This is a genomic window from Yinghuangia sp. YIM S10712, from assembly GCF_051388935.1.
Taxonomy (GTDB): Bacteria; Actinomycetota; Actinomycetes; order Streptomycetales; family Streptomycetaceae; genus Yinghuangia.
Genome location: NZ_JBPKBI010000001.1, coordinates 349,161 through 405,823, shown reverse-complemented (window position 1 = coordinate 405,823; position 56,663 = coordinate 349,161). Strand labels below are relative to the sequence as shown.

Annotated in this window: 50 protein-coding genes, 2 pseudogenes and 1 riboswitch; of the genes and pseudogenes, 27 read left to right on the top strand and 25 right to left on the bottom strand. The window is 70.9% G+C overall.

What is annotated here, in order from left to right; all coding sequences use genetic code 11:
• Positions 1-235: 235 nt before the first annotated feature.
• From ACRX5W_RS01920 to ACRX5W_RS01885, 8 genes are all read right to left on the bottom strand, one after another.
• Complete coding sequence (locus ACRX5W_RS01920) at positions 236-526, bottom strand: DUF1416 domain-containing protein (protein ID WP_235050992.1); 291 nt, start codon at positions 524-526, stop codon at positions 236-238.
• A gap of 34 nt (positions 527-560) precedes the next feature.
• Positions 561-1,400 (bottom strand): sulfurtransferase, encoded by an 840-nt coding sequence (locus ACRX5W_RS01915; protein WP_436786105.1) that lies wholly within the window; start codon positions 1,398-1,400, stop codon positions 561-563.
• Positions 1,401-1,703: 303 nt separating this feature from the next.
• Positions 1,704-1,784 carry a putative leader peptide gene (locus tag ACRX5W_RS01910; protein WP_436786756.1) on the bottom strand — a complete coding sequence of 27 codons (81 nt, stop codon included), beginning with the start codon at positions 1,782-1,784 and terminating at the stop codon, positions 1,704-1,706.
• Positions 1,785-1,875: 91 nt separating this feature from the next.
• Positions 1,876-3,168: an anti-sigma factor family protein gene (locus ACRX5W_RS01905; RefSeq protein WP_436786104.1), complete on the bottom strand. Its 1,293-nt coding sequence runs from the start codon at positions 3,166-3,168 to the stop codon at positions 1,876-1,878.
• Positions 3,165-3,755: a sigma-70 family RNA polymerase sigma factor gene (locus ACRX5W_RS01900; protein ID WP_436786755.1), complete on the bottom strand. Its 591-nt coding sequence runs from the start codon at positions 3,753-3,755 to the stop codon at positions 3,165-3,167. The genes ACRX5W_RS01905 and ACRX5W_RS01900 overlap by 4 nt, the downstream gene beginning before the upstream one ends.
• A gap of 203 nt (positions 3,756-3,958) precedes the next feature.
• Positions 3,959-5,194 (bottom strand): hypothetical protein, encoded by a 1,236-nt coding sequence (locus ACRX5W_RS01895; protein WP_436786103.1) that lies wholly within the window; start codon positions 5,192-5,194, stop codon positions 3,959-3,961.
• Positions 5,191-5,451, bottom strand: coding sequence for a MoaD/ThiS family protein (locus tag ACRX5W_RS01890; RefSeq protein ID WP_436786102.1), 261 nt, complete (start codon positions 5,449-5,451; stop codon positions 5,191-5,193). The genes ACRX5W_RS01895 and ACRX5W_RS01890 overlap by 4 nt, the downstream gene beginning before the upstream one ends.
• 118 nt (positions 5,452-5,569) lie before the next feature.
• Positions 5,570-6,379 carry an alpha/beta hydrolase gene (locus ACRX5W_RS01885; RefSeq protein ID WP_436786101.1) on the bottom strand — a complete coding sequence of 270 codons (810 nt, stop codon included), beginning with the start codon at positions 6,377-6,379 and terminating at the stop codon, positions 5,570-5,572.
• A gap of 273 nt (positions 6,380-6,652) precedes the next feature.
• Here ACRX5W_RS01885 and ACRX5W_RS01880 point away from each other — a divergent pair, with 273 nt between their 5' ends.
• The 3 genes from ACRX5W_RS01880 (at position 6,653) to ACRX5W_RS01870 (ending at position 9,983) form a co-directional block, all read left to right on the top strand.
• Entirely contained in the window at positions 6,653-7,399 is a 747-nt protein-coding gene (locus ACRX5W_RS01880) for a response regulator transcription factor (RefSeq protein ID WP_436786100.1), read from the top strand.
• A gap of 133 nt (positions 7,400-7,532) precedes the next feature.
• The gene (locus ACRX5W_RS01875) at positions 7,533-8,549 is read left to right on the top strand and encodes a LacI family DNA-binding transcriptional regulator (RefSeq protein ID WP_436786099.1); all 1,017 of its coding nucleotides are present in this window, start codon (positions 7,533-7,535) and stop codon (positions 8,547-8,549) included.
• A gap of 147 nt (positions 8,550-8,696) precedes the next feature.
• Positions 8,697-9,983 carry a hypothetical protein gene (locus tag ACRX5W_RS01870; RefSeq protein WP_436786098.1) on the top strand — a complete coding sequence of 429 codons (1,287 nt, stop codon included), beginning with the start codon at positions 8,697-8,699 and terminating at the stop codon, positions 9,981-9,983.
• A gap of 95 nt (positions 9,984-10,078) precedes the next feature.
• Here the strand turns inward: ACRX5W_RS01870 and ACRX5W_RS01865 are convergent, their stop codons facing one another.
• Together ACRX5W_RS01865 and ACRX5W_RS01860 are read right to left on the bottom strand one after the other, a co-directional pair.
• Positions 10,079-12,316, bottom strand: coding sequence for an outer membrane protein assembly factor BamB family protein (locus tag ACRX5W_RS01865; RefSeq protein WP_436786097.1), 2,238 nt, complete (start codon positions 12,314-12,316; stop codon positions 10,079-10,081).
• A gap of 3 nt (positions 12,317-12,319) precedes the next feature.
• The gene (locus ACRX5W_RS01860) at positions 12,320-12,640 is read right to left on the bottom strand and encodes a hypothetical protein (protein ID WP_436786096.1); all 321 of its coding nucleotides are present in this window, start codon (positions 12,638-12,640) and stop codon (positions 12,320-12,322) included.
• Between the two features lie 263 nt (positions 12,641-12,903).
• Between ACRX5W_RS01860 and mshD the strand changes: the two genes are divergently transcribed.
• The 9 genes and pseudogenes from mshD (at position 12,904) to pstB (ending at position 22,626) form a co-directional block, all read left to right on the top strand.
• The gene (gene mshD / locus ACRX5W_RS01855; protein ID WP_436786095.1) at positions 12,904-13,851 is read left to right on the top strand and encodes a mycothiol synthase; all 948 of its coding nucleotides are present in this window, start codon (positions 12,904-12,906) and stop codon (positions 13,849-13,851) included.
• A gap of 109 nt (positions 13,852-13,960) precedes the next feature.
• Positions 13,961-16,147 carry an RNA degradosome polyphosphate kinase gene (locus ACRX5W_RS01850; RefSeq protein WP_436786094.1) on the top strand — a complete coding sequence of 729 codons (2,187 nt, stop codon included), beginning with the start codon at positions 13,961-13,963 and terminating at the stop codon, positions 16,145-16,147.
• Positions 16,134-17,198 (top strand): CHAD domain-containing protein, encoded by a 1,065-nt coding sequence (locus ACRX5W_RS01845; protein ID WP_436786093.1) that lies wholly within the window; start codon positions 16,134-16,136, stop codon positions 17,196-17,198. The genes ACRX5W_RS01850 and ACRX5W_RS01845 overlap by 14 nt, the downstream gene beginning before the upstream one ends.
• Before the next feature lie 50 nt (positions 17,199-17,248).
• Positions 17,249-17,632: pseudogene (locus ACRX5W_RS01840) on the top strand (NUDIX hydrolase); the annotation flags it as partial.
• Complete coding sequence (locus ACRX5W_RS01835) at positions 17,615-18,142, top strand: SixA phosphatase family protein (protein WP_436786754.1); 528 nt, start codon at positions 17,615-17,617, stop codon at positions 18,140-18,142. The pseudogene ACRX5W_RS01840 and the gene ACRX5W_RS01835, both read left to right, overlap by 18 nt.
• A gap of 303 nt (positions 18,143-18,445) precedes the next feature.
• Positions 18,446-19,603: a phosphate ABC transporter substrate-binding protein PstS gene (gene pstS / locus ACRX5W_RS01830; RefSeq protein WP_436786092.1), complete on the top strand. Its 1,158-nt coding sequence runs from the start codon at positions 18,446-18,448 to the stop codon at positions 19,601-19,603.
• Positions 19,604-19,640: 37 nt separating this feature from the next.
• Positions 19,641-20,690: a phosphate ABC transporter permease subunit PstC gene (gene pstC / locus ACRX5W_RS01825; RefSeq protein ID WP_436786091.1), complete on the top strand. Its 1,050-nt coding sequence runs from the start codon at positions 19,641-19,643 to the stop codon at positions 20,688-20,690.
• A complete protein-coding gene (gene pstA / locus ACRX5W_RS01820) occupies positions 20,687-21,754 on the top strand; it encodes a phosphate ABC transporter permease PstA (protein ID WP_436786090.1) in 1,068 nt (355 codons plus the stop codon). The genes pstC and pstA overlap by 4 nt, the downstream gene beginning before the upstream one ends.
• A 95-nt stretch (positions 21,755-21,849) precedes the next feature.
• Positions 21,850-22,626, top strand: a complete 777-nt coding sequence (pstB, locus tag ACRX5W_RS01815; RefSeq protein ID WP_436786753.1) for a phosphate ABC transporter ATP-binding protein PstB — start codon at positions 21,850-21,852, stop codon at positions 22,624-22,626.
• Between the two features lie 101 nt (positions 22,627-22,727).
• Here pstB and ACRX5W_RS01810 read toward each other — a convergent pair whose 3' ends face one another.
• Positions 22,728-23,714: an anion permease gene (locus ACRX5W_RS01810; RefSeq protein ID WP_436786752.1), complete on the bottom strand. Its 987-nt coding sequence runs from the start codon at positions 23,712-23,714 to the stop codon at positions 22,728-22,730.
• A gap of 18 nt (positions 23,715-23,732) precedes the next feature.
• Positions 23,733-24,353 carry a DUF47 domain-containing protein gene (locus ACRX5W_RS01805; RefSeq protein ID WP_436786089.1) on the bottom strand — a complete coding sequence of 207 codons (621 nt, stop codon included), beginning with the start codon at positions 24,351-24,353 and terminating at the stop codon, positions 23,733-23,735.
• Positions 24,354-24,692: 339 nt separating this feature from the next.
• Between ACRX5W_RS01805 and ACRX5W_RS01800 the strand changes: the two genes are divergently transcribed.
• Entirely contained in the window at positions 24,693-25,109 is a 417-nt protein-coding gene (locus ACRX5W_RS01800) for a metal-sensitive transcriptional regulator (RefSeq protein ID WP_436786088.1), read from the top strand.
• On the opposite strand, the gene ACRX5W_RS01795 is transcribed toward ACRX5W_RS01800, so the two are convergent.
• The 4 genes from ACRX5W_RS01795 to ACRX5W_RS01780 all read right to left on the bottom strand — a co-directional run bounded on the left by ACRX5W_RS01795 (position 25,077) and on the right by ACRX5W_RS01780 (position 28,506).
• Complete coding sequence (locus ACRX5W_RS01795; protein WP_436786087.1) at positions 25,077-25,346, bottom strand: hypothetical protein; 270 nt, start codon at positions 25,344-25,346, stop codon at positions 25,077-25,079. The two genes, ACRX5W_RS01800 and ACRX5W_RS01795, sit on opposite strands and share 33 nt — an antisense overlap.
• A gap of 392 nt (positions 25,347-25,738) precedes the next feature.
• Positions 25,739-26,734, bottom strand: coding sequence for a hypothetical protein (locus tag ACRX5W_RS01790; RefSeq protein WP_436786086.1), 996 nt, complete (start codon positions 26,732-26,734; stop codon positions 25,739-25,741).
• A 131-nt stretch (positions 26,735-26,865) separates the two neighbouring features.
• Positions 26,866-27,615, bottom strand: coding sequence for a GntR family transcriptional regulator (locus tag ACRX5W_RS01785; protein WP_436786085.1), 750 nt, complete (start codon positions 27,613-27,615; stop codon positions 26,866-26,868).
• A gap of 234 nt (positions 27,616-27,849) precedes the next feature.
• Positions 27,850-28,506: a phosphatase PAP2 family protein gene (locus ACRX5W_RS01780; protein WP_436786084.1), complete on the bottom strand. Its 657-nt coding sequence runs from the start codon at positions 28,504-28,506 to the stop codon at positions 27,850-27,852.
• Between the two features lie 710 nt (positions 28,507-29,216).
• Positions 29,217-29,394: riboswitch (cyclic di-AMP (ydaO/yuaA leader) on the top strand.
• A 3-nt stretch (positions 29,395-29,397) separates the two neighbouring features.
• On the opposite strand from ACRX5W_RS01780, the gene ACRX5W_RS01775 reads away from it, so the two are divergent.
• The 5 genes from ACRX5W_RS01775 to ACRX5W_RS01755 all read left to right on the top strand — a co-directional run bounded on the left by ACRX5W_RS01775 (position 29,398) and on the right by ACRX5W_RS01755 (position 34,974).
• A complete protein-coding gene (locus tag ACRX5W_RS01775) occupies positions 29,398-30,642 on the top strand; it encodes a transglycosylase family protein (protein WP_436786083.1) in 1,245 nt (414 codons plus the stop codon).
• A gap of 327 nt (positions 30,643-30,969) precedes the next feature.
• Positions 30,970-31,296 carry a hypothetical protein gene (locus tag ACRX5W_RS01770; RefSeq protein WP_436786751.1) on the top strand — a complete coding sequence of 109 codons (327 nt, stop codon included), beginning with the start codon at positions 30,970-30,972 and terminating at the stop codon, positions 31,294-31,296.
• 350 nt (positions 31,297-31,646) lie between these two features.
• Positions 31,647-33,158, top strand: a complete 1,512-nt coding sequence (locus ACRX5W_RS01765; RefSeq protein ID WP_436786082.1) for an SCO6880 family protein — start codon at positions 31,647-31,649, stop codon at positions 33,156-33,158.
• A 16-nt stretch (positions 33,159-33,174) separates the two neighbouring features.
• The gene (locus ACRX5W_RS01760) at positions 33,175-34,518 is read left to right on the top strand and encodes an ATP-binding protein (protein WP_436786750.1); all 1,344 of its coding nucleotides are present in this window, start codon (positions 33,175-33,177) and stop codon (positions 34,516-34,518) included.
• A gap of 39 nt (positions 34,519-34,557) precedes the next feature.
• Positions 34,558-34,974, top strand: a complete 417-nt coding sequence (locus ACRX5W_RS01755; protein WP_436786081.1) for a hypothetical protein — start codon at positions 34,558-34,560, stop codon at positions 34,972-34,974.
• Between the two features lie 211 nt (positions 34,975-35,185).
• Here the strand turns inward: ACRX5W_RS01755 and ACRX5W_RS01750 are convergent, their stop codons facing one another.
• On the bottom strand, positions 35,186-36,802 hold the full coding sequence (locus tag ACRX5W_RS01750; RefSeq protein WP_436786080.1) for a SpoIIE family protein phosphatase: 1,617 nt from the start codon (positions 36,800-36,802) through the stop codon (positions 35,186-35,188).
• A 448-nt stretch (positions 36,803-37,250) separates the two neighbouring features.
• Here ACRX5W_RS01750 and ACRX5W_RS01745 point away from each other — a divergent pair, with 448 nt between their 5' ends.
• Both ACRX5W_RS01745 and ACRX5W_RS01740 read left to right on the top strand, forming a co-directional pair.
• Positions 37,251-38,003, top strand: coding sequence for a TetR/AcrR family transcriptional regulator (locus ACRX5W_RS01745; RefSeq protein WP_436786079.1), 753 nt, complete (start codon positions 37,251-37,253; stop codon positions 38,001-38,003).
• A 352-nt stretch (positions 38,004-38,355) separates the two neighbouring features.
• Entirely contained in the window at positions 38,356-39,288 is a 933-nt protein-coding gene (locus ACRX5W_RS01740; RefSeq protein WP_436786078.1) for a LysR family transcriptional regulator, read from the top strand.
• Positions 39,289-39,292: 4 nt separating this feature from the next.
• On the opposite strand, the gene ACRX5W_RS01735 is transcribed toward ACRX5W_RS01740, so the two are convergent.
• The 6 genes from ACRX5W_RS01735 to ACRX5W_RS01710 all read right to left on the bottom strand — a co-directional run bounded on the left by ACRX5W_RS01735 (position 39,293) and on the right by ACRX5W_RS01710 (position 46,340).
• Positions 39,293-39,745 (bottom strand): universal stress protein, encoded by a 453-nt coding sequence (locus ACRX5W_RS01735; protein WP_436786077.1) that lies wholly within the window; start codon positions 39,743-39,745, stop codon positions 39,293-39,295.
• A gap of 336 nt (positions 39,746-40,081) precedes the next feature.
• The gene (locus tag ACRX5W_RS01730; protein WP_436786076.1) at positions 40,082-40,855 is read right to left on the bottom strand and encodes an SDR family oxidoreductase; all 774 of its coding nucleotides are present in this window, start codon (positions 40,853-40,855) and stop codon (positions 40,082-40,084) included.
• Positions 40,852-41,913, bottom strand: coding sequence for a phosphotransferase family protein (locus ACRX5W_RS01725; protein ID WP_436786749.1), 1,062 nt, complete (start codon positions 41,911-41,913; stop codon positions 40,852-40,854). Before ACRX5W_RS01725 ends, ACRX5W_RS01730 begins: the two co-directional genes overlap by 4 nt.
• Positions 41,914-41,921: 8 nt before the next feature.
• Positions 41,922-43,460 (bottom strand): acyl-CoA dehydrogenase family protein, encoded by a 1,539-nt coding sequence (locus ACRX5W_RS01720; RefSeq protein ID WP_436786075.1) that lies wholly within the window; start codon positions 43,458-43,460, stop codon positions 41,922-41,924.
• A complete protein-coding gene (locus tag ACRX5W_RS01715) occupies positions 43,414-44,154 on the bottom strand; it encodes a TetR/AcrR family transcriptional regulator (protein ID WP_436786074.1) in 741 nt (246 codons plus the stop codon). Before ACRX5W_RS01715 ends, ACRX5W_RS01720 begins: the two co-directional genes overlap by 47 nt.
• A gap of 239 nt (positions 44,155-44,393) precedes the next feature.
• Complete coding sequence (locus tag ACRX5W_RS01710; RefSeq protein WP_436786073.1) at positions 44,394-46,340, bottom strand: albusnodin/ikarugamycin family macrolactam cyclase; 1,947 nt, start codon at positions 46,338-46,340, stop codon at positions 44,394-44,396.
• Positions 46,341-46,696: 356 nt separating this feature from the next.
• On the opposite strand from ACRX5W_RS01710, the gene ACRX5W_RS01705 reads away from it, so the two are divergent.
• The 5 genes and pseudogenes from ACRX5W_RS01705 to ACRX5W_RS01685 all read left to right on the top strand — a co-directional run bounded on the left by ACRX5W_RS01705 (position 46,697) and on the right by ACRX5W_RS01685 (position 52,874).
• Positions 46,697-48,319, top strand: a complete 1,623-nt coding sequence (locus ACRX5W_RS01705) for an MFS transporter (protein ID WP_436786072.1) — start codon at positions 46,697-46,699, stop codon at positions 48,317-48,319.
• A 100-nt stretch (positions 48,320-48,419) separates the two neighbouring features.
• Positions 48,420-49,643 (top strand): L-2-hydroxyglutarate oxidase, encoded by a 1,224-nt coding sequence (gene lhgO, locus ACRX5W_RS01700; RefSeq protein ID WP_436786071.1) that lies wholly within the window; start codon positions 48,420-48,422, stop codon positions 49,641-49,643.
• A gap of 189 nt (positions 49,644-49,832) precedes the next feature.
• A complete protein-coding gene (gene trmB / locus ACRX5W_RS01695) occupies positions 49,833-50,642 on the top strand; it encodes a tRNA (guanosine(46)-N7)-methyltransferase TrmB (protein WP_436786070.1) in 810 nt (269 codons plus the stop codon).
• 95 nt (positions 50,643-50,737) lie between these two features.
• A pseudogene (locus ACRX5W_RS01690) lies at positions 50,738-51,535 on the top strand (PrsW family intramembrane metalloprotease); the annotation flags it as partial.
• 799 nt (positions 51,536-52,334) lie between these two features.
• Positions 52,335-52,874 (top strand): YcxB family protein, encoded by a 540-nt coding sequence (locus ACRX5W_RS01685; RefSeq protein ID WP_436786069.1) that lies wholly within the window; start codon positions 52,335-52,337, stop codon positions 52,872-52,874.
• Between the two features lie 6 nt (positions 52,875-52,880).
• Here the strand turns inward: ACRX5W_RS01685 and ACRX5W_RS01680 are convergent, their stop codons facing one another.
• On the bottom strand, positions 52,881-53,165 hold the full coding sequence (locus tag ACRX5W_RS01680; protein WP_436786068.1) for a hypothetical protein: 285 nt from the start codon (positions 53,163-53,165) through the stop codon (positions 52,881-52,883).
• A gap of 439 nt (positions 53,166-53,604) precedes the next feature.
• Here ACRX5W_RS01680 and ACRX5W_RS01675 point away from each other — a divergent pair, with 439 nt between their 5' ends.
• Positions 53,605-54,027 carry a hypothetical protein gene (locus ACRX5W_RS01675; protein WP_436786067.1) on the top strand — a complete coding sequence of 141 codons (423 nt, stop codon included), beginning with the start codon at positions 53,605-53,607 and terminating at the stop codon, positions 54,025-54,027.
• A gap of 16 nt (positions 54,028-54,043) precedes the next feature.
• Here ACRX5W_RS01675 and ACRX5W_RS01670 read toward each other — a convergent pair whose 3' ends face one another.
• A complete protein-coding gene (locus tag ACRX5W_RS01670) occupies positions 54,044-56,089 on the bottom strand; it encodes a serine/threonine-protein kinase (protein ID WP_436786066.1) in 2,046 nt (681 codons plus the stop codon).
• 357 nt (positions 56,090-56,446) lie between these two features.
• On the opposite strand from ACRX5W_RS01670, the gene ACRX5W_RS01665 reads away from it, so the two are divergent.
• A complete protein-coding gene (locus ACRX5W_RS01665) occupies positions 56,447-56,638 on the top strand; it encodes a ferredoxin (protein ID WP_436786065.1) in 192 nt (63 codons plus the stop codon).
• Positions 56,639-56,663 lie beyond the last annotated feature (25 nt).

Here is a 56,663-nt window from a genome sequence, read left to right as displayed (position 1 = left end):
CTCCCCCCTGCGACGCCGCCAGGCCTCGCGGTCACCCCTGCCATGCCAACGAATCGTTTCTGCGGGCATGTTCCCGCATGTACCTGCGACCTTGCCCAGCACCCGACACGCTACACGGACGAGGGCGGTGCGCCTCTCCCTTTCGGGGAGGAGCACCGCCCTCGTCTCATGGGTCACGCGGTGTCAGGCACCGTGGGTGTACGTCCGAGGAGACCCGCACCGCCGCGGACCGCGGTCAGACCGCGATCTCGACCTCGGCGACGCCGCCCTTCTCGGCGACGATCGCGCGGTCCACCGTCGCGCCCGGGACCAGCGCCCGGACGGTCCAGGTGCCCGGAGCGGCGAAGAACCGGAACTGGCCGGTCGCCGAGGTGGGCACCTCCGCCGTGAAGTCGCCGCCCGCGTCCAGAAGCCGGACATAGCCGCTGATCGGCTGCCCGCCCTTGGTCACGGAACCCTGGATGATCGTCTCGTTCGCCACGTCTACTCCTGCCAGATCCGGCCCGCCGGCCTTAGCGCCGCACATGTTTCGTCTCCTTGCCTGCTGCGCGCTTCAGCGCTTACTTGCCGGAACCGAGCTCGATCGGCACGCCGACCAGGGCGCCGTACTCGGTCCACGAACCGTCGTAGTTGCGGACGTTCGCCTGGTCCAGCAGCTCGTGCAGGACGAACCAGGTGTGCGCCGAACGCTCGCCGATACGGCAGTACGCGATGGTGTCCTTCGACAGGTCGACGCCCTCGCCCTCGTAGAGGGCCTTGAGCTCCTCGTCGGACTTGAAGGTGCCGTCGTCGTTCGCGGCCTTCGACCACGGGATGTTCTTGGCGGTCGGGACGTGGCCGGCCTTCTGCGACTGCTCCTGCGGCAGGTGCGCGGGGGCGAGCAGCTTGCCGGAGAACTCGTCGGGCGAGCGCACGTCGACCAGGTTGGTGGTGCCGATCGCGGCCAGGACGTCGTCACGCCAGGCGCGGATCGACGTGTCCTGCTCCTTGGCGACGTAGTTGGTCGCGGGGCGCTCCTTGACCTCGACGACCAGCTCGCGGGAGTCGAGCTCCCACTTCTTGCGACCGCCGTCGAGCAGCTTGACGTCGCTGTGGCCGTAGAGCTTGAAGTACCAGTAGGCGTACGACGCGAACCAGTTGTTGTTGCCGCCGTACAGGACGACGGTGTCGTCGTTCGAGATGCCCTTCGCCGACAGAAGCGCGCTGAACGCCTCCTGGTCCACGAAGTCGCGCTTGACCGGGTCCTGCAGGTCCTTGCGCCAGTCGATGCGGACCGCACCGCGGATGTGGTTCTTCTCGTAGGCGGCGGTGTCCTCGTCGACCTCGACCAGGACCACCTTCGGGTCGTCGAGGTGCGCCTCGACCCAGGCGGCGTCTACCAGGACGTCGGAACGGCTCATGGGGTCATTACCTCCGGTTTGTGGGCACGCCGCACCGGGCGGCAGAGCCACGCGAATTGGCACTGCACGGGCAGAAAAGTCTCGGGGTGAGCGCTGCGGCGACGCGCGGGGCCGACCGGAACGCCTGAGGCGAACTCCGGTGCGGGCCAAGGCAGTCGGTCCGGGGCGCCGCGGTCTCGCAGGCGTCCGCATCGGCTGCGCACCACACATGGGTGTCGGTCGCGGGCGAGCGGGCGCACGAGTCGCGCGCCGGTCACACGGTCAAGGTCGTCGGTCACGCCGACCTGTGTGCCCGGTTGCGCGTCAGCGCCGGCAACACAGGCAGGTCGCGGTGCGGCACAGGTCAACTGCGCGCCGCTTGGTGAGGTCCGCCTGTCGCTTCACGGTGTCGATCGTAGGGACGTATGACCGGAGATGTCATGCGCGTGTCATATTTCGAGACGCAAATGCCCGAATAGTGAGATCGAGTCCCGTCTTACGGGGATCTTGTTGGACTTTGTCCGGTTTTGGCAACGAGCAGCTCATCCTCGTCGCCCACAGTCGACACCACGAAGCTCGTGATCTCATCCGGCGGGATGCTCGTTCCGCCCGGCACGTGCATCGCCCCGGGCTGCTGGTAGCCCTCCTTCGGCACGACCCACGACGAGGCGGTCTCCTGCCGACCGCGGGTGCCGTACACGTCCAACTGACAGCGCGTGCCGCCCGGGACGCCGTCGAGCGTGAGGTCTATCGCGGTGCCCCAGTCCACCGGGCGGTACACCAGCGACATCTCGGCGCCGGAATCCAGATTCGCGGCGGACGCTGTGCGCTGGTCGGCGGTCGGCGGAGGCGGCGCAGTCGCGGGCGGCGACCCGGAAGGCGGCGCGGACGCGGTGGGCGCGGCGGACGGGGAGCCCTCCTCCTCGCTGCCCATCACCCAGCCGAGAGTGCCCACCAGCACGGCGAACGCCGCCGCGGCGGCGAGCAGGGTCGTACGCTGCCGCCGCTCACGCCGCACGCGTCCCGCGGCGGCGGCGAACAACTGCTCGGGGCGCGACTCGTGCGCGACCCCGCTCGCCTCCGCCTCGGCCGGCGTCAACCGCGCCAGGAACTGCGGCAGCACGGCGAGTTCGTCGTACTCGGCCCGGCAGTCCGGGCAGACCGCGACGTGCGCGCGGATCCAGTGCGTCTCGGTCTCGTCGAGCGTGCCGAGGACGTACGCGCCGAGATCGAATCGGAGCGCGCCGCAGACCTGCTTGGCGGGATCCCCGGAGTCGGCCGACTCGCTTTCCGGCAACGGGAGTTCGGCTCCCACGTCAGCCGACGCCGGATCGGTCGGCTCGTGCGGGCCCCTCGAAGCGGAAGGGCGTCGGTAGGCGGCGGCGTCGGCCGCGCTCTCCTCGGCAGGCGCGGGAGGCGGCGCGGCCGGCTCGGGCGGGACTGCCGGAAGGCGGCCGGCGGAGGACTCGGACGACCCCTGCGGCGCCCCGGCGCTGGGAGCCTCGGCCGTCGGGGCGGGTGGCGCCTGGCGCGGTCGGGGCGGGACGGAGGCCGGCTCGGCGTCGTCGTCCGCCGCCGCGTCCGCCGGTGCGGGAGGCGCGAACGGCGTCCAGCCGCCGGCGCGGTCGTCCGCACCCGGCTCGTCGGCGTCGCGGCCCGGGCCGGCTCCGCGGTCGTCGGCTCCGGAAGCCGCGGGGCGAGGGAACGCGTACGGCTCGTTCTCGGCGTCGGGCATACCGGCGGCGGGGCGCGGCTCGTCGGGCACGCCGGGCCTGTTGACACCGGTCACGGCACCAACCCCCGCTCCTCCAGGGCGACGCGCAGTGCGCGCAACGCGTAGTACGTCCTTGATTTCACGGTGCCCTCCGGCACCCCGAGCACCTTGGCCGCCTCGGCGACCGAGCGGCCCCGGTAGTACGTTTCCAACAACACCGCCCGGTGCTCCGGGGTCAGGGCCCCCAGTGCCTCGGCCACCTCCCACGACAGCAGCGCCCGGTCGAACTCGTCCTCCGCGCGCTCGTCGGCGACCGCCAGCAGCGGTGCGTCACCGGTCTCGGGAGGCCGGGCCCGACGCGCGCGACCGCCGTCGATGACGAGGTTCCGTGCGACGGTGCACAGCCAGCCGCGTACCGGCCCGCGCGCCGGATCGAGCGCGTCCGGATTGCGCCAGGCCCGCAGCAGCGTCTCCTGGACGACGTCCTCGGCCCACGGACGGTCGCCGGAGGTGAGCCGGAGCGTATAGCCGAGAAGCGGGCCGGCGTGCTCCAGGTACAGCGCGCGGATGACCGCTTCGTCCGCCGTCGCCAACGGGGCCGACGACGTGTCGGCGCCGTTGCGGGCCGGCGGCACCGGCGGCAGGGACGGAGGCGGCGGCATCGCGTGGGCCGACGACGACGCGTCGGCTCGCCCGGGGGACGGCACCCCCGTCGGCAACACGCCCGCCACGCCCGCTTCGCCGCTCACATGACCTTCACGGGCGCGGGGGTGCTGCGGTTCATCGCGTCCCCCGGAACCGGCCCGGCGGCGTCTCCACGGCATGCCGGAATCCTCCCGCGATCTTCGCCCGGCCGTCATGAAAGTTACCCGATCGCCATTCGGCCCAGTAGGTAGACCACCGGGGCGGCGAGTGCCAGGGGTAGCGCCACACCGGCCGTCATGTGGACGAAACGGGACGGGTGGTCGTATCCGGCGACCCGTCGGCCCAGCAGACCCAGCAGCCCGGCGCCTGCGCCGAGGACCCAGGCGTTGCCGAGGTCGGTCGCCGAGCCGGCCACCGCGCCGACCCCCGCGGCGGCGGCCAGGCCGAGGACCGCGCCGACCGGCCCGGGCAGGGGCAGCGCCGCGCACACCACCGCCGCAGCGGCCGCGGCGGCACCGGCGGCGACCAGGGCACCGTCACTCACCCCCGGGCTCTCGACGCGCGCGGCCAGCACATACAGCACGTCGAACGCCGCCAGCATCGCCGCCGACAGGGTCACCGTGAGAGCGGGCATGAGTTCGGGGCGGCCGTCTCGGCGCGCGAGCTGCTGGAGCAGCACCACGCCCAGAACGGCGGCCAGGACACCCGGCAGCACGCGCAGCCCGCGGTCGTCCGCGAGAAGGACCGCCGCGTCGGCGGCGAAGGCTGCCAGCACCGCGAGTGCGATGCCCTGGCGGGCGGGCCACATCCCGTGCAGCCGGAACCAGCCGGCGGCGGTCAGCACCTGCAAGAGCACGACACCCCCGACGGCCGCGGCACCACCCGCGAGGGAACCGGCCGCGAGCACGGCGGCGAAGCAGGCGGTGATCAGCGCGGGCACGAGACCGGGCGGGTGCCAGATGGGCACGCGTTCGCGCAGCGGCACCGGCCCGGAAGCGGGCGCGGGGGCCGGGCTCGCGGGCGCCTCGGGAGCGGGTGCGAAGTCGGCCTCGGATGCCGGGACGGGTGTGAGGTTGGCAGTATGGCCCGCCTCGAACGCGGCTCGCGGGTCGTACGCGTCGTGGAAGTCGCCCGGGTGGCCAGGCTTGTGGCCCTCGTGGTCGGTCTCACGGACCGTCGAGTGGTCGGCGGCGCCGTAGTCGTCGGTGTGGACGCCCGGCGCGAACGGGTCGTACTGCGCCGGGATTTCCGCGATCTGCGGGTGGCCGTGGTCGTAATACGGCGGCTGCGGGTGGCCCGGGTCGTACGTCTGCGGCACGTACTGTTGCGGCACCCCGTAGGCGTATTCGGCCGACTCGTCCGCGTAGGCCTGTGGCGCGTACCCGTCCGGCCCGCCCGGCGGATCCCAACTCCCGTACTGCTGCTGCCCCTGCGGGTCCCGGGGCGTGTCGCTCATCCGCCGGCGAAGGGCGGCAGGACCTCGACGGTGCCGCCCTCGGTCAGGAGCACCGTGCCGTGGTCGCGCTTGCCGACCGGCGTGCCGTCCACGACGAACGAGCAGTTCGTCACGACCGGGCCGAACCGCGGTGACCCCGCGTGCCGTTCACGGGCCGCCCGCAGCGCGTCGGCGAGCGTCTCCGCGTCGTACCCCTCCTCGGCCGTCCCCGCGGCCTCCTTGGCCGCGGCCCAATACCGCATAGTGCCGACCGCCATCACGTCCACTTCCGTTCCGGAGTCATCCGCGCATCGCCCCACCGCGCACGCTGAGGGAACCAGAGTGCCCCATCATCCCGACCGATCATCGCGCCCGCGTACGCCGGTGCCACACCCGCTACCGAACTCCCCGAACCACCCACGCGCCGATACGTGCGACCAGTTCCGGTGCGACGGCGTTCTCCGCGTGCCCGAGGCCGGGCTCGATCCACAGCTCTTTCGGGTCGCGGGCGGCGGCGAACAGCTGCTCCGCGTGATCGAGGGGGAAGTAGGCGTCGCGGTCGCCGTGCACCACCAGCAGCGGCACAGGGGAGATCCGGCCGGCCAGGTCCCGGGGCGCCTCGGGGATCGGGTTCCAGTTCTCCGACGCGACGCGGGTGCGCAGCGCCGTACGCACCACCAGGCGCCCGACCGGGTGATCGATCGCATGATGCAACCGGCGCATGGGCGGCGTACCCCGGTAGTACCAGCGCGAGGGTGCGCTGACCGACACGACCGCGTCCACACCCCCGTGCAGCGCCGCGTGCCGCACGACGACCGAGCCGCCCATCGAGAAACCGATCGTCGCGACGCGCCGGTACCCCAGGTCGCGGGCCCAGGCCACGGCCGCGTCGAGGTCGAGCACCTCGCGGTCGCCCAGCGTGCTCCGGCCGCCCGAGGCGCCGTGGCCGCGGAAGTCGAAGCCGACGACGCCGCCGAGGCCGTGCAGGGTCGCCATGACCGCGGCCACCTTGGGGCGGCGCCAGGATCCGGTGAACCCGTGCGCGACCACGAAGGCGAGATCGCGGGCGTTTTCCGGACGGTGGACGGCGCTGAGACGTATCCCGTCCGCGCTGATCAGCTCATGGTGACCGGACGGGTGCGCTCTGTCGACCGAAGGGGTCCGGGATGCGGGACGATCGACGTCTCCATCGGAAAGGCGGGACATGTCGGCTATCCTGACTCGCGAGTCCACTGGTGTGGAAACGGTCGGCTACACCCGACCAAGCTGGAAGGTGCCGACCTGATGTCTCCGGACCAGCTGCCGCCACGCCGGCCGACTCGACATGAGGATCCGGGCGACGACGCCCCGGGTCCTTTCGTGTTTTCGTGGAGGTGAGATGCGGCGCGGACCGAGACCCACGACGTCGTCGACGCGCACGTACGCCTGCCACCGGACAGGTGCGGAGCCGATTGTCCGCGCCGGGCGAGGGGAGCCCAGTTGAGTGCCCTGCTGCTGCTCACGAACGCGCTCCAGCCGTCGGCCGAGGTGCTGCCCGCACTCGGCCTGCTGCTGCACCAGGTCCGGGTCGCCCCGGCGGAGGCGTCGGCCCTGGTCGACGCGCCACCCGCGGACGTGATCCTGGTGGACGGCCGGCGCGATCTTCCGCAGGTGCGCAGCCTGTGCAGGGTGCTGCGGACCACCGGCGTCGGCTGCCCGCTGATCCTGGTCACCACGGAGGGCGGCCTCGCGGCGCTCACCGCGGACTGGGGTGTGGACGACGTGCTCCTGGACACCGCCGGTCCCGCCGAGGTCGAGGCCCGGCTGCGGCTGGCGATCGGCCGCCTCCAGGCGGCGCAGGGCGCCGACGACGAGCCGACCGAGATCCGCAACGGCGACCTGACGATCGACGAGGCCACGTACAGCGCGAAGCTGCGCGGCCGGGTGCTCGACCTGACGTTCAAGGAGTTCGAGCTCCTGAAATATCTCGCACAGCATCCGGGCCGCGTCTTCACGCGCGCGCAGTTGCTGCAAGAGGTGTGGGGCTACGACTACTTCGGCGGCACGCGCACAGTGGACGTACATGTGCGCCGCCTGCGCGCGAAGCTCGGCCCCGAACACGAGTCGCTCATCGGTACGGTCCGCAACGTGGGCTACCGCTTCGTGGTGCCAGACCGGGGCTCGGACGCGGAATCCCGCGGAAACGCGGTCGCCGTGGGCGAACCGGTGCCGGAACAGGCCTCGTAGGACCGCTTTCCGGCGTTTTCGGGACTGTCCCGATGCCTGTTCGGACATCGTCCGCACAGGCAGCCATCGGGCTTTCCTCGGTGAGTGGGGCCTCTGCGGTATGCGCGGTGCGCGGCGTCCCTACAATGGCGGCGTGCCCAAGGTGACCCGTGACGACGTAGCCCGCCTCGCCGGAACGTCGACAGCCGTGGTCAGCTATGTGGTCAACAACGGCCCGAGGCCGGTCGCGCCGGCCACGCGCGAGCGTGTGCTCGCCGCGATAGAGCAGCTCGGCTATCGGCCGGACAGCGTCGCCCAGGCGATGGCGAGCCGGCGTACGAATCTGATCGGCCTGGTGTTGCCGGATGCCCGGCAGCCGTTCTTCGCCGAACTCGCGCACACCGTCGAGAAGGCTGCTTTCGACAAGGGCCGACTGGTTCTGATCGGCAATTCCGACTACGACGACGACCGCGAACTCCATTACGTACGGGCGTTCTTGGGCATGCAGGTGTCCGGCCTCGTGCTGGTGAGCCAGGGCCCGTCGGAGCGCGCGGCACAGGAGATCGCAGCGCGGGACGTCCGCGTGGTCCTGATGCACCGTCAACCCAACGCGCTCAGCGGTGATGCCGTCGTACTCGACGACGTGCAGGGCGCGTACCTCGCCACCCGCCATCTGATCGAGGCACACGGCCTGCACCGCATCCACTGTCTCGGCGGCCCGCCCTCGACACCGGAACTCGGCGACCCGGTGACCGACCACGTCATCGGCTGGCGCCGGGCGATGGACGAATCCGGGCTGGCCACCGAAGGATTGGTGCGCGGGGCGCCGTTCAACCGCTTCGGCGCGCACGCCGTGGCCCGCGACCTGCTCGCCGAAGCCGACCGCCCGACCGCCCTGTTCTGCTCGACCGACGACCAGGCCATCGGCGTACTGCGCGCGGCCCGCGAACTCGGCTTGAAGGTGCCGGACGACCTCGTCGTGGTCGGCTTCGACGACATCGCCGAGGCGGCCGTCGCCGAAGTACCGCTCACAACCGTGACAACCGACCGCGCGGCCATGGCCCAGGCCGCCGTCGACCTCGCCTTGGAACGCGAACCCGCGGCTCCCGGAGAGGTCCGCGTACGAAGCTTCCCGGCCCGCCTGGTGGTTCGCCGCAGTTGCGGCTGCTGACGACTGCGACTGACGAAGGTCGCGGATGCTGAGGGAAGGCCCTCAACCACCTCCGGCGACCCTTCGCAACCTCCCCGCAGAACGGTGGGATTGCTAACCTCCCTACCTTGTTCGGCAAAACGGGATTCTCGGGGAAGGCTTCAACTGATGGCGCACCAGCAGTCCTACGCGCCGGGCGCACCACCCGCATATGGACAGCAGCCACCCCTCGCCCCCGAACCACCACGCAACGCCCGCGGCGAAACCCCGGTCGAAACCGAACGCCGCTGGCTGACCAACATCGCCGCGGTCGTGCTGCCGGTATTCCTCGCGAGCAAGCTGCTGAAGCCGAAGTACCGCTGCGGGCGACCGGATCCGGTCATGGAACGGGTGATCCGGGTCCGCGCGTGGCTGGGGCTCGCGGTGGTCTTCGGAATCTTCCTGCGGGTCTTCTACGAGAAGAAGACGGGCAAACCGTCGATCTTCCCCCAAACAGGCACCACCCCATCGGCCCCGTCCGTGCCGACGAATCTCGGCATGACGGGGGACTTGGCCACGCCGTCCGTCGAGGCGATGGCCAACATGCCGGCGCCGCAGGCGACGCGCGTGCCCACAGGCCTGCCGACGGACTTCGACTTTCCGACGAACATGCCGACGGGTTTCAAACTCCCGACGAACATGCCGACCTTCGACATCCCGACCGCGGTCCCGACCGGGGGATCGGGGGGCATTCCGGGCCTGGACGAAAGCACCACGCAGCAGGTCAACGGCCTGCAGAAAACCGCGGACACCATGACGGACGCCATCAGCATCGGTCAGGAACTCGCCGGTGCGGTGATCGACCGGGTCATCCTCGCCCCGATCCTGTGCGCGCTCGGCATCGTGGTGGTCGGGATGCTGCTGGCCCTGCTCGCAGCCCCGCACACGCGCACGGCGACGATTCGCCAACTCCAGCACCCCATCCGCACGATCATCCTGTTCGCGGTCGTCACGGCGGCCGGCATCGGGGCGTACGTGGGGCTGCACGCCGGAGCGGGGCTCAGGCACAAAACGTACATGATCAACGAAGACGGGACGACACTCCAACTCGTATTGTCCTGGGCCTCCGCGTTCGTCATGTTGTGGACTGTGCTGTTCGCTCTCGGGGCTCTGTGGCAGGTCACCCGACACTTGTTCGGAGCGATCGACGGCCACCCGCTGCTGCCGGCGCTGCTCGGTATGTGGCTCGCGTGGACGCTGGTGCTCAATGACACCTGGCTGGGTATCGCCGACAGTTGGTCCCCGTTGGACGCCGGCGTCATGAACACCCAGGACACCGTTCCGGACAACGTCAAGGCTGCTCTCGGCATCCTCGGAGCCACCGCGATCACCGTGCTCGCGCTCTGGGAGATCGCGCGCATCGGCAAGTGGAACGGCATCAACTTCCGCAGCGGCCCGTTCGGCAACCAGCCGTGACGGCGTAGACCGGACACCGGAAAACGCTGGGGCTGCCACCAATTGCGGTGGCAGCCCCAGCGTTTGTTGTCGGTTCCTTGCGACTCTCCGCGGGTCTACTGCATCACGATGAGGCGGTACGACGACATGTCGTAGTGGACCGCTTGCCCCAGAGGGTTCTCGAAGGGCAGGTTTTCCATCGCCGGGTCCGGACCCTTCGGCTGAGCGGCCAAGAAGACACGTCCGTCCCTCTCGTGCACCAGCACCGAGTACATCAGCCCCTTGGCCACGGTGACGCGCTTCGGAAACTCCTTCAGGTTCGTCATCGAACCGTCGCGTGCCGAGACCCGAATCAGGCTCATGGGGCGGAGCTTGGTCGTCCCACCGTCCTGGACCAGCACCAGCAGGTCGCCCGATTCCTCGACGCGGATCGGATAGATCTGACCCTGCGATTTGATCGTGAACAACTTGGAACCGGTCGCCACGCTCTGAGTCCACAACTTTTGCCCGGTCGCCCGGTCGTATGCCGAGAGCTGATTCGCACCGCCCATGAGGCCGCCGAACGAATCGGACAGGTCGGTGCTCGGGATGTAGATGACCTTGTCCGTGGCCAGAATCGGCACCGTGCCGGTCAACGCTTCCGAACTCCCGCGCGGTGCGACCACTGCGTGGAGGTCATTGATCTTGAAAGATTCACGGCCTTGGTCGTCGAGGACGATGATTTCCGGCGGAGGCGGGTTTTTGAGGTTCAAACTGAGTTCCGACTTCATGACGACGACCGGGTCCGTGGACACCACCGCCACGGTGCCGCCTCCGAAGGAGGTTCCGCCCGGCACCTCGTACTTCCACTTTGGCGCGCCGCTCACCGGGTCGAGCTCCGTCACCGTGGAACCACTGCCGAGACCGCCCCCGCACGACGCGACGACGACGAGCTTGGCGCCGCCCGAGTAACCACCGCCGCCGAGGGTGGAGCAGTCCTCACCGAGCGTCTCCGCCGCCGACCACAGTTTCCTGCCGTCCGAGACCCGGTAGCCCACCTCGTTGAACACCGCGACGCCGCCGGACACCGCGATGCCCGTGGACATGTTGAAGCCGAGGTCCCCGAGGTCGGGGACACCGCTGTCGGCTTTGTCCTCCTTGGTCGGCGTCGACCAGATCTTCTTGCCCGCGACGATGTCGACGGCTTCGAGGGTCGAGCAGTCCTTCTCACCGCCGAAGGCGACGAAGGCCTCTTTCGACCCGCCTTGCAGGTCCACGTCGCAGACCCACTCGCCGTCCGACGAGGAGTACTCCCACGCCAGTGCGCCGGTGTCCAGGTTGTACGCGGCAAGCCGCTTGGCCTCGGCGATCACCACGGTCGTGTCGGTGTACCACACACCCGCGCGATTGAGCTTCTCTTCCCCGACCTTGGTCGGCGGCGTCTCGGGGCCGTCACGCCCCTCCCTGATGGACCAGAGGACTTCCGCCTTGGCCAGCGGTTCCCCTGCGGAACTGCCGCTTGGGTCGCGCTCGGCCTGCTTGACCGCGCCCGGAATGGCGACGGCCGCGATCAAGAGCGCGCCGACGGCCGTCGGCAGCAGCACAGAGCGCTTGTGCTTGTGTGGTCGCGGCGCGCGCGGCGGGCCGAGTTGCAGGGCCTGTGGGCGACTTGGCGGGCCGTACGACGACGGAGGCGGCGCGCTCGCCGGCGGGAAGCCGCCACCGCCGCTGCCCGGCCCCGAGTCGTGGCTCCTCGGCGGGCCGCCGACGGGCATGCCGCCGCCCGGCCCTGAATCGAAGCCTGTCGGCGCTCCCATCGGGGGCGGCATCCCGGCCGGTGTGAACGCGGCGGCACCGACACCCTCGCCGGCCGCCGGCGACGCAACGGGTCCGCCACCGCCCGACCACTGCGGCTGAGGCGGGGTGGGCTGAGGCGGCGCGTAGGGCGGCTGCGGGGCCGCCTGCTGCGGGGGCGCGAACGGCGGCTGCTGCCCGCCCTGTTGCGGTGGCGACGGCTGGAACTGCTGCGGTGGCGGCGGTTGGAACTGCTGCGCCGGCGGCGGTGCCCACTGTCGGCTCTGCTGCGGGGGCTGCTGCGGGGACTGCTGCGGGGACTGCCACTGCTGGTCCTGTTGCGGCGGCTGCCATTGCTGCTGGTCTTGCGGAGGCGGCGCCCAGGACTGCTGTTGCGGCCCCTGAGGAGGTGGCGGCTGCTGCGGGTTGTGGGCCGCGGGAATGCCGTACGGCGGTGTGAACGCCTGCGGGTCGCCCTGGGGCGGTCCGTACTGCCCCTGGGGCGGCACGTACGGCTGCTGCTGGTTGTCGTCGGGCTCGTTGCCGTCCGGAACCTGAAAGGGAGGAGGGGGGTTCGTCATGCGTCACTCACCCGTCAGACCGGAAGGCACATCGGCCGGGCCGGGAACGGGCGGGAGTTCCGCCCCCAGACCACGCGGCGGCGGCAGATCGTCATACAGGTCGGTCTCCGTGTAACCCGTCTCCTTGATCGCGTTGTCCCACCACAACACCGTCACCGCCATCGCCGACAGCGTCGCGACGACGATCAGCAATCCCGCCACCGCGACCATGAACTTCCGTGGCGCGGCCGGTCCTCGGTAAGGACGCGGCGGTGGTGGCGCGGCCCCCCACTGCTGTTGGTGGGGGATGCCGCCGTGCGGGCCCGGCGGAGGCGCGTACGACATGGGAGCGGATCCTGTTCGTGGGGGGCAGGTCGGTCAGTCTCGACACGCTATCGGGCCGCGCCCCGCCACCGCTGGGGCTTGTTCCCCAGCTTCGCGGTTGGGACATCGGGGACGGCAGGACGGTGCCGGCGTTCACCCTCACCGGCGACTCCGACACCCCGAACTCGCCGGTGATTCCCGGTACACCGGCGGCGGTCGGTCGCCCGAGCACGAAGTCGGCTGTCCCTGCTCGGTGCCCGCACGACGCGCTTTACGGTTGGCGCATGGCGAACGCAGAGGGTTTTGTCGAGGCGGTCGATCGCGCGGATGCCGCCGATGTGGCTGTCGTCGCGGAATTGGCCGACGAGGCCACGCGGGTGGACGGGGTCGGGCCGCTGTCGGAGCAGACGTGGCTGCAGCTTCGGCACGGGGCCTCCGGAGCACGGGAGTTGCTGTTGCGGCGGCCAGACCGGACGGTGGTCGGGTACGCGCATCTCGATCTGTCGGATCCGGGTGAAGGGCCCTCGGGGGAACTGTTCGTGGCGCCGGAGGCGCGCGGCGCGGGGTTGGGGCGGGTTCTCGTCCAGGCGCTGATCGACGAGGCACGCAGCCGCGACAAGACCCAAGGCGTGCGGGTGTGGGCGCACGGGAAGCTGCCGGCGGCCGAGCACTTGGCGGGCCGGATGGGCTTCGGTGCGTTCCGGGAGCTGTGGCAGATGCGGCGGGCCGTCGGTCTGCCGGTGCCGGAGACGTCGCAGCCGACAGGGGTGGCCGTGCGTACGTTCGTGCCCGGTCGGGACGACGACGCGTGGCTGGCGCTCAACGCGAAGGCGTTCGCGCATCATCCGGAACAGGGAGCGTGGACCCACGACGATCTGCGGCGCCGGATCGCCGAGCCGTGGTTCGACCCGGCGGGGTTCTTCCTGGCCGAGGACGCGGACCGGAGGCTGGTCGGGTTCCACTGGACCAAAGTGCACCCGGCGCAATCAGGCGAGGGGGCGCTCGGTGAGGTGTACGTCGTGGGTGTGGACCCTGCGTTCCAGGGCGGCGGGCTCGGTAAGCTTCTCACCGCCGTCGGACTCACCCATTTGGCGCAGGTCCGCGTGGACGGCGAACCGCTCTCGGAAGTCCTCCTCTATGTCGACGGCGACAACCAGCCGGCTGTCAGCGTTTACACCCGTTTGGGCTTCCGTGTGCATACGGTGGATGTGATGTACCGGCACCAGGGCTGACGCGCTCCCGCGGTCACGGCAGGGCCTGCGAGCAGGCGAAGGCCCTCCGGTGTCCGGGGCGTCGTCTGGCCTTTACCGTGGATACACCCACGCGAGGAAGAATGATCATATGAGCGCTGATCTGCCTGCCTCCGCCCGTCCGCGCCATCTTGCGCCCGTCCCGAGCGAGACCGCCGGCACGCCGACTCCCGGGGGACCCGCTGTGGCCGTCGTACCGGCGCTCACGGCGCCCTCCGACCTGCCCGCCGACCGGTTCCTGGACCGGGAGGCGAGCTGGCTGGCGTTCAACGAACGCGTGCTGGAGCTCGCGGAGGACCCGAACACGCCGCTGTTGGAGCGCGCGCGCTTCCTCGCGATCTTCGCGTCCAACCTCGACGAGTTCTTCATGGTCCGGGTCGCCGGCCTCAAGCGCCGCATCGCGACCGGCATGGCAGTGCGCGCGGCCAGCGGCCTGCAACCGCGCGAGGTGCTGGAGCTCATCTGGTCGCGCAGCCGTGCCCTGATGGCCCGGCACGCGACCTGCTTCCACCACGACGTCCTGCCCGCGCTCGCCGAGGCCGAGATCGAGCTGCTGCGCTGGGACGACCTGACCGAGGGCGAACACCAGTCGCTCTACACGCTCTTCCGTGAACGGATTTTCCCGGTCCTCACGCCTTTGGCCGTCGACCCCGCGCACCCGTTCCCCTATATCTCCGGGCTGTCGCTCAACCTCGCGGTCGTCGTCCGCAACCCGCGCTCGGGCAACCAGCACTTCGCGCGCGTCAAGGTGCCGCCGCTGCTGCCGCGCTTCGTCGAGGTCTCCCCCGCCCGGTTCGTCCCGCTCGAAGACGTCATCGCCGCGCACCTCGGGGACCTCTTCCCCGGCATGGAGATCCTCGGCCGGCACACCTTCCGCGTGACCCGCAACGAGGACCTGGAGGTCGAGGAGGACGACGCCGAGAACCTCCTCCAGGCTCTCGAACGCGAACTCATGCGCCGCCGCTTCGGCCCGCCGGTGCGCCTGGAGGTCGAGGAGACGATCGACCCGCACGTGCTCGACCTGCTGGTACGCGAGCTCGGCGTCGGCGAGAAAGAGGTGTATCCGCTGCCCGGCCCGCTCGATCTGACGGGCCTGCACGCGATCGCCGACCTGGACCGGCCCGAGCTGAAGTACCGCAAGTTCATCGCCGGCACCCACCGCGACCTCGCCGAGGTGGAGACCGCGCACTCCGCGGACGTCTTCGCCGCGATGCGCCGGCGCGACGTGCTGGTGCACCACCCGTACGACTCGTTCGCGACCTCGGTGCAGGCCTTCCTGGAGCAGGCCGCGGCCGACCCGCACGTGCTGGCGATCAAGCAAACGCTCTACCGCACGTCGGGCGACTCGCCGATCGTCGACGCGCTCATCGACGCCGCCGAGTCCGGCAAGCAGGTCCTCGTCCTCGTCGAGCTCAAGGCGCGCTTCGACGAGAGCAACAACATCGAGTGGGCACGCAAGCTGGAGCAGGCCGGGTGCCACGTCGTGCACGGCGTCATCGGCCTCAAAACGCACTGCAAGCTGTCGCTGGTGGTGAGGCAGGAAGGCGAGGCTCTGCGGCGCTACTGCCACATAGGCACCGGCAACTACAACCCGAAGACCGCACGGTTGTACGAGGACATGGGCCTGCTGACCGTCGACCCCCAGGTCGGCGAGGACATGTCCAACCTCTTCAACCGGCTGTCCGGCTACTCGCGCGCGCAGACCTTCCGGCGGCTGCTGGTCGCGCCGCACTCGCTGCGCAACGGGCTGGTGGAGCGGATCGAACGCGAAGTGGCCAACCACGAGCAGGGGTTGCCCGCGTACATCCGCCTCAAGTCCAACTCGATCGTCGACGAGACCGTCATCGACGCGCTGTACCGCGCGTCGCAGGCGGGCGTTCCCGTCGACCTGTGGATCCGCGGGATAACCGCGCTCCGCCCGGGAGTTCGCGGGCTGTCGGAGAACATCCGGGTCCGCAGTGTGCTGGGCCGGTTCCTCGAACACTCCCGCGTGTGGGTCTTCGCCAACGGCGGTGAGCCCGAAGTGTGGATCGGCAGCGCGGATCTGATGCACCGAAACCTTGACCGGCGCGTGGAGGCCGCGGTACGTCTGAGCGGCCGACACCGGGACCAGATCGCCGAATTCGTCGACCTCGGCATGAGCGACGAGACCGCTTCGTGGCATCTCGGCCCCGACGGGACGTGGACCAGGCACGCCACCGCGCCCGACGGCAGCGCGTTGCGGGACGTACAGGACCACCTCATCGAGCTGAGGAGGCGACGACGTGGGCCGGAGTGAGCGGCGCAAGAACGGCGGGGTGACGGCGGACGACGAAGGCAGGGCCGCGGCGAAACTGCCGCGCCCGCGAGACGACTCCGACGCGCCGCCCCGCCGCGCCCCGGAGACGGACGCCGCTCCCTCCGCGTCGGGGCGCACGGCCGGCGACGTGCTGCTCGACCATCTGACCGCCGAGGCCGCCGAGTTCCTCGCCCAGGCACCGCGCGTCCGGGACGGCGGCGAGGACTCCGCACACCGCATGCGGGTGGCCGCGCGCCGGATGCGCAGCTCACTGCGCACGTGCGCCCCGCTCGTCGAAGCCGCCTCCGCCGAAGCGCTGTCGACCGAACTGCGCTGGATGGCCGACTGCCTCGCCGGGGAACGCGACAACGAAGTCCTGCTGGCCCGGCTCCTCGACGCGCTCGACCGGCTTCCGGTGCGGTCGGGCACCCCGCGCGCCCGCGCCGCCGTCGAACGGCGCCTGCGCGGCGGGCTCGCCGGCGGGCACGACGCCGCGCTGCGCGCCCTGGATTCCGCGGACTTCGCCGCTCTGGCCGAGCAACTCGCCAAGCCGCGGCTGGGGTTGACCTTCGCCGGCAAGGCCGCGCAGCCGGTCGGCAGGGTGGTCCCCAAACTCGCCGCGGCGGCATTCCGCAAACTCGCCAAGGGCGCCGACGCGCTGCCCCTGGCCGAGGCCGCCGTGCCGTACGCGCAGCCTGTTCCGCTGTCCGGCGAGGACGACGAGGCGTGGCACCGCGTACGCATCCTGGGCAAACGCGCGCGGTACGCGGCCGACCTCGCCGCACCGGAGTTCGGCCCGCCCGCGAAGGACCTGGCCAAGCGCATGAAGGCGGTGACCGAGTCTCTGGGCACACACCAGGACGCGGCACTGGCCGCCGACGTCGCGCGGGAGCTCGCGCTGTCGCCGCGTATGGGCGGCGCGGCGGCTTTCGTGCTCGGCGAGTTGTACACCGTGCAGCGCTTCGCGGTGGCCGAGGCCCGCCACTCGTTCGCGACCGTGTGGCCGACGCTGCGCGGTCGTCTCGACGAGGTGGCGCGGTGGGGCGGCTGACCGACCCCGGGCGGCGTTCGGATGCGGGGCCGCATCCGACACCCGAGGAGCTGCGCAGCCCGGTCCGGGCGGCCGGGGCGGTGCTGTGGCGGACGGCTGAACACGGCGGCATCGAGATCGCACTGGTCCATCGGCCGAAATATGACGATTGGTCGCTTCCGAAGGGCAAGCTCGAACCCGGCGAACACCCGGCTGTCGCCGCCGTTCGTGAGGTCCGGGAGGAGACGGGCTTCGACTGCGCGCTCGGCCGCGGCCTGGGCGTCCAGTCGTACCCGGTCGGCGAGCGGCTCAAGGTGGTGCACTACTGGGCCGCCGAGGCCCGCGGCGGCCGGTTCACTCCCGGCCGTGAGGTGGACCGGATGACGTGGCTGCCGCCCGAGGAAGTCGAGGCGCTCATCAGCTACCGACGCGACACCGTGCTGACCGGTGAGCTGACCGCGGCGCCGTGGGCGACCGTGCCGGTGATCGTCCTGCGGCACTGCGGGGCGCTGGCCCGGGACCGGCACCACGGCGACGACGCGGACCGACCGTTGACCGCCGCCGGGCGCGTGCAGGCCGAAACCCTCGGCGTCGTCCTCGCGGCGTACGGGCCGGCCGCCGTCCTCAGCTCGCCGTCGCTGCGCTGCCTGGAATCGGTCGATCCATACTGCCGACGCGCGGGCGTCGCGGTCGAGGCCGTCCCCGCGCTGTCCGAGGACGACCACTCCCGGCACCCGGGCGCGGCCGCGGATCTCCTCCGGGCGCTGGTCGCCGACCGAACGCCGGTGATCGTGTGCACCCACCGGCCGGTCCTTCCGGACCTGCTGGACGCTGTCGGGCAGGGCACCCAGCCGGGCCGTGCCCGCGGCGAGCTGCTGCTGCCCGGTGAATTCGTCGCGCTGCACACCGCGGGCGGCTTGGTCGCGGCGGCCGATCGTCACGCCGCGTATGCGATCTCGGGATGATCCGCCCTCGGACCGTCGGACGGTCAAGAAACGGACACAGGGGGCGGAACGGAAAGCTCCGCGATGTTGAACTCCGGCTGAACTGCGACCGAAATTCACGATAAAACCGCAGGTCAGCGCGTTGCAGACGAGCAAGTTGGAAGCACGCGGCCGACGAGCGCGAACCCCCTGATGGCCTGCCTGTGTTCACGCCGGGTTCACTTTTTACCCGCTGTTCGCTTCACACGTGCGACCTAACGTCGGCATCGACGGTGACCGACGTGGTCATCACGACCGACTTTGCAGCAACCGGAAGGAACAGCCGTGACCACTCGGCCCCGACTTGCTCGGCGCAGCTCCGTTTTCGCCGCTGTGGCCGTCGCCGGCGCGCTCACGCTCACCGCCTGCGGCTCCGACGACAACGACACAGCGGACGCGTCGAACAGCTCTGCCGCGACGTCCAACGGCAGCGGCGGAGGCGGCGGCGCCCCGGCCGCCGACCTCGCATGTGCTTCGGGAACCCTCGCGGCGGCGGGATCGAGCGCGCAGAAGAACGCGATCGACGAGTGGGCGAAGCTGTACCAGCAGAAGTGCTCCGGCACCACGGTCAACTACAACTCGAACGGCTCCGGCGCCGGCCGCCAGGCGTTCTTCGACGGCCAGGTCAACTTCGCCGGCTCGGACTCCGCGCTCAAGGAGGACGAGGTCGCCAAGGGCCAGGCGGTCTGCAAGGCCGGCCCGGCGATCAACCTGCCGATGGTGACCGGCCCGATCGCGGTCGCGTACAACCTTCCCGGGGTCAAGGACCTGGTCCTGGACGCGAAGACCATAGCAGGGATCTTCTCCGGCAAGATCAAGAACTGGGACGCCGCCGAGATCAAGGCGCTGAACCCGAACGCGCAGCTCCCCTCGACCGCGATCCAGACCGTCCACCGCTCGGACAAGTCGGGTACGACCGAGAACTTCACCAAGTACCTGAAGGCCGCCGCGCCCGCCGACTGGACGGCCGAGGCGTCGCAGGACTGGCCGAGCCAGGACGGCCAGAGCGCCAAGGGCTCCGAGGGCGTCGCGGGCGTGGTCAAGCAGACCAGCGGCGCGATCGGCTACATGGAGGTCTCGTTCGCCGAGAACAACGCCCTCGGCATCGCCGCCATCAACACCGGCGCCTCGCAGCCGGTGAAGCTCACCCCCGAGGCGGCCGGCAAGGCCGTCGCCGCGGCGCAGGTCACCGGCCAGGGCAACGACCTCAGCCTGAAGCTCGACTACGCGACGAAGGCCGAGGGCGCGTACCCGATCATCCTGGTCACGTACGAGATCGTGTGCGAGAAGGGCACCCCTGCGGACAAGCTTCCGCTGGTCAAGTCCTTCCTGACCTACACGGCGAGCGAGGAGGGCCAGAGCATCCTCGCGAACAACGGCTACGCGCCGCTGCCCGCCGAGATCGCCGGCAAGGTCCGCACGGCGGTCGCTGCCCTGTCCTGATCCGGTATCCGACCTGATCGACAGTCACGGAGAAGAGATGCCCACCTCCACCACGCCGGAGTCGCGCGACGACGCGGAACGCGACTCCGGTCGGCGTCGGGGCAAGTCCGGTAAAAGGACCCACGGCGCCGACGCTCGGCCCCCCGGCCAGAAGTCCACGGTCCGGCTCGGTGACCGGCTGTTCGCCGGTTCGTCACGCGGTGCCGGAATCCTGCTCCTGGTGATCATGGCCGCGATCGCGGTCTTCCTGATCACCGAGGCACTGGATGCGCTCGGCGAGAACGACGGCAACTTCCTGACCGACTCCACATGGGTGACCGACGGCAGCGAGCCGGCGTTCGGCGTCGCGGGCCTGGTGACGGGCACCGTCATCAGCGCCGCCCTCGCGATGCTGCTCGCGGTCCCGGTGGCGGTGGGGGTGGCTCTCTTCATCACGCACTACGCACCCCGCCGTGTCGCGCAGACCCTCGGCTACATCGTCGACCTGCTCGCCGCGGTGCCCAGCGTCGTCTTCGGCCTGTGGGGCCTGGTGTTCCTGTCGCCGAAGCTCACCGGCCTGCACGCGTGGCTGGGCGACTACCTCGGCTTCATCCCGATCTTCGACAAGGACGACACGGGCGCCACCGCGCGCACGCTGTTCACCTGCGGGATCATCCTGGCGATCATGATTCTTCCGATCATCGCCGCGGTCACCCGCGAGGTGTTCCTCCAGGTCCCGCGCGCTCACGAGGAGGCCGCGCTGGCGCTCGGGGCGACACGCTGGGAGATGATCCGCACCGCGGTCCTGCCGTTCGGCAAGCCCGGCATCATCTCGGCGTCGATGCTCGGCCTCGGCCGCGCGCTCGGCGAGACGATCGCGGTGGCCATGGTGCTGTCCAGCAGCCAGGAGCTCGTGTACCAGATCCTCGACGTGGGCGGGAACACCATCGCCGCCAACATCGCCAACCAGTTCGGCGAGTCGAACGAGCTCGGCCGGGGCGCGCTCATCGCGTCCGGTCTCGTGCTCTTCTTCCTGACGCTGCTGGTGAACGGCGCGGCGCGCGTCGTCATCAACCGGCACAAGGAGTTCTCGGGGGCAAACGCATGACGATCACCCGGACGGACGTCGGCACCCCCGCCGACTCCCACCCGCTGCTGCTGACCCGGCGCAGCATGCCGACCTGGATCCCGTGGGCCACCGGCGCCGCCGCGGTCGCACTCGGCGTGCTGGTCAAGGCGGTCCAGGGCAACTGGGCGCTGGGCGCCTTCTACGCCGGTCTGTTCCACGTCATCGTGGTCAGTGCGGTGTCGTGGCGCATTGAGGACCGCCGGCGCGCGCAGGACCGGCTGGCCACCAGCCTCGTGTACAGCGCGTTCATCGTCGCGATCGTCCCGCTGGTCTCGATCCTCGGGTACACGATCACCGAGGGCCTGGAAAAGCTCTCGCCGTACTTCCTCGGCCACTCGATGCGCAACGTCGGTCCGCGCGACGACACCGGCGGCATCTACCACGCGATCATCGGCACCCTGGAGCAGGTCGGCCTGGCCGCGCTCATGGCCGTGCCGCTCGGCCTGCTGACCGCGATCTACCTCGTCGAGTACGGACGCGGACGCCTGGCCAGGGCGATCACCTTCTTCGTCGACGTCATGACGGGGATCCCGTCGATCGTCGCCGGCTTGTTCGTCTACTCGTTCTGGATCCTCGCGCTCGGGTTCAAGGCCTCCGGCTTCGCCGGCTCGCTCGCGCTGATGATCCTCATGCTGCCGACGGTGGTGCGCGCCGCCGAGGAAATGCTCAAGCTCGTCCCGAACGAGCTGCGCGAGGCCAGCCTGGCACTGGGCGTACCGAAGTGGCGCACCGTGCTGAAGGTCGTCCTGCCGACCGCGATGGGCGGCATCATCACCGGCGTCATGCTGGCGATCGCCCGCGTCATCGGTGAGACCGCGCCGCTGCTCCTGCTCGTGGGCACCGCGCAGTCGATCAACTCGAACCCGTTCGAGGGCTGGCAGAGCTCGATCCCGCTGTTCGTGTACGAGCAGAACCACGCCGGCAACCAGTTCTCGCCCGCCCGCGCGTGGGCCGGCGCACTGACCCTGATCATCATCGTGATGGTGCTGAACCTCGCGGCGCGGCTTATCGCGTGGTGGAAGGCCCCGAAGGCAGGACGATGACCGTGGCGACCACCCGAATTCCCGGCCAGGCGACCCCGCAGGCCACTTCGCAGGCAACTCCGGCACCGGGCTCCGGCACCCCCCACGAGGCAGGCATGACCAAGCGCATCGAAATCTCGTCACTCAACGCCTACTACGGCAAGGTCCGGGCCGTCGAGGACATCTCGATGACCATCGAGCCGCGCACCGTCACGGCGTTCATCGGTCCCTCGGGCTGCGGCAAGTCGACCTTCATCCGCACCCTGAACCGCATGCACGAGCTGATCCCGGGCGCGTACGTCGAGGGGTCGGTGCAGCTCGACGGCCAGAACCTGTACGGCCCGGAGGTCGACCCGGTCGCGGTGCGGCGCACGGTCGGCATGGTGTTCCAGCGGCCGAACCCGTTCCCGACGATGTCGATCTACGACAACGTCGCGGCCGGCCTCAGGCTCAACGGCATGCGGAAGAAGTCCGACCTGGACGCGGTCGTCGAGCGCTCGCTGCGCGGCGCGAACCTGTGGAACGAGGTCAAGGACCGCCTCGGCAAGCCCGGCGCGGGTCTGTCCGGCGGCCAGCAGCAGCGCCTGTGCATCGCGCGGGCGATCGCGGTCGAGCCGCAGGTGCTGCTGATGGACGAGCCGTGCTCGGCCCTCGACCCGATCTCCACGCTGGCGATCGAGGACCTGATCGCGCTGCTCAAGGAGCGGTACACGATCGTCATCGTCACGCACAACATGCAGCAGGCGGCACGCGTGAGCGACCGCACGGCCTTCTTCAACCTCGCCGGTCCCGGCCAGCCGGGCCGGCTCGTCGAGATCGGCGACACCGAGAAGATCTTCTCGGCGCCGGAGGTCGAGGCGACGGCCGACTACATCGCGGGCCGCTTCGGCTGAGTCCGGCCGGGTCGGATCGGGGTTTCGGTGCAGACACGAGGCAGGGGCGGCACCCGCTCTTCGGGTACCGCCCCTGCCTCGTGCGTGCGTGACTCCGCGGCTCAGAGGAACAGCACGGACATCAGGCCGTACGACAGCGCGGACACCATCGCCGCGGCCGGGATCGTGAGCACCCACGCGCTGACGATGTTTCCGGCGACGCCCCAGCGGACCGCCGTCAGACGCTTGGTCGAGCCTACGCCGAGGATCGACGACGTGATCGTGTGCGTCGTGGACACCGGCGCGTGGAAGACGAAAGCGGTGCTGTAGAGCACGCTTGCGGCGGTGGCCTCGGCGGCGAAACCGCGCGGCGGGTCGAGCTCGATTATGCGGCGGCCCAGCGTCCGCATAATGCGCCAGCCACCCGCGTACGTACCGGCGCTGATCGCGAGGGCCGCGGACAAGGTGACCCAGAACGGCACGTCGTACCCGGTCTGGTAACCGCCGACGACCAGCGCCATCACGATGAGGCCCATGGTCTTCTGCGCATCCTGGAGGCCGTGGCCGAACGCCATCGCCGCGGCGGACACGGTCTGCGCCACGCGGAATCCGCGCGTCACCTTGTGCGGGTTGCGGCGTCGGAAGGCCCACAGGATGGCGACCATCAGCAGATAGGCGACACCGAAGCCGATCAGCGGCGAAATGATCATCGGAATGACCACTTTTTCGAAGACGCCGTCCCACTTGACGGTCTCCGACGCCGCGAGCGCACCGCCGACCAGACCGCCGATCAGCGCGTGTGTGGACGACGACGGCAGGCCGAAGTACCAGGTGATCATGTTCCAGGTGATCGCACCGCACAGTGCGGCAGCCACGATCACCAGGCCCTGATTGCCTTGCGGGGCATCGATGATGCCCTTGCCGACAGTCTTCGCCACTTGTTCGCCGGCGAACGCGCCGGCCAGGTTCATCACGGCCGCCATCCCCAGTGCGGCCCGGGGCGTGAGGGCCCGGGTGGACACCGAGGTGGCGATGGCGTTGGCCGCGTCGTGGAACCCGTTGGTGTAGTCGAACGCCAGAGCGATCACGACGATCGCGATGGTGCTCAACAGGACGAGATCCACCGGTCAGGACTCCTTGACCGTGATGGTCTCGATCGTGTTCGCGACATGCTCGAAGCCGTCCGCGGCCTCTTCGAGCGCGTCCACGATGCCCTTGAGCTTCAACACCGTCAGTGCGTCGTACTTGCCGCTGAACAGATGGGCGAGCAGCTTGCGGTGGATCTGGTCGGCCTGGTTCTCCAGCCGGTTGATCTCGATCCAGTACTCGGTGAGGTCCTTCATCGTGCGCAGCCGGGGCATCGCCTCCGACGTCAGCTCGGCGGCCCGCACCAGAACCTCGATCTGGTCGGCGATCTGCGCCGGCAGTTCGTCGAGCTGGTACAGCACGACCAGATCCACGGCCTCGTCCATGTAGTCCATGACGTCGTCGATCTGCGACGCGAGAGTGTAGATGTCCTCGCGGTCGAACGGCGTGATGAACGACAAGTTGAGCTGACGGAGGATCGCGTGGGTCGCGTCGTCGCCGGCGTGCTCCGCCGCCCGCATGCGCTCCGCGATCTCCGGACGGCCGGACACCTCGGCGCCGAGCAGTTCGGTGAGGAGCTTCGAGGCGGTGACCAAGTTGTCCGCCGCGGTGGCGAACATGTCGTAGAAGCTCGTCTCCCTGGGGGTCAGACGCAATCGCACAGAGGTCTCCGGGATGAGGAATGCGGTCTTGACGATGCTAGGCGCTCGTCACACCCGGAAGGCAATCCGGGGCGACCGCCGCCGACGTGCTGGTACCCGGACGCATAACGCGCACGCGCACCACGGCGGCAACCACCGCACCTGCGAACGAACCGATCAGAATCGATCGTTCCGGGCGGCAACGTCCGTCGCACAGAGAAGAGTAAGGGTCTCGATGCCGTGCCGGTCACGGAGTTCCCTCCGCGTGATCATGTTGCCCATGTCACACCAGCCCGTGCGCACCTCCGGCCAGACGGGCCATTGCTTGCCGAACATACCCCTAGGGGGTAAAATCGGGCCATGGACACCACGACGGCAGACGGTCCCGACCCCGGGCCCGAGGCCCGACTCAAGCCCCCTGCCAAGCCCCGCGCCGGTTCCGCGCCGCACACCTCCGCCGCGACCGCCGATTCCACCGGACACAGCGGGCATAGCGGGCACGGCTACAGTGCGCGCAAGGACGAGCACCTCAAGCGGCTCCGCCGCATCGAGGGCCAGGTGCGCGGGCTGCAGCGCATGGTGTCCGAGGACGAGTACTGCATCGACGTCCTCACCCAGGTCTCCGCCGCCACGAAAGCGCTTCAGGCGTTCGCGCTCAGCATGCTCGAAGAGCACCTCGCGCACTGCGTCGCCCACGCGGTCGAGCAAGGTGGACCCGAGGCGGACGCCAAGGTCAAGGAGGCGTCACAGGCGATCGCGCGGCTCGTGCGCTCCTGAACACCCTTGCCCCATCCGCCTGTTCTCGACACGGCGGCGCGAACTCCCGTGTGCGGCATCGGACCACGGTGCCGCGCCCGCGGCCTGCCGGGCCGCGCCGATGCCCAGTACGGCGTCGATCTCGGCCTGGGTCAACGGGCCTTCGCTCTGCGACGCCGCGATGATCAGCTCTCCGTAGAGCTCGATCTCGTCGAAGACCACGAGGTCGTGCACGCGCACATCAGAGAACGGTGTCACCCACACCACCTCCTCGGGCTCGGGCGAAGTTGCCAGGGCGGAGAGTACGCAACTCCCCTGACGCACAACCAGACTAGAGTCGGCCGCGTTCGACGCGCATGACACGCATGGGCCATTTGCGTACCGCCCGGAGCCGGGGGCGCTCGGCTTCGCCGCCCGGCGCGCCACCGGCGCGCGGCCGCGGAAGCCACCGCGCGCGCCGGCGCGTGGTGCCGTGCACACCATGACAAACCGGCCGCAACCTCCCCGCACCGTAGGGGAGTCGCGGCCGGTTTGTCATGGTGTGTACGGCACCACGCGCCGGCGCGTGGTGCCGTGCACACCATGACAAACCGGCCGCAACTTCCCTGCGGTGTGGGGAAGTTGCGGCCGGCATACGGCGGAGTCCGGGGTCAGGGCTTGCGCGTGGCGACAGTCGAAGAGGCCGTCGGAGTTGCCGAACCGGACGAACCTGCCGAACTCGTCTTACCGGTCGGTTTGGCCGAACTCGCCGATCCCTTGGGGCTCGTGGTGGTCGCCCGGCCGGAAGGAGCGGCAGACGTGGCCGCGTTCGCCGGGGGCGTCGCGGTCGGCGAGACGTACAACTCCTCAGGACGCGGCGGCTGCACGTCGACCGGCACGCCGAAGTCGTAGAGCTCCGCCGCGGAGACGACCTTGGCGGTCTGCTTGCCGGCCTTGCCGCCGGCGCCCGCCGATGCGAGGTTGAACTCCTCCTGCACCCTGCGCAGCCGACCCTGTTCGTCGAGGTACACCTCGAACGGAATGGTCCCGCTGGAGAAACTCTTCAACGCCGCCGCCAGCGGCGCACGCAGGTTCTCGGGCGTGGCGTCGTGGGCCTTCTTCAGGTCGAGCGTGCCCTTGTAGTGCCGGACCTGGGTGCCGCCGAAGTCCTTCGTCCCGAGATACGACACGTCGTCGTTGACACCGCGCAGTATCTCGAACGACGTGGTCGGGTCGGTGCTGCCACCGCTCACCAGGTTGCCGTCCGCGAGGCCTTGCATGTCGATCCGCACCCACTTGTCGGGGGGCACGTCAGGGGAGGCGTTCTTCATGTACAGCGCCTCCGGCGTCACGATCTCCTGCAACGGCCCCTTGGCCTCGGCCCCGGAATCCTCGGGCACCTGGACGCTGACGGTGCCGATGCGCTTGCGGTAGTCGAACAACCCCTCGCCGGTGAGCACCACCGTGCGGTCGCCCGACTGCATCGTCATGGTCGTCCTCGTCCGCGAACTGCCCGCCTCGACCGTGGTCGCGGCTGCCGCCTTGACCGCGGCCACGGCCTCGGCCGACTCCGCCCCGCCCGTCGGCCCGGCGTCCTCACCGCCGCCGCAGCCGGTCAGGCCCAGCGCGCCGATGCACGCACCGGACAGCACGATCCGGAACTTCATCCCATGACTCCCATGGTCGCCCTGGCTTCCCCGGTCCCATGGCGGAAAGCCACTTCGGTCGTACGGCCCGCGGGCGGCACGCACGATGTGCGGCACCGCTCAAGGGGCGCAACGAGCGGCAGGGCGCGAAGTCACGGCCGGGAGGGGGGTAATTCCTCCGCGCGGGTCGGCCCGATCGGCTCGGCCCGCGCGATTCCGTCGGGCTCCATCCGGCGCGACCACGTCAGGTGACGCTCCATCAGCCGCGTCACGGCATCGGGATCACGTGCCTCGATCAGATCCAGCAACTCGTGGTGCTCTTCCGCCGGTTGGCCCGCCTCACCGCGCTCCACGACGCCGCGCAACCGGTAAAGCCTTGCCTGGGAGCGCAGTTCCACCACGATGCGGACCAGGCGCAGGTTGCCGGACAGCTCCAACAGGCAGGTGTGAAACCGCTGGTCGGCCGCCACGTACTCCAATGCGTCACCGCGCTTGCCCGCGTCGACGATGTCGTCGGCGAGCCGGCGCAACATCGGCAGCGCGTCGGCGCATCCGTCACGCGCGAGTGCCGCGACGGTCGGGATCTCCAGGAGACTGCGCAACGCGTAGATCTCCTCGGCGTCTTGCGCGGACAGCGCGCGAACACGGAATCCCTTGTTGCGCACGGGTTCCACGAGGCCGTCCTTGGCCAGGTCGAGCAGTGCCTCGCGCACCGGCGTCGCGGACACGCCGAACCGGGTGGCCAATCCGGGGGCCGAGTAGACCACCCCGGGCCGCATCTCCCCGGCGACGAGCGCGGCGCGGATGGCCCGGGCCACCTGCTCGCGCAGACTCAACCGCTCCCCCAGGCGCGCCGCGTCTCCGACAGGGTCGGCTCCGTCCCCAGCGTCCGCCTCGTCCATGCCGCTACCCAAGTCCCTCCGTGACACGGCGTGCCGTACCCGCCGTGGAGGCACCGCACCCCGCGGTCGGCCTGCGCGTGCGGCGCCATCACCAGACCGTACCCAACACCACACGGAATGCGCAGCTTGGCAGCTCGTCGCACGGGCTCCCACCTGCCCGTTCGCCCGCAAACCCGACGAACTCCCGTACGTGTTCCGACATCCCGGAGGCGACGTGACCGGGGTCCGAGGTCGTCAGGACGCGGCCGGACCCGCAACCACCAGCGGTCGCAAGGCAGTCTGCTCGACTCGACGCACCACCGGGAGCAATGCCCGCAGCGCGAGCGGCGACAAGGCGAGCGCGACGAGTGCCCCGAGCGCGAAGCCGCCCAGGACGTCCGTCGGATAGTGGACACCGACATAGAGACGCGCGAACCCCTGCAACACCGCGACGAGCACCGCGATCGCACCCAGTTGACGGTCCACCAGCAAAAGTGCCACGGCGATGGACATCGTCAGCAACGCGTGATCGGACGCGAACGACGGATCGTCCTTACCCTGGACGAGCACGTGGATGTCGGAATGCACGAAAAAGGGGCGCGGGCGGTCGACGAAGCTGCGCAGCGGGATGTTGGCCAACTCGGCGAGGAAAGCGGCGATCGGCGCCCAGACGATGCCGGCCACCGCGACATCGTGGTCGGGGCGCCGGCGGGCGCGGAACCAGGCGATGCCGAGCAGCAGGCCGAGGACGGCGAGCAGGCCGTACTCACCGGTGAACTCCATGAAGCCGTGCGCCCATGTGGTGTCGTCCGCCAAGCCGTTGATGCCCTGGAGGACGTCGACGTCGATGTTGTCGCCGGCGGCCAGGTGCATGGCGGCGTCGGCGGTGGCGGCCGGGGCGTACACGGTCACGCGGGTTACCTCCCGAGGTTTCGTCCCTGAACATCACGCTTGGGTGGTCTCCGCGGTTCCCCCGCGCCTCCCGCTCGTCCCAAGGAGCGTACGCGGTGGGTCACTTCACCCTCGGACCAGGGCTGCGGAGCGTCCTGTCGCGACTACGGTCCGATGCTGCGGCAGGCGGGAGCGACGGGGGGCGGGCCTGCTTCCCCGGTCGTACGCCTCTCGCTTCCTCCGGCTCCGACGGGCCCCATTCCCGGCCCCTGACGCGGCAACGATGCCGAGAACAAAGAGCAGGCCACCGCCCCTTCGGCTATCAACAATTCGGGCAAATCATGGCAAATAGCTTCATCCACCTTGCGAACGAGGGACGAAGCGCCGAGTCGCCTGGCGAACAAAGCCTCAAGTCGGACATAACGGCCAACGATTCTGGAATGTAGTCCAGGTCACACCGGACTGACGCTCGACAACCGTCTACGCACGTAGCGTGAAACTCTTTCACGACCGGTCAGTAACCAGGTACCGATCGTAGGAATTCGGACACCTTCGGCTGCCGAATTGTGACAAGGGGTGACCTTCTCCCCCTCTGCGCGCTGTCGCAAACCTGCCAATCCGATGAGTCGCTTGTGATCACGGGACCCGTCTGCCTAAGTTGCTCCGCGTCGGTCCCCACACCGACCCCTCCGACCGGAACGCCTAGTTCTGCCGCCGGTACGGACGGGACAGCTGAGAAGCAGCCACGGCAGAAGCGGGGGAACCAGGTGAAATGCGCCGGACCGATTTTCGGTCACGGCTTGGGGTGAAGCTGCGCCAAAAACCCTTGGAGACAAGGTTTTTCGGCGCGGCCGGGCAACTCCAGCCCGAATCCGACAGCTCACCTCGCAGGCGTGGGAGAGGAAACGCTTCATGCTGTCCGGAACCGGGCGTCATCGCCGTACCCGACTTGTCACGTCCTCGCGCATCGCCGTCGCCGCCGGTGTCACCGGCGCCGCGATCGTCGCCCCGATCATGGGCGCGACCAGCGCCTCCGCCGCCTCGGTGAGCACCTGGGACAAGGTTGCCGCGTGCGAGAGCACGAACAACTGGTCCATCAACACCGGCAACGGCTTCTACGGTGGCCTGCAGTTCCAGCAGAGCACCTGGGTCGAGTTCGGCGGCCAGAAGTACGCGCCGCGTGCCGACCTCGCCACGAAGGACCAGCAGATCGCGATCGCCGAGAAGGTTCTCGCGGTCCAGGGCCCCGGCGCCTGGCCGGTCTGCTCCGTCAAGGCGGGCCTGACCAAGAACAGCGGCACCCCCGCGATCAACCCCGACGCGTCGTCCTCGCAGGCGACGACCTCGAAGTCGCAGGCGCAGACCACTTCGTCGGCCGGTACCTCGAAGACCGAGGCGAAGACCGAGGCGAAGACCGAGTCCAAGACGACGCAGGCCCCGGCCGCCACGAGCAACGCCAAGTCGGCGTACACCGTCGTCGCGGGTGACACCCTCTTCAAGATCGCCCGCGCCCACGAGGTCAACGGCGGCTGGCAGAAGCTGTACGAGATCAACCGCAGCGTCGTCGGCAGCGACCCGGACGTCATCTTCCCGGGCCAGAAGCTGACCCTGACGGCCGGTCAGAGCACGACCACGACCCCGGCCAAGCCGACGACCTCCTCTTCGTCGTCGTCCACCGGCGCGTCGTCGAACTCCTCCTCGACCGGCACGTCCGCCTCCGGCGGTTCGTCGTCCGCGTCGTCGCAGACGGCGTCCTCGGGCTACGTCCGCCCCGTGCCGGGTGCCCCGAGCGGCAGCTACGGCCGCTCCGGCTCGCTGTGGTCCAACGGCCACACCGGTGAGGACTTCCGCGCCTCCGCCGGCACCTCGGTCAAGGCGATCACCACCGGCACCGTCGTGTCCGCCGGCTGGGCCGGTGCGTACGGCAACGAGGTCGTCATCAAGCACCCGGACGGCAAGTACAGCCAGTACGCACACCTCTCCTCGATCTCCGTGTCGGTCGGCCAGAAGGTCTCCACCGGCCAGCAGATCGGCCTCGTGGGCTCGACCGGCAACTCGACCGGCCCGCACCTGCACTTCGAGATCCGCACCACTCCGAACTACGGCTCGGACATCAACCCGCTGACCTACCTGCGCGCCCACGGCGTCAACATCTGATCCCCACCACGGATCAACCGCAGGAAACAGCGCGACGCGTCAGGCCCCGGACCCACGTGGTCCGGGGCCTGACGCGTTTTCCGGCCAAAATTCCGGACGGATTTCCACCACTCGCAACACGCGGAAAGACGATTCACACCGCATCCGTGCCTGCGTGCGTGCCTTGATTGCCCGGTGCAACCGCCCGTGATACACACAGTGAGAAGATCATCTCGCGGGGGTGGTGGCCCGAACGGTGTCGTCACGTCAGAATAATCACGACGTATGACGCCCCCGCTCCATCCGACGGGGGCACTTCGAGGAGCCCAGTCGGGGGCGGTGAACGGCATGTACCTAGGCGCAGGCGAAGACAGCGGCAATGGCAACGGCAACATTGATGAGATCATCAGTGGCATTGCCCCGGACTGGGGTCCCTTCGGGGCGCTCGGTCAAGAAGCCCGAACCATGGTCCAGGTGGTCATGGCCGTCGCCATCCTCCTCTGCCTGGCCATCGCCATCTGGGGCGCGGCCAAGCAGCGCATAGGGGCGACGGCTCTGCGCGACACGTTCAGTGCGGAGCAGGGCAAGGGCCTGATCATCGCCGGCCTCACCGGTGTGTTCATCATCGGCTCGCTCGGGACACTCTTCACGATCATCTACGGGATGGCGATCTAGCGCCGACTGTTTCCGAATTGCCGACCCGAAGGGGCTCACGTGGCGTACCCGTGCGCGCGTAACTCCCGAGGTGCACCGGGAATTCGGCCCGACTCCCCCGCGCACACCAACCGCGGCGGGGCTTCTCTGGGAGGATCGTCCCGGAGAACGCACCACCGGACCGTGGGTGCGGAAAGGGGGTCGTGCATGATCGGCGAACTGCCGCAATCGCATCGGTCGGTGTCCGCCGACCGTTCCGCGCTGTCCGGACGACGCCGCAGTCCGGTGCCCGCGGACGTCGCCGGAGCAACGCCCGTCCGCGTCGGTCCGGGCCGTTCGCCGTATGCCAGGACCGGGAGCGAGGCCCGAGCATGACGTCACAGCCGATCCACCGACGCCGGACGTTCCTCATCGGCAAGGCGAAGCCGGCCGCCGTCATCGGGAAGAACCGCGAGCCGGGTGAGATCTTCCTGATCATCGCGGGCGGCGCCCTCGGTTTGCTGTGGGGTCTGCTGATTCCGGTGCTGGCGGTCCGGATCATCGGACTGGTGGGATTCCCGCTGATCGCGTTCGCCGCGGTCTATCTGCCCTACCGGGGGCGGACGTTCTACAAGTGGTTCGAGATCAACCGCAGTTACAAGCGCACGCTCAAACGCGGCGCCCGCTACCGCTCGGCGGTCATGGAGGCGGGCACGCGCCTGAACGGTGCCGCGGTCGCGATCGGGACACCGCCCGGGATCGGGCGCCTGACCTGGCTCAGTGTGCCGTTCGGGCCGGACGAGCTCGCGGTGCTGATGCACCTGGAGCGGCGCACGGTCACCGCGGCGATCGAGATCGAGGGCCCCGGCGTGGGCCTGCGCGACTCGGAGGACCAGGAGGCGCTGGTCGAGCGGTTCGGCACCCTGCTCAAGCACGTGGCCAACGGCGACGGCTTCGTGACACGGCTTCAGATCCTGGCGCGCACGATGCCGGCCGACCCCGACGCGCACGCCAAGGACGTCGCGCGGCGCGGCGACCCGTCGGCGCCGCGCTGGGTGAAGGATTCGTACGACCAGCTCCAGTCGATGGTGTCGACATCCAGCGAGCAGCACCGCGCGTACCTGGTCGCCTGCATGCACTACAACCGCGACCTGGCCGCCGAGTCGTCGGTGATGGGCAAGGGCGACCAGGGTCTCGGCGTGGTCATGGCCCGCGAACTCACCGACGTGTGCGCTCGGCTGGCCGAGGCGGACATCCGGGTGCGGCAGCCGATGAACGAGGCGCGGTTGGCGTCGCTCATCCATTCGATGTACGACCCGGAGCACCAGATCGACCAGTTCGACGGCATGCAGGCCCGGTACGCGTGGCCCGCCGAGTTGGACGCGACGCATCCGAACTACCTCCAGGCCAAGACCCGGGAGTCGGAGACGTCCCGCCCGTGGTGCCACGCGACGGCGTGGATCAAGGAGTGGCCGCTGACTCCCGTCGGGGTGAACTTCCTGGCGCCGCTGCTGGTCCACACACCCGACGTGATCCGTACCGTCGCGGTGACGATGGACCTGGAGCCGACCGACATCGCGATCGAGCGCATGCTCACCGAGAAGACGAACGACGACGCCGACGCCGCGCGTGCCGCCAAGATGAACCGCGTGGTCGACCCGCGCGACCTCGCGCACACCGGGCGCGTCGACCAGCGCGGCGAGGATCTGGCGGGCGGCGCGGCGGGGGTCAACCTGGTCGGCTACATCACGGTCTCGTCGCGTGATCCGGAGCAACTGGCCCGCGACAAACGGACGATCCGCGCGTCGGCCGGCAAATGCTTCCTCAAACTGGAGTGGTGCGACCGCGAGCAGCACCGGGCGTTCGTGAACACGCTGCCGTTCGCCACCGGGATCAGGAGGTGACGTCGTGTCCGGAATCATGTCGTTGTTGACCGACGGCTTCGCGAGTTTCCTCTTCGGCAGACACGAGACTCAGCGTCTGCCGGTGCGGACCTCGACGGGTCAGGCGCAGGCGGTGTACCTGCCCACGGCCGCCCCGGGGCTGGGGGATTCGGGCGTGATCATCGGCCGCGAGGTGTACTCGGGCAAGGGCTACGTCTACGACCCGTTCCAGTTGTACGGGCAGCAACTGCCCGCGCCGCATTGGCTGGTGCTGGGCGAGTCGGGCAACGGCAAGTCGGCGTTGGAGAAGACGTACGTTTTGCGCCAGCTCCGGTTCCGCGACCGCCAGGTCGTGGTGCTGGACGCCCAGGGCGAGGACGGTGTCGGCGAGTGGAACCACATCGCCGAGGCCCTGGGCATCAAGCCGGTCCGCCTCGACCCGACGGACCTCGGATCCGACGGGGTGCGTCTGAATCCGCTGGACCCGGCGATCGCCTCGACGGGCCAACTGGCGCTGCTGCGCACGATCATCGAGGTGGCGATGGGCCGCCCGCTGGAGGAGCGTGCGGGGTATGCGCTCAAGGCGGCGCACGTGCACGTCATGCGGACGGTGAAGGACCGCCAGCCGATACTCCCGGACATCGTCGAGGCGCTGCGCAACCCGAGCAAGGTCGCGGCGGATCTGCTCAGTCTGGATCTCGCCGACGTGCGCATCTGGGGCCTCGATGTCGCGCTCGTCCTCGACCGTTTGGTGGACGGCGACCTGAAGAACATGTTCGAGGGGCCGACGACGACGGGCATCGACCTCGACGCGCCGCTGATCATCTTCGACCTGTCGCACATCGACCGGAACTCGATCGCGATGCCGATCCTGATGGCGATCGTCGGCGTGTGGCTGGAGCACACGTGGATCCGCCCGGACCGGGTCAAGCGCATCTTCCTGGTCGAGGAGGCGTGGCACATCATCAACAGCCCGTTCGTCGCGCAGCTGTTCCAGCGGTTGCTGAAGTTCGGGCGCCGTCTGGGCCTTTCGTTCGTCGCGGTGGTGCACCACTTGTCGGACGTCGTCGACGGCGCGGCGGCGAAGGAGGCCGCGGCGATCCTGAAGATGGCGTCGACGCGGACGATCTACATGCAGAAGGCGGAGGAGGCGCGCGCGACCGGGAAGGTGTTGGGTCTGCCGCGCTGGGCGGTGGAGATCATCCCGACGCTCACGCCCGGCATCGCGGTCTGGGACGTCAACGGCAATGTGCAGGTGGTCAAACACCTCATCACCGACACGGAGCGCCCGATGGTCTACACCGACCGCGCGATGACCGAGGACGCCGTCGAGGAACGCGTGCGCGCGGAAGCCGCGCTGGCGGGCGACCCGGCGGCGTGACGGGTGCACGGCCCGCGACACGACCCACGGGGAGGTGGCATGGCGGACACTCCGCCGCGCGCGCCGCAGCGAGGCATTCCCGACGGTGCGCTGATCGGTGTGCTGGTCCTGCTGATCGGTGCGACCGGAGCGCTGTGGCTGTCGACCGGGCTGGCGGGCCTGGTGTCGCACCAGGAGTGGCCGGAAGGCGTCCGGTTCTCCGATTCGGGCACCGCGATCCGCGAACTCACGGCGGAACCGGGCGACATACCCGCCGCGTGGCCGAAGACACCGCCCGAGGCTCTGCCTCCGGCCTCGACGTTCTGGTGGGTGTTCGGGGGCGTCATCGCGCTGGTGGTGTGCCTGGCGGGGCTCGCGTTGTGGGCCTGGCTGAATCTGACGCTGCGTCAAGTGCGGCGCGGGGAGGGGCGCGTGGAGTCGGCGCAGCCCACCGAACCGCCGGAGAAGACGATCTGAGGCCCGGAATCCACACCTTCGGGTGAATAGCGTGCAGAAAGCGGAATCGCCCGTTCTCGCGCAGGGAAGACTGTTCCCATCGTGGCCGAGTCGGCCGCCGCGTGGCCGACAGGTCACCCGCCGGTCGACTCGACCCACCAATCCCTTGCCCCAGCACCGGGTTTCGGCCTGCGCGGCGTCTTGCCGACGGTGGCGGAACAGTGCCGGGTGATCACAGCCGGAACTCGCACCACACCGTCTTGCCGGACCCCGTCAGGCGCGAGCCCCACGCGTCGGCGATGGTGGCGACGATCGCCACGCCGCGGCCGTTCTCGTCGTCGGCCGCCGCGCGGCGGCGCCTGGGGACGTGGTCGTCGGCATCGGCGACCTCGACGATCAACCGCCGGTCGGTACGCCGCAGGCGCAGCCGTACCGGCGCCGCTCCGTGGGTGAGAGCGTTCGCGACGAACTCGCTCACCGCCAGCGCGCCCGACTCGCGCAACTCCTCGCCGACCTGCCAGCTCGCCAGCACTCCGGACGTGAACGCACGGGCTCGCGAGGCGACTTCGTTGCCGCCGAGCAGGTCGAGCGAGGCCGTGCGGAACAGTCGCGCGGCCCGGCCCTCGTGCCGGGGCAGGTGCACGACAAGCAGCGCCACGTCGTCGTCGTGTTCGACGGGGAGGTGCATGTGTTCGATGAGCCGGTCGCGGACCGCGTCCGGCGCCCCGACGGCCGCCGCCAGCGCGCCGGCGAGGTGGTCGATGCCCTGGTCGAGGTCTTCGCCACGCCGTTCGACCAGGCCGTCGGTGTAGAACGCCACGGTCGACCCCGGCTCCAGCGGCGCGCTGCGCGAGACGTGCGGCCAGTTTCCGCCGGTGGTGCCCAGCGGGGGGCCGAGGGCGTCGTCCAGCCGGTGCACATGCCCCTCGGGGTCGCGCACGAGTGGGGGCAGGTGCCCCGCGGTCGAATAGGTCAGGACGGCGTCGCTCGGGTCGTAGACCGCGTAGACACAGGTGGCGATCTGCGTCGCGTCGATCTCCATGGCCAGCCCGTCGAGGAGTTGCAGCACTTCGTGGGGCGGCAGGTCGAGGCGGGCGTACGCGCGTACCGCCGTGCGGAGTTGGCCCATCACCGCGGCGGCGCGCACGCCGCGGCCCATGACGTCGCCGATGACCACGGCGGTGCGCCCGGCGCCCAGCGTGATGACGTCGTACCAGTCGCCGCCGACCGCCGCGTCCGCGCCGCCGGGCAGGTAACGGGCGGAGACCCGCAGGTCGTCCGGGTTCTCCAGATTCTGCGGCAGCAGACTGCGCTGGAGCGTGACGGCGGCCTGGCGGTGCCGTCGTTCGCTCTCGCGCAGGCGGTCGGTGGCCTGCACCTGGTCGGTGACGTCGACCGCGAACACCAGGACGCCGCGCACCGCGCGCCCGCCGTCGGTGCCTTCCGTGCGCACCGGCGTGCAGACGAATGTGTAGTAGCCGTGCCGGCGTTCGCTGTCCGGCATGCCCGGGTAGGCGGTCGCGCGGTGGTCGACACGGCGGGCCCGCACCGTGCGGCTCTGGCCGGCCCGGTAGACCTGGTCCATCAGTGTGAGGAGTCCGTGGTCGACGAATTCGGGCAGGATGTCGCGGGCCGGGACGCCGAGCCTGCGAGGCCCGAAGACCTCGCGGTAGGCCTCGTTGACGTACGCGAGTTCGTGGTTCGGCCCCCGGGTGACCGCGACCAGCGCAGGCGCGTGCGCGAGCACCTCCCGCATCGTGAAGGTGTCGGTGCGGTCCTGCATCCGCGCCGCGGGCACGGATCTCCGCCGGTCACCGGACAGCCGGGCGCCCCACCGAGTGATGTTCAACCGCCTGCTTCCCTGATGAGTTCTTCACACTAGGTGCCGTGAGGTTTACCACTAGTGACCTCACCAGTGTGGGCGAAACTCGACCCCAGGGGAATCGGGACGGGTCGGCCGACCCCCCGTTCGGGGGACCGATCGATACCGGTCCGCGACATCCGGCGGCACATTCGTGACGCCGGTCACAGATCGACGGGCCCGCTCACCGCGTCTGTGGGGGCTTGTCCACGCAGTGTCGACGCCGCCGCGCGGAACGACCCCAATCGCTGACGGAGCGTCAACACCGCACACTTCCTCCACAACCGTTATGTCGGATTCCGGTTCTGGCCTGACGGCAGGTCGGGTACGCTCGGCGAACTGGCAATGACTGAGCGGTCCGACACGGGGACACGGGGACACGAACACTTGCCTTCGGGGGAAGCAAATGGGCGCTTCACGCACGTATTCGAACGATGTGACACGGGAACGCGACATCACGGGGAGGTCCGCCGGCGCCGCCGCTGTGATCCCCTCCGCTCGCCGACCAGGACGACGCCGAACCGCGGTCGCCGCGCCGCCTGCGGCGGACCCGGAATCCACGACTCAACTCCGCACCGACGCACGCCGCAATCTCGAACAGGTGCTGCGCGCCGCGCGCGAGGTGTTCGGCGAGCTGGGCTACGACGCCCCCATGGAGGAGATCGCGCGCCGCGCGGGCGTCGGCGTCGGCACCATCTACCGACGGTTCTCCGGCAAGGAGTCGCTGGTCCAGCGCATCATGATCGCTGAGACAGCGCGGCTCACCGTCGAGGCGGAAGGGGCGCTCGCGGAGGAGCCGGACGCGTGGGCCGCCCTCAACCGCTACCTGCGCCGCGCGGTCGCCTCCGGGGCCGGCCGCCTGTTCCCGGCGCTCAGCGGACGTGTCCCGGTCACCGAGGAGATGCGGTCCGGCCGCGCGGCACTCAACGACGCGGTGTGCCTTCTCGTCGACCGGGCGAAGGACGAGGGCTACCTCCGCGAGGACGTGTCGGACGCCGACATCTCCCTGCTGCTGTCGTGCCTGCTGCCGCCGCCGGGGCTGCCCAAGGCCCAGCGCCTCACCGTCGCCGCGCGCTATCTGGAGGTAGTCCTCGACGGACTGCGCGCCGAGCGGTGCTCGCCGCTGCCCGGCGAGCCCTTCACCCAGGACGAGCTGGACACGCTGTTCCTGCGCGGAAGCGCGCGCTAGCTCGCCGGCGGGGAAGGGTTTGCCAGGCCCGGTTCCCCGCCACATGCGCTGCGCCCTGCCCGGTGACGCCGGGTCGGGCGGACCGAATCGCAGGCGGACGGGCGCCCGAGCGGCCGATCGGCGAGGCTTCGCCTCGTCGGTGGTCCGCTCGGCGCCTCCCCTCACGCAAACATCTGATCAGCACGGGCGGATCGCGGGAGGTCGCCCGGCCTGCGCGGTGCGGCCGCGGCAGCCGTCGCGGGGCCGCCCCGGTCGGCCTGCCCGCACTCGGGGGGCGGCCGGCGGGCGGCCGTTTTAGGATCGCCGGCATGGAGGAACCACGCGGTGTGCCCGGGCGTAACAGGGTTCTCGGATGAACTTCACCCTGGTGCAACTGCGTTACTTCGTCGCCGCCGCGCGGCACCGCAGCATGACCGGGGCATCGCGGGAGCTCATGGTCTCGCAGTCGGCGATCTCCGCGGCAATCGCGCACCTGGAGCGCGAGTTCGGCGTCCAACTGCTCGTACGGCACCACGCCAAAGGGCTGTCGCTGACCGCGTCGGGTGAGCGCTTCCTCGGTGAGGCGCGCGGCCTGTTGAGCCATGCGGACGAGATGGCCGCGTCCGCCAAGGCCTTCGGCGGCGCGTTGCGCGGTCGGCTCACCCTGGGCTGTGCGGACGCCATCGCGCCGTTCCATCTGCCGCCACTGCTCGCCGAGTTCGCCACCCGGTGCCCCGAGGTGGAGGTCGGGCTCTCCGACGGGCGGGACGACGCCGATCTGCGCGAGGACCTGCTGGAAGGCGCCTGCGAGCTCGCACTCATGCACGATCTGGGGGACGGCGATGCGCTCGAAGGGGAGCTGTTGGCGCAGATCCCGCCGCACGTCGTCGTCGCGCCGGGGCACGGGCTCGCCGGCGAGAAGGCCGTGCCGCTGCGGGCGTTCGCGGACGACCCGATGATCGTGCTCGACCTGCCCCACCACCGGGAGTACACGGCCTCGCTGGTGCGGCGCGCCGCGATCAACCCGCCCGTACGCTTCCGCTCCCGCAGCCCCGAGCTGGTCCGCGCCCTCGTCGCCGCAGGCCAGGGCTTCGCGATCCTCGGTCGGCGGCCCGCAACGGACACGACGTACGACGGCGGGCGCGTCGTGCCGCTGGACCTCACCGACGATCTGCCGCCCCTGCCGCTGCTGCTCGCGCACGCCCGAGGCATCCGCCCCACCCGCAGGGCCGCCGCGTTCGCGGCGGTGTGCCGCGACCGCTTTCTACGCCCGGGGCCACAGGTGCCGCAGGTGCCGCAGGACTGACGCGCTAGTCGCGGACGACCAGGACAGGGCACGCGGCGTGATGGACGACGGCGGTGCTGACCGAGCCGAGCAGCAGCCGGGAGAAGCCGCCGGTGCCGCGCGATCCGACCACCAGGAGGACGTGGCGCTCGGACATGCCGAGCAGCACCTCGGTCGCGGTCCCGGCGAACACCTGGACGTGCAGTTCGCCGTCGAACGGGCGTTCGCGGGTCCGGTTGACGTCGCCGACCGTCGCCTCGGTGTCGCCGCGGACCGCCTCCAGCGTGGCGTTCATGTCCTCGACGTAGACCGAGCCGGGAGCCATGGCGGCATACGTGCCGGCCGGCGGAGCCGCGCTCACCACGTAGAGCGGGAGCTGCCGCAGCTCCGCCTCGGTCATCGCCCAGTCGAGGGCGCGCCGGGACGGCACCGATCCGTCGACGCCGACGACGACTCCGCGCGGCTCGTCCTGTGTCATGGGTCAGGCCTCCTCGTCGCCTGCTCGGCGGTGTGCCGGGCGGGCTGGGAAGGCCCTTTGCCGCAAAAACGGCGAATCATTGCATTTCAGGCACATGGCCGGTGATGATCACCCGCGTGGGTGCGGGGCGGCCGGAGGCCTGCGGGGAGCTGTGCGGCCACGAGAAGGGCGCCCCCCGGCGGACCCCTCTCGTGGCCAGTCACGGGTTCGCGGCCGTGCGCTGCCGACCGGAGGAAACCGCAGGCTATCCGGCGCGTGTGAGGAGCAGATGACGCGCACATGACGGCTATGCGGCCGGGGGGCACCCGGTGCGCCAAGTCGGTCGCGGGCGGTTCTTCAGCCGCCGACGCGACCGCCGATGGTGACGCCGCCGTCCACGACGAGTGTCTCTCCGGTGATCCACGACGCGTCGTCGGACAGCAGGTAGGCCGCGGCTTTCGCGACGTCCTCGGGCACGCCGAGGCGCTTCATCGGGTAAGCCGCCGCCGTGGTTTCCTCGCGGCCCTCGTAGAGCGCCTCCGCGAACCGCGTCTTGACGACGGCCGGCGCGACGGCGTTGACCCGGATGCCCGGCCCGAGTTCGCCGGCGAGTTGCCGGGTCAGGTGGATCAGCGCGGCCTTGCTCACGTTGTACGCGCCGATGAAGGGGCCGGGCACGATGCCGCCCACCGAGGCCACGTTGAGCACCGAGCCGCCGTGCTCCTTCATCCACGCGCGGTACGCCGACTGCGTCCACCCCAGCGCCGAGACCAGGTTCACTTCGAATATCTTGCGCACGGCCGCCAGGTCCGCGTCCATGAGCGTCCCGTAGTGCGGGTTGATCCCGGCGTTGTTGACCAGCACGTCGAGCGATCCGAAGCGGTCGATGACGGCGGCGACCGCGTCGGCCCGGTGTTCGGCGTCGTCGGCGCGGCCGGCCGCGGCCATGGCGACCGAGGTCCCGCCGAGCTCCTCGACGGCGGCGTCGAGTTCCTCCTCGCGGCGGGCCGTCAGGCACACTTTGGCGCCGCGGGCGACAAGCTCGGCGGCGATGCCGAGCCCGATGCCGCGGCTCGCGCCGGTGAGCAGCGCCACTTTGCCGGTGAAATCGCCGGTGAAGTCGGCTGTCATACCGCGAACTTCCCTTCTTCGAGGATGGTCCGGGCCCTGGCTGCGAGGTCGGCCAGTCCTTCCGGCGTGAAGCGGGAGGAGCCGCCGTCGCCGGCCTGATCGCCCATCGCGCCGGCGGTGTAGCGGTTGAGGACGCCGGCGAGGATGCACGCCAGGCGCCAGTAGGCGAAGGCCACGTACCAGTGGATGTGCGACACGTCGCGTCCGGTCGTTGCGGCGTACCGGGCGCAGAACTCGGCGCGGCTCATGAAGCCTTCCGCGGCGGTGCCGTCGGACGCGAGCATGGTGTCGGTCTGTCCGTTCTCGACCCAGTACATGAGGGTGGTGCCGACGTCCGCGAGGGGGTCGCCGAGTGTGCACAGCTCCCAGTCGAGGACCGCGCGTACGGAACCGTCGCCGCCGATGAGGCAGTTGTCGAGCCGGAAGTCGCCGTGCACGATCGTGGCGCCCTGCTGCTCGGGTACCGACGCGCTCAGTGCGGCGTGGACCTCGTCGATCCCGGGCACCCCGGGGACCCGGGTGGCGTCCCACTGGCGGTGCCAGCGACGCAGTTGGCGGCCGATGTAGTCCTCGCGCCGCCCGAGTCCGTCGAGCCCGACCGCGTCGATGTCGACCGCGTGGATCGCGGCGAGCGTGTCGACCAGTTGCTCGCCCGCGCGCCGGCGGGCGGCGGCGTCGAGGACGCGTGCCGAGTCGGCGGCGGTGCGCAGGACCGCGCCGTCGACGAACTCCATGACGTAGAACGGGGCTCCGTTCACCGAGTCGTCCGGGCTCAGGCCGACGACCGGCGGGACCGGGACCGGCGTGCGGCCCGCGCCGAGGGCGGCGAGGATGCGGTGTTCACGGCCCATGTCGTGGGCGGTGGCCAGGACGTGGCCGAGCGGAGGACGCCGCAGCACCCAGCGCGTGCCTGCGGCGTCGGCGACGATGTACGTGAGGTTGGAGTGCCCGCCGACGACCGGGGTGAAGGCCAGCGGCGGGACGAGGCCGGGCACGCGCGCGGCGAGCCACGCGGTGATCTCGTCCGGGTTCACGCCGGTGGGCACTGCGGGAGGCACGGTCGAGCTCACGCCTGTCCCTCCGCCGCGTCGAGGTACGCCGCGAACTTCTTGCGGGCCGCTTCGCGGCGGGTGGGCACGTGCTCGGTGGGCACGTCGACCGGCTCGTAGCCGCGCAGCACGCGGCGGGCGACGGTGACGCGGTGCACCTCGTCGGGGCCGTCGTAGATGCGCGACGCGCGGGCCCAGCGGTACATGCGCTCCAGCGGCAGGTCGGCGGAGAAGCCGAGGGCGCCGTGGATCTGGATCGCACGGTCGATGACGTCGTAGAGCACCTTCGCGCCGAAGAACTTGATCGCGGAGATCTCGGTGCGCGCGGCGGGGGCGCCGTCGCGGTCCATGCGCCACGCGGCGTGCAGCGTCATCAGGCGGGCGGCCTGGATCTCGGCGTACGAGTCGGCGATCCAGTTCTGCACGGTCTGCTTCTCGGCGAGCAGCGTGCCGTGCGCGTGGCGGGACAGGGCACGCTCGCACAGCATGTCCATGGCCCGCTGCGCCTGGCCGAGCCAGCGCATGCAGTGGTGGATCCGGCCGGGGCCGAGCCGCAGTTGGGCGAGCTTGAAGCCGTCGCCTTCGTTGCCGAGGAGGTTCTCGTACGGCACGCGCACCGAGTGGTAGCGGATCTCCGCGTGCCCGCCGAACCCGGCCGGCTGGAGGCGTTCGGTGCGTCCGGGGTCCTCCAGGGTCACGACGTCGCGCACGATTTCGACGCCGGGGGTGTCGGCGGGGACGACGATCATCGAGGCGCGGTTGTGCGGCTTGGCGTCGGGGTCGGTGACGACCATGGCGATGAGGATGTCCGCCACCGAGCCGTTGGACGTGAACCACTTGTGGCCGTCGATGACCCACTCGTCGCCGTCCCGCACGGCCCGCGTGGCCAGCAGCGTCGGGTCGGAGCCGGCGGTGTCCGGCTCGGTCATCGAGAAACCGCTGCGGATCTGCCCGTCGAGCAGGGGCCGGAGCCACTTGTCGCGCTGCCATTCGCGGCCCGATGCGGCGATGCCGTGGGCCAGGAGTTCGGCGTTGCCCGAGTCGGGGGCGTTGTTGCCGAAGACCACCGGGCCGTAGGCGGTGCGTCCGAGGATCTCGTGCATGAGGCCGAGCTTGACCTGGCCGAAGCCCTGGCCGCCGAGCTCCGGCGGCAGGTGGGCGGCCCACAGCCCGCGCGCCTTGACCTGTTCCTTGAGCGGGGCGGTCGCAGCCTGCAGGGCCGGGTAGTCGAGGTGCAGCGTCTCCAGCGGATAGATCTCGTCGCGGACGAATCCGCGCATCCAGTCGAGCTGTTCCTCGAATTCCGGCTCGGTGGAGAAGTCCCAGGCCATCGTGTGTCCCCTCGCGTCGTCGGTGCCGGCCGTATGGCCGGCGGTGTCGGGTCCTGCGCGGTGCGTACGCCCGTGGAAGCGCCGTGCAGTGTCCTTGTCGAAGTCCTTGTCGAAGCGCTTGTCGAAGCGCTTGTCGAAGCTCCTGTGGGCCGGCCGCCTCAGCCGGGTCGGCGGTCCGTCACGGCAGGTCCCCCGGATCCGGCCCGGAATCCGCGGGCTTCGCACAGGAGTGCTGGTGTACGGCCGCCCGCAGGGTGTCCACCTCGCGTTGCAGGTCGGCGGCCATCTCGGCGATCAGCGCGGCGCGGTCCAGGGCGCCGCCGTCGGCCCCGGGGTGGTCGCGGCGCAGCAGTCCGCCGAGGGCCATGCGGCTCAGCATGGCCGCGAGTTCGTGGGGCTCGTACTTGCCGTCCGGGCGGTACCACTTGAACATCCAGTTGCACATGCCGATCACCGCGAACGCGGCGATCTTCGGGTCGACCGGCGTGAACTCGCCGCTCTCGACGCCTTCGCGGATCACCGTGCCGACCGCCGTGTCGACGTCGCGCTTGAACCGGTCGAAGACCCCGCGTGCGCTTTCGGGGAGTTGATCCTGGTCGCGGAAGCCGAGCGTGTAGAGGTGGAGGTCGCGGGTGAGCGCCAGCACGTGGCGTTCGAGTATGCGCCGGAGCCTGACGGATGCCGGCTCGTCGAGCGCGACGACCGCGGAGATGCGGTCGACGGCGACGCGTGCCCATTCCTCGAAGATGTCGCGGACGAGCGCTTCCTTGTTCGGGAAGTAGTGGTACAGCGCCGCTTTCGAGACGCCGAGTTCGTCCGCGATCTCCTGGAGCGTCACCGCACCGAGACCGCGTACGCCGAACAGCCGTGTCGCGGTCACACGGATCTCGTCGCGCATCAGGCGGTTGCGTGGCGGCATCATCAACCTAGCGGTAGGAATTCCGACTCTGTGGTCGGATGCTAGGTGCGGGTGCGGAGCGGGATCAAGAGGTGTGGCCAACGTCGCGAAGGCCCGGTGGCCCGCTGCAAACGGGCCACCGGGCCTTCGGCCCCCGCTCCCCCTGGTCCGGTGGTTCCGGTAGGACTTCGGCGTCGTCGGTGACTTGGGTGACTTCGGTGACTTCAATGACTTCGGCGGTCGGTGGCGACCGGGGCGAATCAGGCGACGGCGGCGATCACGCTCCCGGCGGTGGCCGCGGTGCCCCAGCGCATCGCCCGGCCTGCGGCGACCCCGCGCAGCCACAGCTCGGCCGCGACGACGTCGGCGAAACCGCCGAGCAGTTCGCCCGGGTCGCCGCCGCGCGCGCCCTTGCTCAGGGCCGGGCGGGTGGCGCGGTCGAGTGCCGCCCGGACCACGGCGGTGTCGAGGATCCCGAGCTCGCCGAGGAGCGGGGCCGCGAAGAGGTCGCGCAGGTCGGTGGCGTTGTGCCGCAGGCCGCGGATCTCCGACCGGGTGTAGTCGCCCTTGCCGGTCCGCGACAGCGCCGAGCGCGGCACCAACCCCTCGACGGCCGTGTGCAGGAGCGTGCGCGGACCGTCGCCGCGTCCGCGGGCCCAGGCCGGCAGCGCGAGCCCGGCCCGGACCACGGCGTTGTCGAGGTACGGCGCCCGCACGCGCACGCCGCTGCCCTCGGCCATCTGCTGCATGACGCGGTAGCGGTCGGCGGCGCGGCGTACCGCGACCCACGACGCGCGGTCGCCCGGGCGCCGGTGGACCGAGGGGTCGCCGGGCCGGTCGGAGGCGTCGGCGGTCTCGCGGGCGAGGCGCCGCAGCGCGCCGGCGACGCGCTCGCGGGCCTCCGTGGTGGTCCAGGCCACCGCGGGCGCGGGTGCGACCCAACTGATGAGCGAATCCAGCCCGGTGACCGGGCCGATGTGGTCGCCGTACGCGCCGTGGTCGTCGGGCGTGCGGTATTCGAGCACGTCGGCGAGAGCGGCGAGGGCCTGGTCGAAGGTCGTGCGTCCGACGCGGCGGGCGGCGGCGGCCAGGTCGCCGGGTCGGACGCCGGACGCGCGCGCCCAGGCCCGGGCGTGCCGCATGGCGGCGATCGGGTGCCGGTCCATCGCCAGGTCGGCGAGGTACGCGAGTGGCGTGCCGAGGACCGCGTCGCCGCCGTAGCCCGTCAGGTGCACGTCGATGCCGGCCTCGCGCGCGACGTCGAGTTGCCGCAGGGTGCGGGCGGCGGTGACCAGCGGCGAGGCCGGCTCGTCGGTGGCGCGCGGCGCGTCGAACGCGTCGACGAGGCGGGAGTACGGCAGGAACTCCGGGTCGGCCGGGACGAGCACGTGGCGCAGCCGCGCGGACGACGTGGCCACGCGCGAGGCGTACTCGACGTCGTCCTGGGCGGTCGGGTCGGCCCACGTCAGCGCGATCACCTCGCGCTGCGCCGCACGAGCCGCGAGCAGGGCGAGGACGGTGGAGTCGCGTCCGCCCGAAAGGTCGGTGCCGGCCTTGCCCGCGGCCCCCACGCGGCGGTCGACCGCGGCGGTGAGCGCCTCGCGCAGGGCCGCTGCGGCGGCCGGGAAGTCCAGGGGTGCGGAGCCTTGTTCGTGCAGCCGAACGCGTACCTTCGCGCCGGTCAGCTCCAGGGTGTGGCCGCCTTCGAGGCGTTCGATGCCGGCGAACAGCGAGCGGCCGGAGGCCAGTTCGGGGATCTCGGGGCACAGGACGCGGGCCGCCAGCAGGTCGCGGTCGAGTTGTGCGCCGGTGAGGTCGGCGAGCGGGAGGGCGTGCGAAGCGTAGACGACGCCGTCTTCGTAGGGGGTGTAGTGGACCTGCCGCAGGCCCGCGAGGTCGCCGAGGACGAGGGTGCGGCGGCCGAGCCGGATCACGACGTGGTAGCTGCCCGGCCAGGTGGTCAGCGGGCGCAGTCCGCCGCCGCGCGCGACGGCGAGGCCCACCTCCAACTCGGCGTCCGTGGCGCGGCAATCGCCGAGGACCGCCATCCGGACCCGGCCTCCGCCCTGCCCGCGGGTGAGTACGCGCACTTCGTCCTGCGGCCATTCGCCTACCAGCCACAGGGGTTCGGCGTCGTCCCAAAGTGCCGTCGAGTCGGCGGGCGGCGGTGCCGAATGGCTGCCGCTCGCTCCTGCGAACCAGCGCATGTCAGTTCCCCCTGTACTGCGGTCCTCCACGGCGCCGGCGGCCAACTGCCGGTCGCCGCCCTGTCATTGAACCAAGGTTAGGCAACCCTGTGGGGAGCGCGCGGGCGGGCGCACGGGCACATGGGCCCGGCGCACGTCGCGGACACTCCGTCCGGTTTCCTCGTATCTGATGTGAAAAATCCCTTGAATGAACGTTTCTGATGGCGTATCAGTCACTAGATGCGTACCGCCCATAGACCGGGCGTACACGCGACGACCGTCACTCTTCGGGCTCGCGCCGATGCGCGAATCGGCTTACCCGCACCACCCCCGGCAGCTACTCTGAGGGGGACGGAGGTCGCCTTTGGGGGCAAGCCATGCGCAGTGGTCCGAAGCGCGACGGGTCGGGGCAAGCCGCCCTTCGACCCGCGGTGGCGGCTTCCCGGCCCCCGCGCGCGCTCCCCCGCTCCCGCGACGGCCGGACCGCACGCGAACTCCCCGACCAGCCAACGCTTTCCGCGCCCCGCACCGCGACCGCCACCGGCACCGCCACCGGCAGCGGCACCGCCGGGACCAACCGAACGACCGCGCCCACCCGCGACCTTCCGCCGCGCCGGCCGCCCGCCCGCGGGCCGAACCAACGCCTCGGCGACCTCCTCACCCGCGCCGGCGTGAGCAACGCGGGCCTCGCCCGCCGGGTCAACGACCTCGGTGCGGCCGGCGGCCTCGCGCTGCGCTACGACAAAACGTCGGTGGCCCGGTGGGTCGGCAAGGGTATGACCCCTCAGGGCCCCGTGCCCCACCTGATCGCCGCCGTCCTCGCCGAACGCCTTGGCAGGCCGGTGCCGTTGGAGGAGATCGGCCTCGGCGAAACCGGCACCACCGACCCCGACCTGGGCCTGTCCTTCCCGCGCGACCTTGCCGAAGCCGTCGTCAAGGCCACCGACCTGTGGAGGCATGACCACGTGAACCGCCGGGACTTCCTGACCGGGACATTCGCCGTCACCGCCTTCGCGACGCCCCTCGCACGCTGGCTCATCTCCCCGGCGGACGCACGGGCCGAACACCTCGGCACCGACCGCAAGGTCGGCCGGGCGGACGTGGCGAAGCTCCGCGAGGCGGCGGCCGAGGCGCGGCGCTGGGACAGCAAGTACGGCGGCGGCGACTGGCGCGCGTCGATGGTCCCCGAATGCCTCCGCGTCGAGGCGACGCCGCTGCTGCGCGGCTCCTACCAGGACCCCGTGGGCCGCGAGTTGTTCGGTGCGACGGCCGAACTGTCACGGTTGGCAGGGTGGATGGCGTTCGACACCGGCCAACACGAAGTCGCGCAGCGCTACTACATCCAGGCCCTGCGGCTCGCACGAGCCGCAGCCGACATCCCCCTCGGCGGGTACATCCTGGCCACGATGAGCCTCCAGGCGACCTACCGCGGCCACCCGCACACCGCCGTCGACCTCGCCCAGGCCGCCGTCGAGCGCAACCGCGGCGTCGCCACCAGCAAGGTGACCGGCTTCCTGCACCTGGTCGAGGCCCGCGCGCACGCCCGCGCGGGGGACGCCCGCGCGTGCGCGGGCTCGCTCAACGCCGCCGAGACCCACCTGGAACGCGCCCTGCCCGGCGACGAGGATCCCGAGTGGATCGACTTCTTCTCGTACGACCGGCTCTGCGCGGACGGCGCGGAGTGCTACCGCGACCTCCGGCTGCCCGAGCAGACCCGGCGGTTCACCGCCGCGGCGCTGGCCGGGCGGAGCGACGCGTTCATCCGCTCGCACGGCCTGCGGCTCGCGGTCGGCGCGCAGGCCGACCTGGCGGCGGGCGACGTGGACGCGGCCTGCGGCGGCGGGATGCGCGCGCTCGCCGTGGCCGAGCGGGTGCACTCCGCACGCAACACCGCCTACATACGCGACCTGCTCACGGACCTGCGCAGCACACACGCCCGGGTGCCCGCCGTCCGGGAGTTCACCGAACACGTTCGCGCCGCCATCGGGACGACCCCGTGAACCGCGCCCCTCGTACGGACGAACCCGTGCAGGCCGGGCGCCCTCCTGCGCGCGGTGCGCGATACTTGGCTCCTCCGAGGCGGTGAAGGGCGGAGAGGCCATGCTCAGGTACGACGTGATCGTGATCGGCGGCGGCATCGTCGGCCTGTCCACCGCGTACGCCCTGACCCGGCGCTCGCCCGGCACCACCGTCGCGGTCTGCGAGAAGGAAACCTCCTGGTCCGCCCACCAGACGGGGCGCAACAGCGGCGTCATCCACTCCGGGCTGTACTACCGGCCCGGCAGCCTCAAGGCCCGCTTCGCGGTCGAAGGCGCGCGCCGCATGCGCGAGTTCTGCACCGAACACGGCATTCCGCACGAGGTGACCGGCAAACTCGTCGTGGCCACCGACCCGTCCGAACTCGGCCGCATGAAGGAGCTGTTCCAGCGCGGGGAGGCGAACGGCGTTCCGGTACGGGAACTGACGCCCGATCAGATCCGGGACCACGAGCCCAACGTCCGCGCGATCGCCGGCCTGCATGTGGGCACCACCGGCATCGTCGACTACGCCGCCGTCTCCCGCACGCTGGTCGATCTCCTGCACCGGCACGGTGTCTCGCTCCGCACCGGAGCGGGCGTCACCTCGCTCGCGGTGCATCCGCGCGAGGTCGTCGTGCAGACCCGGCTCGGCGAGGTGCGCGGGCGCGTCGTGGTCAACTGCGCCGGCCTCTACAGCGACCGGATCGCGGCGATGGCGGCGCGAGCCGAGGGCGGCGAGCCGCCGCCGGTGCGCATCGTGCCGTTCCGCGGCGAGTACCACGAGCTCGCGCCGCACCGGCGCGGCCTGGTCCGCGGCCTGGTGTACCCGGTCCCCGACCCGGCGTTCCCGTTTCTGGGCGTGCACCTGACGCGCGGAATCCGCGGCGACGTGCACGTGGGCCCGAACGCCGTGCTCGCGCTGCGGCGCGAAGGCTACGCATGGACCCAGGCCGATCCGCGGGAGCTGGCCGCGACGCTGACCTACCCCGGGATGTGGCACATCGCCCGGCGGCACTGGCGCTACGGCGCCGGGGAGATGTTGCGCTCCCTCGCCAAGCCCGCGTTCACCCGCGCGGTCCAGCGCATGCTCCCGGCGGTGACCGCCGACGACCTGGTACGCGCCCCTGCGGGCGTACGCGCGCAGGCCGTGCGCCCTGACGGCGAGTTGGTCGACGACTTCCTGTTCACGGGCGGCGAACGCATCGTGAACGTCCTCAACGCGCCCTCCCCCGCCGCGACCGCGTCCCTGCCGATCGGCGAGGAGATCGCGGACCGGGTCCTGGACCGGCTGGCCGGCCTGCCGTGACGGCCGCGGTGACCGCGACCACGGCTGCTGTCACAGCCGGTGTCTCGGTTGGTGTCAGGGCTGCGGTGACGGCTGCCGCGCGGACGCGCGCGACACGGCTCCCGTAGCATCAAAGGGTCCCCCGGCGCCCCCGGACCAGCCAGGATCCACCGGCGCCGACCCCGTCCCGACCCGACGAGCCCCCCTGTGATGTCCTCCGCCACGCGCTCCGGCGCGCCCACCGCCGCGCCCGCGCATCCGGTCGGCCGCCGGGGAACGCCCCCGCCCGGCACCGCGTCGACGCTGAGCCCCGACCCGTTCGGCGGGCCGCCACTCGGTGCCGTCCGAACCTTCCATCCCCGGCGCGGACGCCTCAGCCCCCAGCAGCGGGACGCCATCGACCGGCTGGCACCGGCGTACGCGGTGCCCGTCGACGGAGCGCCGCTCGACCTCACCGCGCTGTTCGGCAACGACAGGCCCGTCGTCCTGGAGATCGGCTTCGGCATGGGCGAGGCGACCGCGGCCATGGCCGAGGCCGCGCCCGGCGTCAACATCCTCGCCACCGACATCCACACGCCCGGCATCGGCAACCTGCTGCACCTGATCGAAACGCGGCAACTGGCCAACGTGCGTATCGCCGAGGGCGACGCCGTGGTTCTGCTCACCAACATGCTCGCCGCCGGCGCACTCGCGGGCATACGCGTCTACTTCCCCGACCCGTGGCCGAAGTCCCGGCACCACAAGCGCCGTCTGATACGGCCCGGGTTCACCGCACTCGCCGCATCTCGCCTCGCCCCCGGCGGCACCTTGCACTGCGCGACCGACTGGGCGCCGTACGCCGCGTGGATGCTCGACGTCCTGGAAGCCGAACCGGCCCTCGCCAACGCTGCCGGACCCGGCGGCGGATACGTCCCGCGCCCCGACTGGCGGCCGATGACCCGCTTCGAACAGCAGGGACTCGCCAAGGGTCACAGCGTCGCCGACCTGATCTTCACCAAAACCGCCCCGAACGCGTCCTGACCCGACCGCGACAATCGGTGGAGCAGCGCATATCTCCGTGCATATCGGGTCAACACAGCGAACCGGCCGAGGCCGCCCGGCTATCGTCACACCACATGGACGCACACGAGCACGCCGTGCGGGCCGTCGGATCCGGCGGCGGCCCGATCGGTGCGTTGCGCGCCTTCTTCGCACGGCCGCGCCACCGCGTCACCGCCCTGGCCCTGCTCTTCGCGGTCTGCTGGAGCACCGCGGCAGCCAAGATCGCCGAGGTCACCGGCCCCGACGGGCTCGTGGTCGGCGTCCCGCTGGCCGCCGCGCCGGTGCCGCTCGTGGTCGGTACGTTCATGCTTCTGGCCAGGGCACGCCCCCAACCATGGCCGCATGTGGCGTTCGCGCTGTCGTGGGGGGCGGGCGCGGGGGCGCTGGCGGCGCTGTACGCGAACTCGTGGTCGATCGAGGCGATCGTCGACCGCTCCGACGAGCACCATGCGGAACTGCTCGGCCTGACCGTCGTGGCGCCCTTCGTCGAGGAGGCCGCCAAAGGCGCGGCCGTGCTGCTCCTGTTGGTCTTCCGCCGCCCGTGGTTCCGTGCTCCGGTGGACGGCCTGGTCCTCGCGGCGACCACCGCGGCCGGATTCGCCTTCACCGAGAACGTCCTGTACTTCGGGCGGACGTTCGGGCAGGGCAGCGACGACGGAGAAGCCGCGTCCCAGACCGCGGCGATATTCGTGGGGCGTGCGGTCCTGACGCCGTTCGCGCACCCGCTGTTCACATCGGCGATCGGGCTCGCGCTCGGCTGCGCGGTGCTGATGCGGCGGCGGGCACACGCGGTGGGCACCGCGGCCGGGGGCTACCTGGTCGCTGTCGGTCTGCACGCGGGGTGGAACGGCGCGGCGTGGAAGAGCACGGTCGAAGACGAGCCGCTCGTCATGCTGTCCGTCTACCTCGTGGTCATGCTGCCGCTCCTGACCGGGCTCCTCTTCCTGGGAGTTCGCCTGCGGCGCGAGCAACTGGCGGCGGTGTCACGCCAGTTGCCGTACTACGTGGCGGCAGGGTGGATCACCTGGAACGAAGCGGCGATGCTCGCCTCGATCACCGACCGGAGCCGACAGCGCGCCGCCGCCCTCGCGCGCTACGGCAAGCGCGGCCGGGACGTCATGCGGCAGTATCAGTGGACCGCGACGGCACTGGCCGAACTCCGTGATCGCACCGCGCGCGGACACCTCACTCCGGACGAGTTCACGCCGCAGGAACGGGTTTTGCTCCACAGGCTGTGGACGGCTCGCACGCGCCTGCACGAAGTGCTGACGTACATGGTCCCGACCCCCCGCTGGGCTGCGGTCCGGCGCGGCCGGCCGCCGCAGGCGGGCATGGTGTGGGCGCCGCTGGGCGGGGCGCGGCCGGCCGCCACAGGCGGGCATGGTGTGGGCGCCGCCGGGCGGGGCGTGGCCGGCCGCGCAACCCGGAGGACACGGTTGGGGCACGCCGCTCGCGCATTCCCCGCCGGCCACGCGGCCGAGCGCGCACGAGCCGCCCGCGTACACGCCGTGACTCACCCCGGGCCAGGGCAGGCACGCGCCCGGCGTCCGGTTGCCCACAGCGCATATCCGTCGGTTTTCGGCCAATCCGGGACCGCCGGCGCGTCCGCTGCCGTGGCCGCAGGCGCTGGGACGCGAGCGACGCACCGCACAGGACCCACTGCATGGCACGATGGTCCCCGCTCGCCGCCCGCCCGTCCCCGGGGCCCGTCTGGAGAACTCCGTGCACATCACCACCAGCTACATCCCCACCGAACGCGATATCGCCGACGGAGTCGTCGCGTTCCGTCGCGGCCTCTTCCGCTCCCTGGTCGGCGGCGGCACGGCCCTGGTGGGAATCGGCCTGGTGGTCCTGCTCGTCGAGGCGCTCGACGGGCCGATCGCTTTCTGGCCGTTCATCTTCCTGGTGTTCGGACTGGGCATGCTCGCGCTGCGGTTCTGGGCCCCGGTGCAGGCCGCCCGGCAGAACCGGCACATGCACGGCGATGTGTGCGAGGTGACCCTGACGGACGAGGTCTACCGGTCGGCGATAGGCGCGAACCGGGCGGAGATCCCGTGGGACACGTTCCGCCGCCTGCGGTCGGTCGACGACCAGTGGATCTTCGAGTTCAACCCGGCGCAGGCGATCATGGTGCCGCACCGGGTCTTCAGCGACGAACAGAACGCCGAGATCGGCGGCTTCCTCAGCGGACGCGGCCTGACCCGTCGCTGACACGTATCAGCGGGGTTCGCGCGAGCCTCGGTCGATCGGCCGCAGCGCGTATTCGCCGCGCGCCCGGGCGGCGTATTCGCGGTCCATCTGCCGCGCGATGACCACCTCCAGCGCGCTCCAGCCGCACGCCAGAAGGAAGATCGCGGCGAACAGCACCGCGACGACCCACAGCCACGAGCCCGCCACCACCGCCATGGCCGCCACCATCCCGGCGACCAGGACGAGTGCGAAGAAGACCACGGTCAGCGCCGCGGCGTCCCCCGCTCGTTCGGAGAGTCGGCTCCGTCCCATCGGACGCCTCCTCCCAGCCTTTCCCCGTCCCTGCGCCGGATACCTCAAGCGGGTAGCTCAAGCGGGTACCTCAAGCGGATATGTGCCCGCAAACCGCGCGCGCATACGCGCCCGCCCACGCGGATCCCGATGAGCTTCCAACCGTACGGTAATACGTATCAGGGCACTTCCCGGCCCGAAACGTGAAATGCCGCTGACACCTTGGGGGTTCGCAGGCGCCATGCGCGCGCACGTCACCCCGTAAGCCGTGACACGCTGCCGCAACTGCCCTGCACCACAAGAAAACGGACAATCGACACAGGTATTCGTCGACCCCTCGGCGCACGCCCGAATGGCTGGTATACGTATGACACTCAAGGCGGAGTCGGTGGCCGCCCAGAGCCGAACCGAACCGACCGGCGCGTCGGAGACCTGAGAAACCGACTCGGAGGGGCAGCGCGTGATCCGGTACCGACTCCGGGTGGACTTCTACCAAGATGTCCCGGAGGACCGGCCCCCGACGGGGTACGTCGGCTCGCTGCTGTCCGGCGACTTCGCCGGTCCCGCACTCCCCCGCAGCGGCGACTCGGTGTCGGCGATACCGCTCGGCGGCGCCTACGTCGGGCCGTGGACCGCCGGACCGTACATGATTGTTCACCGGGTCGAGCACCACCCGGTGCCCGTCGACCTCGACGGGCACATCGTGGAGTGGTGGGAGCAGTACCCGCATCCCTCGGTGCATGTGGTGATCCGCGCCGAATGGCCGTCCGAGGAGAAGGACGAGCACGAGCTCATGAACCTCTACGAGGCACAGGGCTGGAGTTCTTTCCCCGCCGGACCGGAGAACCCGTTCGTCGCGACGGCCGACGTCGCGGTCTTCTGACGCCCGCGCGCGGCTCTCACGAGGCGCGGTACGACGACCGGTCCGCAGTCGAGATGATCTTCTTGACCACCGGGTCGTAGGTCCGTGCCAGTCCCGCGGTGCTGAACGAGATCTTCGACAACGGCAGCAGCCACACCTGCGGATAAATCGTCCGCCCGTCGCCGCACTCGACGGTGTAGAGCGCGTACTCGTACGTCAGTTCCCCCTCCTTCGCGAAGGTCTTGCCGGTCGTCTTCCCGGTCGGCCGCGTCGTCGCGCCGACTTCACCCGGGCACGACGTGGCCGGCTCCGCCAGCGTCCAGCCGTTCGCGCTCTCGAAGAAGGTCTTGCTGTTGAGCTTCGTGTTGGCCCAGACGCGCAGACCGCCGCGCAGGCAGTCGGCGCGGTCCGCGGCCGGGAGTTCGAGCGGCGTCACGCACACCGACGTCTCGTCGATGGGACGCGCCTCCCATCCTTGGGGGATGGCGAGTTTGATGCCGCGAAGGTCGTACGGCGCCGGGCCCTGGACCGTGCCGGGGGGCGCAACGTCGGGCGACGCACTCGGCTGTTGCGCGGCCGGCTCCTCCTTCTTGCCGTCGCCGCGCATGGCGACCGCGACGGACACCGCGATCGCGAGCACCGCGACGGCCGCGACAACGGCCAGGAGCGGCTTCGCCGCGCCGGGCCGGCGTGCCGGAGCGGCCGAACGCCCGGCCCGGCGGCGGCCGGTGGCCGGCGAAGGATCGGACACCGGGGGGAGCGTCCCGCCGACGATCGTGTCGGTCTGGTCGTTGCGGTCGTTCCCGCCGTGGCCGGGCCAGGGTGCCGGGGCCGGGCCTGCCGGGGAGTAGGCGTCCGCGGCTTGGCGGCCGGCTCCCGGGGCGGCGTACGCGGCCGGGCCGGTCCCGTACGCGTCGGGCGGGGCCGGGACCGTGACCGGCGGAAGTGCCTGGGTGTCGGCGGACGACGCGTAGGCCTGCGCGGCCTGCGGACCGGCCTGGTACGCGGCGGCGGCCCCGTACCCCGGCGGCCCGCCCTGACCGGGTGAACCGCCATGGCCGGGTGTACCACCGGGAACACCGCCGGGGACCGCCCCCGGAACGACGTGCGGCGCGGCCACCGTGTGGGCGTGCGCCGAGCCCGCCCCGCCGTCGTGGGTTCCTCCCGCGACGGGGTCCTTCCAGTGCATGTGGATCAGCGACGTCGCGTCGGAGACCGGGTCAAGGGCCGGCGCCTGCGCCGCGCCGAGGGCGCCGCGCCATGCCGAGGTGACCCGGCTGAGCAGGTCGTGTGCGGAGGGCCGGCGCAGCGGGTCCTTGTCGGCGCACCGCTCGACGATGCCGCGCAGCGGCTGCGGCACGCCGGAGATGTCGGCCTCCTCCGAGAGCACGCGCATGGCCACGACCTCGGGGGCGCCGGTCCCGAACGGGATGACGCCGGTGGCCGCGAAGGCGACCATCATGGCCCACGCGTACACGTCGGCGGCCGGGGTGCTGGTGTGCCCGCGGAACCGCTCGGGGCTCATCCACGCGGGCGAGCCGATCATCATGCCGGTGCGGGTGAGCCCGCTGTCCTCCATCGACCGGGCGATGCCGAGGTCGAGGACGCGCGGTCCGGCCGGTGAGCAGACGACGTTCTGCGGCTTCAGGTCGCGGTGCACGATGCCGACCCCGTGCAGGGCCACAAGGGCTTCGGCGAGGCCCGCGGCCAGCGCGAAGAGTTCGTCACCGGACATCGGCCCGTGCCGGTCGACGCGTTCGGCGAGTGTGGGGCCCGGCACATACTCGCACGCGAACCACGGTTGGGCGGCGTCGACGTCGGCGTCCAGCACCGGGGTCGTACACGTGCCGCGCACGCGGCGCAGCAACGCCACTTCGCGGGTGAAGCGGGCGCGGAACTCGCGGTCGTCGGAGAACTGCGCGTGCACGATCTTGACGGCGACCCGGCGGTCGAACTGGTCGAGACCCGCGAACACCGAGCCCATGCCGCCGGATCCCAGCCGCCCGGTGAGCCGGTAGGGCCCGACGGCCCGCGGATCCGCGTCTCCGAGGGGCCGTATGCCCGTACCGGCCTCGGCTGCCATACCGCCTCCGCGCACTGACTCGACGGAGAGGGCCCCGAGCGCCCGTCTCCTCGTTCGGGGCATCCTCTCACTTGGCGCCGATGCGGCAAGTCGTCCCGGACCGCCCCCACAGATCCATGACACATCGTCAGCCACCGTCTGGTTTGCGGTTGCCGGCGGCGCGTCAGGTCGAGGTGGGGCCGACGAAGGCGCAGGCGGCGGCAGGTCCGAACCGTCCGGGTCGGCGGGACATCACCCACAGGACCGACCGACGTAGGCTGGCCTTACCGGCACGGGCGCGTGATAGGTGTGCGGGGGCCGATCGTCACCGACCGGTCGCATCGACCGATCGCCGCCCCGAGAGACCGGGAGGTCCGCATGAAGATCAACGTCGACTTCGACAAGTGCAAGAGCAACGCGCTGTGCATGGCCGAGGCGCCCGAGGTGTTCGAGGTGCGGGACGACAACTTCCTGTACATCCTCGACGAGAACCCGTCGGAGGAGCTACAGGCGCAGGTCCGGGAGGCGGCCCGCGTCTGCCCGACGCAGGCCATCACCCTCTCGGACTGAGCGGGGCCGACAGGACCGGGCGCGG

What these genes read in the sequence shown, in the direction of transcription:
- ACRX5W_RS01920 (WP_235050992.1), bottom strand. Translation starts at nt 526, where the DNA reads ATGTGCGGCGCTAAGGCCGGCGGGCCGGATCTGGCAGGAGTAGACGTG.
- ACRX5W_RS01915 (WP_436786105.1), bottom strand. Translation starts at nt 1,400, where the DNA reads ATGAGCCGTTCCGACGTCCTGGTAGACGCCGCCTGGGTCGAGGCGCAC.
- ACRX5W_RS01900 (WP_436786755.1), bottom strand. Translation starts at nt 3,755, where the DNA reads ATGCCGCCGCCTCCGTCCCTGCCGCCGGTGCCGCCGGCCCGCAACGGC.
- ACRX5W_RS01895 (WP_436786103.1), bottom strand. Translation starts at nt 5,194, where the DNA reads ATGAGCGACACGCCCCGGGACCCGCAGGGGCAGCAGCAGTACGGGAGT.
- ACRX5W_RS01890 (WP_436786102.1), bottom strand. Translation starts at nt 5,451, where the DNA reads ATGGCGGTCGGCACTATGCGGTATTGGGCCGCGGCCAAGGAGGCCGCG.
- ACRX5W_RS01885 (WP_436786101.1), bottom strand. Translation starts at nt 6,379, where the DNA reads ATGTCCCGCCTTTCCGATGGAGACGTCGATCGTCCCGCATCCCGGACC.
- ACRX5W_RS01870 (WP_436786098.1), top strand. Translation starts at nt 8,697, where the DNA reads ATGGCGCACCAGCAGTCCTACGCGCCGGGCGCACCACCCGCATATGGA.
- ACRX5W_RS01865 (WP_436786097.1), bottom strand. Translation starts at nt 12,316, where the DNA reads ATGACGAACCCCCCTCCTCCCTTTCAGGTTCCGGACGGCAACGAGCCC.
- ACRX5W_RS01860 (WP_436786096.1), bottom strand. Translation starts at nt 12,640, where the DNA reads ATGTCGTACGCGCCTCCGCCGGGCCCGCACGGCGGCATCCCCCACCAA.
- mshD (WP_436786095.1), top strand. Translation starts at nt 12,904, where the DNA reads ATGGCGAACGCAGAGGGTTTTGTCGAGGCGGTCGATCGCGCGGATGCC.
- ACRX5W_RS01850 (WP_436786094.1), top strand. Translation starts at nt 13,961, where the DNA reads ATGAGCGCTGATCTGCCTGCCTCCGCCCGTCCGCGCCATCTTGCGCCC.
- pstC (WP_436786091.1), top strand. Translation starts at nt 19,641, where the DNA reads ATGCCCACCTCCACCACGCCGGAGTCGCGCGACGACGCGGAACGCGAC.
- pstA (WP_436786090.1), top strand. Translation starts at nt 20,687, where the DNA reads ATGACGATCACCCGGACGGACGTCGGCACCCCCGCCGACTCCCACCCG.
- pstB (WP_436786753.1), top strand. Translation starts at nt 21,850, where the DNA reads ATGACCAAGCGCATCGAAATCTCGTCACTCAACGCCTACTACGGCAAG.
- ACRX5W_RS01800 (WP_436786088.1), top strand. Translation starts at nt 24,693, where the DNA reads ATGGACACCACGACGGCAGACGGTCCCGACCCCGGGCCCGAGGCCCGA.
- ACRX5W_RS01790 (WP_436786086.1), bottom strand. Translation starts at nt 26,734, where the DNA reads ATGAAGTTCCGGATCGTGCTGTCCGGTGCGTGCATCGGCGCGCTGGGC.
- ACRX5W_RS01785 (WP_436786085.1), bottom strand. Translation starts at nt 27,615, where the DNA reads ATGGACGAGGCGGACGCTGGGGACGGAGCCGACCCTGTCGGAGACGCG.
- ACRX5W_RS01775 (WP_436786083.1), top strand. Translation starts at nt 29,398, where the DNA reads ATGCTGTCCGGAACCGGGCGTCATCGCCGTACCCGACTTGTCACGTCC.
- ACRX5W_RS01770 (WP_436786751.1), top strand. Translation starts at nt 30,970, where the DNA reads ATGTACCTAGGCGCAGGCGAAGACAGCGGCAATGGCAACGGCAACATT.
- ACRX5W_RS01765 (WP_436786082.1), top strand. Translation starts at nt 31,647, where the DNA reads ATGACGTCACAGCCGATCCACCGACGCCGGACGTTCCTCATCGGCAAG.
- ACRX5W_RS01760 (WP_436786750.1), top strand. Translation starts at nt 33,175, where the DNA reads ATGTCGTTGTTGACCGACGGCTTCGCGAGTTTCCTCTTCGGCAGACAC.
- ACRX5W_RS01755 (WP_436786081.1), top strand. Translation starts at nt 34,558, where the DNA reads ATGGCGGACACTCCGCCGCGCGCGCCGCAGCGAGGCATTCCCGACGGT.
- ACRX5W_RS01740 (WP_436786078.1), top strand. Translation starts at nt 38,356, where the DNA reads ATGAACTTCACCCTGGTGCAACTGCGTTACTTCGTCGCCGCCGCGCGG.
- ACRX5W_RS01735 (WP_436786077.1), bottom strand. Translation starts at nt 39,745, where the DNA reads ATGACACAGGACGAGCCGCGCGGAGTCGTCGTCGGCGTCGACGGATCG.
- ACRX5W_RS01730 (WP_436786076.1), bottom strand. Translation starts at nt 40,855, where the DNA reads ATGACAGCCGACTTCACCGGCGATTTCACCGGCAAAGTGGCGCTGCTC.
- ACRX5W_RS01715 (WP_436786074.1), bottom strand. Translation starts at nt 44,154, where the DNA reads ATGCCGCCACGCAACCGCCTGATGCGCGACGAGATCCGTGTGACCGCG.
- ACRX5W_RS01710 (WP_436786073.1), bottom strand. Translation starts at nt 46,340, where the DNA reads ATGCGCTGGTTCGCAGGAGCGAGCGGCAGCCATTCGGCACCGCCGCCC.
- ACRX5W_RS01705 (WP_436786072.1), top strand. Translation starts at nt 46,697, where the DNA reads ATGCGCAGTGGTCCGAAGCGCGACGGGTCGGGGCAAGCCGCCCTTCGA.
- lhgO (WP_436786071.1), top strand. Translation starts at nt 48,420, where the DNA reads ATGCTCAGGTACGACGTGATCGTGATCGGCGGCGGCATCGTCGGCCTG.
- trmB (WP_436786070.1), top strand. Translation starts at nt 49,833, where the DNA reads ATGTCCTCCGCCACGCGCTCCGGCGCGCCCACCGCCGCGCCCGCGCAT.
- ACRX5W_RS01685 (WP_436786069.1), top strand. Translation starts at nt 52,335, where the DNA reads ATGGTCCCCGCTCGCCGCCCGCCCGTCCCCGGGGCCCGTCTGGAGAAC.
- ACRX5W_RS01680 (WP_436786068.1), bottom strand. Translation starts at nt 53,165, where the DNA reads ATGGGACGGAGCCGACTCTCCGAACGAGCGGGGGACGCCGCGGCGCTG.
- ACRX5W_RS01670 (WP_436786066.1), bottom strand. Translation starts at nt 56,089, where the DNA reads ATGGCAGCCGAGGCCGGTACGGGCATACGGCCCCTCGGAGACGCGGAT.
- ACRX5W_RS01665 (WP_436786065.1), top strand. Translation starts at nt 56,447, where the DNA reads ATGAAGATCAACGTCGACTTCGACAAGTGCAAGAGCAACGCGCTGTGC.